This window comes from Acinetobacter sp. CFCC 11171, assembly GCF_003268405.1.
In the GTDB taxonomy this organism is placed as follows: Bacteria; Pseudomonadota; Gammaproteobacteria; order Pseudomonadales; family Moraxellaceae; genus Acinetobacter; species Acinetobacter amyesii.
In genome coordinates, this window is sequence record NZ_LQXP01000006.1 from 1 (window position 1) to 57,671 (window position 57,671).

Below are 57,671 nucleotides of genomic sequence, written 5' to 3' on the forward strand. Positions count from 1 at the left end.
AAGTATCCATAACAGTTGTGCTGGCGACAATAGCAAGAGTGAACCACCTGATCCCTTCCCGAACTCAGAAGTGAAACCTCTTAGCGCTGATGGTAGTGTGGGGTTACCCATGTGAGAGTAAGTCATCGCCAGCTCATTATTCGAAACACCCCCTGATATCTCAGGGGGTGTTTTTTTATGTGCGGGGAAAAAGTGAAAGTTATCAAAATAGAAAAATAATAAGAGAAGCAAATTCAAAAAATAGGAAAACGAGAGATATTTAAAGAAAATAAAACTAAAATGCTCAATCCATTTATATCATTTTAAAATCTTTTGCTAATGAAAATGTGTAATAAATCAATATAATAAAATCGTTTGTCTCATTAATAATATATAGGGTATTTAAGATGTTTTTAAAAAAATTATTAGCTACAGTTTTATTTGCATTTGTTTCTTTCAATACTACAGCTGGTGTGTATCAGGATAAACTAAGTGAATGTTTGGTAAATAAAATTTCAGCAGAAGAGAGTCAGAACTTAACGACTTGGATTTATTTGGCATTTTCAGCACATCCAGAAATTTCTAAATATAGTAAAGTGACGTCCGCTGAGATGCAAAAAATTGATAAAAATATGGCAAATTTATTTCAAGATTTATTTACTAAACGTTGTAATGCTGAAATCAAAGCTGTTACAGAAAATGAAGGAACAAATGCTTTGGGTAAAGCATTTGAACTATTGGGGAATCGTGCAGCTGAGAACCTGATGAAAAATCCAGTTGTTGAAAAACGTATTGCATCATTTGCACAATATTTTGATGAAGATAAAATGCGTGAATCGATGAAATAATTTGAATCGGACTAGGCGAATGTATTTGACAGTTGATATTCGCTTAGTTCATTACTCACTCTTTTTAAAGAATATAATAATTGCCCTAATAATACATTTTTTGATGTCAAGACAACTAATATCATGGGGTGCTGAGGGTGAGAGATCGCTGTGAGTAATGCTTTACCATTTTCAGCATCTAATGTAATGGTTTGACAACCAATTAAATTAATCTCGTTAGTAAAAGCTTGAACCATTGCTAAGATCGAACTGCTTACAGCTGCAAGTTTTCCAGAATTTTCAATATTTTTCTTTTCTATAGATTTTAATTCAAAACCATCTGTTGAACATAACATCATAAATTCAACACCAGACACATCAGAGACTAACTCTTTCATGAGTTTATGCGCATGTTCAATAAGCTGTAGAGGTGCTGAACGTGATGTACGAATTGCTGTATTCATAATATCTTCATTAAATTGAAAGTTGAACTTCGGCTTTTGCAATGAGTGCTTCTAGAATAAAAAGAATGTCATTTTTATTTCTAGCATCGATGTAAAAAATCGGGTGATGTATCTGTTGTGAATCCTGCCAATGTTTATAAGGTTTAGTGGATTTATACTGCGTGCTATCTAAATGCGTAATCGCGATGATGATGTTTTCATTATTTTCAGAGAAATAATTTAAATAATCATTTAGCTGCTGAATTGGATGATCATGTGTATGATCAATCAAAATAATTGTACCAATTGCGCCGTTGCAAATGGTATTCCATATAAAGTTAAATCTTTCTTGGCCCGGCGTACCATATAAACCAAGTTTAGTACCATCGGCTAGAGTAAGTTCACCATAATCAATCCCAACTGTAGTTAACATTTTTTGATGTGCATTTTGATCAGTATTAAGCGCTTCTGTACTCAGTACAGGAATATCAGAAATACTTTGAATAGCAGTGGTTTTTCCGGCACCCATCGTTCCGGCAAATACGATCTTGTATTGCTGTAAAATCATAATGAAATTTTAGATTCCTAATTTTTTTCGAAGACTACGGAAAAAACTCTGTAGTGGATTTGAAGATTCTTGAGCTGTTTTTTGGCTATGATATACACTCGCCATGGCTGGTATCTCTTCTATGATTACAGCAATGTGGCATGCAAATAAATAGCGATTGATAATGTTTTGGCTCAAATGTATTTGTTCAGCAATATATTGAGTAGAACTACCTTCCATAAAAAAAGCGGATATTTTCAATAGTGATTGTCGCTCAGCACAATGTATAGGCTGTGGCCAATGCAAAAGTTTATAGTGGCTTGTGTAATTGGGGGGAGTATCATCTACGTAATCCCAAACAAATTGCCATAATCCATGCTGTAAATTTATTGATTCCAACCCATATTTAAAAGTGACAACTGTATTTGTATCTGCTGAAATGAGTGTGATTTCAGAATTTTGTGTGATTTGTATATTTTGTTCTATCCAAAACTCATTGCTTAAGTTATCAATGAGTGCGATTGGTTTTTGATCTAAAAGCAATAGTTGACGTTGATGTTTATTTAAATCTTTAAAAGCCTGTGAGATCTGGAGTGCATTTAATTTAGGTTTTGTGTCTTGAACAACAATAGGATTGGATACATTTACAGGATTAATGTCTCGGAACCTTAACGCAACTGAATGCTCTAACCAATGCTCAAATTGATTGGTATTTGTTAGGGGTAAAAACAGGGTATCGTGTTCGATTTGATTTGCTTTCAATTCATTTTTTTTAAGTTTAAGTATGATTAAAGCTTCGTGCCTTATTTTATTTATATTCGGCAGGTCGATAAAGTCATCATTGATTAATAGGACTTGGAGTTTCGAATCTGCAATGTTTGTCCAATGAATAGTAAAAGTTTCAGATAGCTTATTTGAAATAATAGATTTAATGTCATTGATAACATTTAGATTTAAGCCAAAGATAGAAATATATAATGTGCTATTCACGAAATGGTCCAGAAAACAGGGTTATTTCTGGTGAAATAACCCAACTTTAAATTAAGAAAAATCTAATTCTTTTTCGAAATGTTTAAGTTCATGGCGAGCCATAGCAAGGTTTGATTTACTACGGTCTAAGACGAGGTAAAGAAATAATGCTTCATTTGAGTCGAGTGGGCGGATTAAGTGATATTGTTTACCCAGAGTAATTAGAATGTCTTCAATAGAGTCATTTAAATTCAACGCTTTGGCAACTTTACGCTTTGAGCGTACAACTTCAGTATTACCAGCAGCAGCTAATTCTAAATCGATGTCGTTATTGCCTTGTGTCGCCATAGCAAGGCCACTTTCGCTGTCAACCAAAGCTGCAGCAATAAAACCGTCAATGTCTGTTAAAGCGTTTAAAGATAATTTGGCCATTATTAACCCCAATAAATTATATGTTAATCAGTAATATAGTTTTACTGACCTATATGATATTAGCTAAAAATGATGAATAAACAATGCTAAAAAAATCAGCTGGTTGATTATTGTTAATAATAAATAAAGTAAAAATGGTCTTTAAACGATTCTTGGCTGCTAATAGTTGTAGGATTGTGTAGAATATTTAAACCTTTTATAGAATTGTTGTATATGAAATTCAATTAAGGTTGTTGTTTTATAAGAGTTTTTTTATTAATAGATTTAATGTATTATTTCATTAATTTAATATACAAAAACGATTGTATAAGATTAAATAAGTATTAAATATCTGTGCTGTTTGTTTATTTTTTGATCATTAAAATATATTATATAATATTATTTCTAGATTAATATTTGTGATTTAAGTCTATTAAGTTTAATTATTTGTGATATATGTTAAAAGTTCAATCCTGGGGTAATAGGATTGAACTTTACTTCTTATAATGCACTTTTTAAATTATTTCGATGTTGTTTCACTTGTTTTGCATAACGTTTGCCTTGTTTTTTCATTTTTCGATTGGTGTTATAAGCGGTAGGTCCGACATTATAGTAGGCTAAAGCTTTTGGCATGCTGCCAGCGGCATTTTTATATTTAGTTAAAATAAATGACCCACAATTAATATTGGTTAATTCGTCATATAAATCCCCAGGGCATGTTGCTTGCCAATAACGTGGCATCACCTGAGTTAAACCGACTGCACCTGCAGGTGAACTGACATAAGGGCGGAAAGTTGATTCTTGGCGAATAACAGCAGCCAGTAGTAAAGGATCTAAGTTGTATTGATCAGCAGTTTGCACAATGTAGGGTGACACTCGATTTGCAGTTTCAGGATTGACTGAATAGGCCTTTTGGATCCCTGATGAAAGTTTAACAGCACGTTTTTCTACAGAGCCACCACCGAGTGATGAACATCCAGAAATCAGGGTTACAGATATAATAACAGTTGAAAACTTTAAGCTGTGAGCGCTTAGGAGCGACGAAAGACGAGTTGAAAGGCGAGTTTTATTCAGTACATTCTGCATTTATATTCACTTTAAAATAATCATGGCTAAGTGTAATTTCTAAAGTGATAGTATGAACTGGAGACTCAGAGGTCAATATTTTCTTAAGTTGCTCTATACAGTGTAATTGTAAAAATTGATGGAAATGTACTCAAATTACATGATTGTCTAAGTGAAGAGAGAAAAGCAGATCGTGTTAATTGAGTTAGTATTTCTCTCTTTACATTCTTACTTACTTAAGATTGTGGGTTATTCAAAAGCGGAGATCTTTAATTATAAAAAACTTGAATATCCACTCATTAAATATCTCTATTTGAAAAAGCTCTAAAACCTTTTCAGCGAAATTAATTAAATCTAAGTTTATTAAAGCGTTTTAAGCATCCAAATTTCACATGCTTGACTATGACCTGTATTGCCCTTAGGAGCTTGTAAGTGTTGAAATCCTACTTTTTCATAGAGTTTCACCGCTTGCCCAAGTGTATGTGTAGTTTCTAAATAACACGCTTTAAAATTATGATCTTTGGCGAATTGAAAACAAAGTTCTAAAATATTTTTGGCTAAGCCATGACCACGTAATTCAGGCATAAAATACATTTTTTGGATTTCTAAAATGCTTGAATCTCCAGCTAAAGGAGAAAGGCCGCCACCACCTAAAATTGTACCGTGTGGATTTTCAATAACCCAATATTGTGCATTTGCTTGCGCATAAACTTGATATAAATCATCTAAAATTGGATCTGCAACGGCAAATCCTGATTCAGGTGCTAATCCAAATTCTTTGGAAACTGTGCGAATGACATTGGCAATACTTGCATTGTCTTCAAGTTGAAGTGGTCGGATTTGAAACATAATCATCGAAAAACAAAAAGATGGATTGTTTATAGACTGATCCTATAAAAAAATCCATCTCTAAGTTTAAAATTACTCAAGCAAAAAATTACTTTAATTCGCTTGAACTTTTACCCAGTTCACGTCGTGCAACGATTAATTGTTGAATTTGCTGTGTGCCTTCAAATATATCGAGGATTTTTGAATCACGTGCCCATTTTTCCAATAATTCATCTTCGTTATAACCAACTGCAGCTGCGAGCTCTACACACTTTAAGGTGATTTCATTAACTACACGGCCTGCTTTTGCTTTAGCGATGGATGCTTCACGTGAGTTAGGTTTTTTGTTGTCAGCCATCCATGCGGCTTTGAGCATGAGTAGACGTGCTGCTTCCCAGTCTGCTTCCATTCGGTAGATTTGTGCAGCAATATTCGAGCTTTGTAAGATCGGTGTTGAATACTGCTCATCTAATTTATCTTTAAAGATTTCTTTAATTCGCTCTAAAGATGCCTTTGCACAGCCTATAGCCATCGCAGCAACGAGTGGGCGAGTATTATCAAAAGTTTCCATAACCCCAGCAAAACCCTTTGCTACATCAATTTCAGCATTGCCTAATAAGTTTGCAGCAGGGACACGACAATCTACAAAGCTAATGGCAGCCGTATCAGAGGCTTTAATACCCAATTTATGTTCTAGGCGTTCTACAGTCATGCCCGGCGTACCTTTTTCAACAACAAAGGATTTAATCGCTGCACGACCTAAATTTTTATCTAGTGTTGCCCAAACAACTACTGAATCAGCACGTTCGCCCGAGGTGACAAAGATTTTTTCACCATTGAGGATGTATTCATCGCCATCTTTCGTCGCTGTTGTCCGAATTGCTGCTGAATCAGAGCCGCAATTCGGTTCCGTAATAGCCATAGCGGCCCAAGTTCCTTTTAAGCGCTCTAGTTGTTCATCATTGGCTACTGCTGCAATAGCCGAGTTTCCAAGCCCTTGGCGAGGCATGCTGAGCAACAGGCCTGTATCTCCATAGCACATCTCGATGATACTGAGGGCTGTCGACATATTGACACCGTTTTTATTTCCAGTATCTGTGTCGCCACGTTTATTGACGGCAGCACCTGCATTCATGCCATCACCGCCATCATTCATACCGTCGACGAGGGAAGACAACATGTCTAATTCTTTAGGATAGGCATGTTCGGCTTTGTCATATTTACGTGAAATAGGACGTAGAACATTTAAAGCGACTTTATGGGCTTGGTCGATCAGCAATTTAAATTTTTTCGGATTTTGTAAGTTCATGGACATTTCCTTGTTTTTATTTTGCTGAATTAAGCATGTAAGCCAGATTGAAGAATCGCTGTGGCACGTAAGTCTCTATACCAACGTTCTACGGGATGTTCTTTGGTAAAGCCGTGACCACCTAATATTTGCACGCCATCGGTCCCAATTTTCATAGACTTTTCAGCACATAATACGCGGGCTAAATAGGCTTCACGATGAAAGGGCTTGCCAGCTTCGGCTAGACTTGCTGCATTGAGGATGAGCATATGCATGGCATCAATTTCGATTGCCATATCTGCAATCATAAATGCCACACTTTGACGGTGCGAAATTGGCTCCCCAAAAGCTGTACGTTCGTTTGCATATTGAATGCAATATTTCTTGACTGCAGTTGCGGTACCAACAGCCATGGCACACCACATTAAATTGCCAAGATCGATAAATGATGTGTAGTTGAAATCTTGATCGCCTAAGCGTTGGGCAGGGGTCTGATCAAATTTTAACGTTACCGTTTCAGTGGCTTTCAAACCCATAGCAGGTGTTTTTTTTGCGCTAATGCTCTGGTCACGTTGCACAATAAAAACTTCAGGCTGCTCATTGAGCATGGCACTCACCAAGAGCACATCTGCCTGTTCACCTAAAAGAACTAAGGTTTTCTCCCCACTGATTTTATACTGCTGGCCATCAGCAATCGCGTGAGTTTTAAGTTGATAGGGATTAAATGCCGCTGTTGCCTCTTGAACCGCAAAGCTTGCACGTAGGGCTGAATCATCTGCAAATGCCGCTAAGTAGGTTGCTTGAACAGATTCGGAACCCCATTGGGTAATGGCGTTGATACAGCTAAATGTCGACAGTAAACCTGCTGTTAAACTAAAGTCACCTTCAGCCAATTGTTCAGCAATTAAGATATTGCTAATGATATTTTTTTCTGCCGCGACACCACCCAAATCTTCAGGTAAGGCATAATAATTTAGACCTAGATCTTGGATATGTTGCCATAACACTTCTGGAAATGTTTCCTCTTGATCGGCTTGATGAGCAAGTGGATACAAGACTTCTGTGGCAAACTGCTGCATCGCATCAGCAGTCATTTGTTGTTCTTCAGTCAGGTTTAAATCAAATAATGATTTTTGTTGATTAGGCAAACGTTGCTTATGCACATCTTTGTTGGTCTGAAATACTTTTTGCGTTTGGCTCAAGTTTTAAAACCAGCTTTTGAGCTCTGATACAAAGATTTTTCGACAAATTTGCGCAGTTTAAACTGATCGAGTACATCACTTCCGGCAATTTTTGTTAAAAGTGAGAGTCCAAATCCTTGTGCCTTGTTTACCATATTGGTCATTGTTGTTTTCCATTTGCGTTGTTCTTATTTAATGCTGACATGCCAAAGATAGAAAAACCATGTCATAAATGACATGCATGATTGTCAAAGATAAACGGCGAGATTAGGTGGGATTCGATAGCTAAATGATTAATTAAGAATAGAAAAGTAAAAAGGCTTAAAAGTATTGTTATTTTAAAATTGACTTGGCTGACATTTGGGTCAGCCAAGTCTTAAGGTGTGCATAGCATCATTATTGATATTTTTGAATCATACGACGAACATTGGTTTTTGCTTCAATGACGGTCATAAAGGTATATGCACCGATAAATTTACGGCTAATAAACATAAACTCTTTAGGTGGAACAGAGAAGTAACGAGATGCCATCGATTTTGACGCTTGTTGCATCACACGGCTATGTAATTGGCTTTTTTTCCAGTCATAGCGTTGTTGTTCGTCCATAACGCCAGCAGGGATGTCTGGGTTATTTTCAGTGTTACTAAATGCCTCTGTCGCTAACAGAAAGACTTTAGCCATATCAGGTTTAATACTTTGTGGAATACCATCAAAGAACTCATAACCTGTCATCGCTTTGACCATTTGCTCAGAGCTATGGTGATAACCCGCGGTAATCAAATTACGTGCAACGCCTAATAGATGCTCATCGAACTGACGGATCGCACCAAAGTCGAGGAGTACGATTTTATCTGGTACATCCGCACCATTGCCCAAACGAACCAAATAGTTTCCGAAGTTAGGGTCGGTTTGCATTTCACCCCATTCAAAAATTTCACGTACGGCAATCTCAAGTGATGCTTCACCTAAGGCATTGCGACGCTCTTGAGGAAGTGACAGCATTACTGGGCTGTTAATCGGTACACCACGTTCAAAGGTCATACACAGTACTTGAGGTGTTGAATAACCTTCAATGATTTGCGGCACGATATAGCGTGGGTCTTCTTTTAAGCGTGCAGCAAAACGGCGAGTGGTATCTGCTTCGATTTTATAATTTACTTCACGATGCATCATTTCACGAACTTCATCAAACCACTGATCAAATTCACGGGTTTGAGGAACCATTCGTGTCAGTTTGAGCATGTTTTTGAATAGATTCATATCCGAATCGATAGCATCTGCCACACCCGGATACTGGATTTTTAAAACCAGTTCTAAGCCATCAGATTTGCGTTTTGCACGGTGAACTTGTGCCAAAGAAGCTGTACCAAGTGGCTCATGATCAATCACGAGATCATCAAGCTTTGAACCAAGTTGATTTTGTAATTGGACTTTGATGGCTGGCCATGCCAAAGCAACTGTTTGATTGTTCAAGGTGTTGAGGGCTTGGGTGATTTCTTCAGGCAGAAAATGTTCACCATACAATGCCATCATTTGCCCAATTTTTACAATTGAACCTTTTAATTTACCAATTTCTGCGACGAGATATTCAGCCTGATCTTTCATGGCTTTTTTACGCTTTTTCTCTTTTTCTTCTTCACTCGAAAAAATAGAAGTGGCGTTTGATGCTGCCCAACGAGTTCCCGCAAGTAGCGATGCCTTTGCGATAGATAAGCGTCGATCCATAGAAGACGTTTTCAAGTGTTTGAGCTTATCGTTCTGATCTGACATGTAAATTAAATCCTTTAATCAGCAATTCGCAGAAAAATACATTGTAGCTAATTTTAACGTTTCTTAACGTATTAAAATAGTTCAACTTACTGAATATGCAGTAAGCATTTGCAAACTTAAGCAAGATGCCACGTAGACAAGCACATTGGAAAAGAAAACTATAAACGATATTTGATTTTTACCGTATCGTTTTGCATCAATGCCGCTTTATGTTCTTCAATATGTTGATGAATAAGGTGTTGGACAGATTCGTCTTTAAATCCGGCAGCATAACCTTTGACAATAATAATGCTCGGTAAGCTAAAAAATAGGGTACGAGCGTTTTCTAAACTCGGATCAGGGAAAACTTGATGTTCGATCAGCAGTTGCTGAAAAAATGCCTTTTCATTTTGCACGTTTAAAGACTGAGTGTCTTCCCAATAGCTTTGACGCATAGCCATGAGGTTATTGTGCTTATAGCTCATTGGAGCCCCGCATTTAAAATTTAACTGTTTGTATGGGGATGATTTTAAGAAATTAAAGCTTAGGATCAAGTACAAATTGCTAAACAATTGAGCTTGAATTGGTTTTTATTCGTAATTTTTATCTATTAGGTTTTATAGTATGCTGAAGAAAAGCCTAAATTACACATTTCATTTCAGCGAATGTATCAGACCTCATATATACGGTTATGAAATGCTTTCAAGCGGTGAATAATGCCGTATTTTTATTATAAATAGCATTAAAACAAGGTATCATAGGGCGTTTAAAAAATTATGAATTGGAGACGCCTTAAGTGGATCGACCGACTATTAGCCCTGAACATTTACAGGAAGCAGCTGAAAACCTATCTACAATTCGTGATTATATCCGCTTTGGGGTAACAGCTTTACGTCAATATGATGCCCACTTAGGACAAGGTACAGAAGACTATTTTGCTGAAAGCTCAGCATTGGTTTTACAAACGTTATCTCTAGATTGGAATGCAGATGCGGAAATCTTAGATGCGAAATTATTGCCAAGTGAAGTTGCAGAATTTTTAGCATTGTTAGAACGTCGTATTAATGAAAAAGTTCCGACGTCTTATTTACTAAACTTGTCATATTTCTTTGGTAAGCCATTTTATGTCGATGAACGTGTACTGATTCCACGTTCTCCAATCGCGGAATTGATTGAAAACCGTTTTGCGCCATATTGCTTAGGTGAAAATGGCGAAATGGGTGCTGCGGTTAATAATCTACCTGAAAATGCCAATCCAAAAACTCCTCAGCGCATTTTAGATATGTGTACGGGTTCGGGTTGTATCGCGATTGCTTTAGCATATGCATTCCCAGACGCTGAAGTTGATGCAACAGATTTATCTAAAGATGCGCTTGAAGTGGCACAAATTAACTGTGAACACCACAATAAACAATATCAAGTGGCTTTACTTGAGTCTGATTTATTCGCCAAAATTCCAGCAGAAAATCAATATGATTTAATCGTGTCGAATCCACCGTATGTGGATGCTGAAGACATGGCAGATTTACCAGAAGAATTCCACCATGAACCTGAAATGGCGCTTGCTGCGGGTCAAGATGGTTTGGATCTTGTCCGTAAAATGTTGGCACAAGCTGCAGATTACCTGACTGAAGATGGCTTAATTGTGATCGAAGTGGGTAACTCAGAATGGGCAATGCGTCAAAACTTCAATACCGTTGATTTTTACTGGTTACAGTTCCAAAAAGGCGGTACAGGTATCTTTGCATTGACTGCTGCTCAATGCCGCGAATACCGAGATTTATTTATTCAATCTGTTCAAGCATAAGGAGTCGTTTGACATGGCAGGTAATAGTATAGGGCAGCTCTTCCGTGTAACGACTTGTGGTGAATCTCATGGCGTTGGTTTGATGGCCATTGTGGATGGGGTTCCACCGGGTATTGAACTGACTGAAGCCGATTTGCAAAAGGATCTGGATCGTCGTAAGCCGGGCACATCTAAGTTTGCGACTCAGCGTAAAGAACCCGATGAAGTTGAAATTATTTCAGGCGTATTTGAAGGCAAAACAACCGGTACATCGATTGGTCTTTTGATCCGTAACACAGATCAAAAATCAAAAGATTATGGCAACATCGCGCAAACCTTCCGTCCGGGTCATGCAGACTATACGTATACACATAAGTATGGTTTCCGTGATTATCGTGGTGGTGGTCGCTCGAGTGCTCGTGAAACTGCGATGCGTGTTGCTGCGGGTGCGATTGCTAAAAAATTCTTGTTTGAGAAATTCGGCATAGAAATTCGTGGTCATGTAACCCAAATTGGTACCGAAAAAGCAGAGAAATTGGACTGGAATGAAGTTCCAAATAACCCATTTTTCTGTGGTGATGCAGATGCTGTCCCACGTTTTGAGGCTCTCGTAACTTCACTTCGTGAACAAGGAACGAGCTGTGGCGCCAAACTGGAAATTATTGCGACGCAAGTGCCAGTCGGTTGGGGCGAGCCTGTATTTGATCGTTTAGATGCAGATATTGCACATGCCATGATGTCTATCAATGCCGTAAAAGGTGTTGAAATTGGTGATGGCTTTGGTGTTGCTGAGCAGTTTGGTCATGAAACCCGTGATGAGTTAACTACGGATGGTTTCTTGGCAAACCATGCGGGCGGCATTTTGGGCGGTATTTCGAGTGGTCAAGACATTCGTGTTGCGATCGCCTTGAAACCAACAGCTTCCATTACTACGCCGGGTAAAACCATTACGATTAATCGTGAAGATACAGATGTGTTGACCAAAGGTCGCCATGATCCTTGTGTCGGTGTTCGCGCGACACCAATTGCAGAGGCGATGTTAGCAATTGTGCTCATGGATCACTTCATGCGTAACCGTGCACAAAATGCAGACGTTATTGCACCATTTGCTCCAATTGAACCCAAGTGAGGAAACAAAGCGCCGCTTTGTTCCGATGCGGTTGGTGAATAGCGCTAGCGAGCTACACTGATGAGCAAATTGCATAAAAAACCAGACAATTGTCTGGTTTTTTTATTTCAGTAAAATAGCCCTATGAAAATAAATAGATAAAAAATATGAATATAAGACATGCTTTACTTGAAGATATTCAGCAGCTCGAAAGCTTAATAAATATAGCCTATCGGGAAAATCATCCCAAGAGTTGGACCACGGAACATCATATTGTTCGAGGAAATCGAATAAATGTGTCTCAACTCAGTCAACTCTTACAAAAAAGGGATTTTCATTTATATGTGATTGAGTCGGTACATGCGCAGATCAAGGGGGGTATTGGTATTCAAATGCAGGGGATGAGCTGTGAAATTGGTCATTTTCCAATTCATCCAAATGAGCAAGCTCAGGGCTTAGGAAAAAAATTATTGCAATTTGCAGAACAACAAGCGATGTTGATTGAACCCAATGTTGAAGAATTTGTCATGTATGTGATTGATCGGCGTTTAGAATTAATAAAATATTATCAACGACGTGGCTATAACATAACAGATGAAAATCAAGCCTATCCTCTTCATCTAGAAGTAGGTCAACCGATATGTGAACTGACAATTAAACAATTAATTAAACGAATAAAATAAAGATCATGTGATGCATTTGATTAATTTATAAGATGAGATGAATAAAAAATCCCAAAAGAAAACATACACTAACTTCTGGGATTTTTATTTTAGACTATTTGGTCTTAAGAATAAGCACGTAAAAATAGACGATAGGCATCTGAAGATTTTTGGTTTTTTAACATATAGTGTGCGGTTTCACCTTGGTTGGTATTCATAATCACAGCAATATTTTTTGCGTCCCGAAATTTTTTAAGCACAGCATCTGGGATCATCACGGTATTAGAAGAATCAATCACATTTGAATTATCTAAGCGACGATAATTTGTTTGACCAATTGCAGGATAAGACAAAACTTTGCCGTCAATCACAAAAGATATTTCACTCATATCAAGCTGCTGTTGATCATAAGAATGCAGTGAAAGTGCATACTCACCTTTGTTTTTTTGCCAATCAATTGCAAGTTCAGGACATTTTTGCCCAGCTTCACATAGTAACTGACCCCGAGTAATGGTTCGTTGGATCACTTTGCTGTTTTCAACAGTATTCACACCATTTAGCTTCAAGGTTCTTGTTTCAGGTTTATTTTTAGGTACGGTAATACAACCCGTGAGTAGTAGGAGTGTAAATCCTAGAACTAAAAAATTTTTCATGCGTATTTCCATGTTAGCGTTATTTTTATGAGCAATATTTATTTTGGTACATATTCACACAGAAAAACAAAAAAGTAAAATACATCACACTTTTCTAGTTTTGTTCGAGCACTGCTTTGATATAAGTGGTTGATATTCAAATAAATAATATTTTTCAGTGATGTTAAGCGAACTTCATAGAAATTTAGATATCTTAAGCAAAATCTGTGATTTCGCGCTATCAATCTGCTCGGGATTGGTTTGTCGAGATAATTGTTCACGTGGTTTTTCACCTAAAAAATATTTGATCCGTTCGGCATTTGCACCTGATGGATGGGGAAGTCCAGCTAAAATCTGTTGATCATTTAAATAGCCTAAGCTGCTTACATAATTTAAAACCTCATCTACACCTTTGCCTAGCGGGATATAAATTGCGTTAGGAAGCTGTTGGACCATAGGAATAAAATAATCATCAATATGTTGTTTTAATAATTCATTTTTTAGCATTGCAGGTGTTGAGCCAGCATAATTTTTTCCATTGACCAAAATGCATTGCTGTAAAACCGAGCACATTTGCACCTTATCTTGATGAATGCTAAATAGCTCAGCAGTGGTCTGTATGCCTAATTGATTGTGTAATCCAATATGATCTAGCAGTTGAGTTAAATTTTTGCGAATAGGGCCACTAAAAGCACCACTATTCTTGGCAAGTTTAAGAATGTTTTCCTCAGATACTTGCTGTTCTAAGCCGACCTTTGCTGCGATTAATGAATTACGCCATTGTTGTTGGCCTGGGCAGATGCCGACGATGACCACTTTTGCATCATGATTTATGGCCTCGAATGGTGCATAAAAACTTTGAACAGGCCCCAGAGTCTTAAGAAGGAGTAAATCACTTTGGGTTAATTCTTCAATAGAATGTGTTTTGATCACAGATGCAAAGCGAGAGAAAAGCGTAGAATCCGACATAAAACTTCAATCTTTCTAGTTATAAATTTCATTTAATATTTTAAACCTTTATTTTAAAGATGAAGTATTTAGGTTTAGAAAAAATGATTTTAAATTTATAACCTAACAACTTAAATCGATATAAAAATAATATTTAACAATATTGACCCAAATAGGACTTGAGATTTGGTACAAATATTGCTCATATCTAACTAAGGCAATACCAAGATGAATGCCGAATAAAAATGAATGGATGATTGCAGGAGAGAAGCACAGATCGTGCTCGCCGAAGGAGCAAGTTCCCCCAGGAAACTCTCAGGCAAAAGGACTGTAATCATATAAAAAATCTGGAGAGAAGTAGGCCGGATCTACTCACCGAAGGGGAAGGTTCACATTGCTTCGCAAGGAACCAAAGCTCTCAGGTACCAATGACAGATGGGGCGAACATAGGAAATATAATTTCCAAGGAGCCTATATGTGTCATATTGTTGTGATTGGTGCAGGTATTACTGGGGTAACGACAGCTTACGAACTCGGATTACTCGGCTATCGTGTCACTGTGGTTGATAAACATCTTTATCCTGCGATGGAAACGTCGTTTGCCAATGGTGGTCAATTATCAGCGTGTAATGCTGAGGTCTGGAACCAAAAAGCAACGGTGGTGAAAGGCATCAAATGGATGTCACAAAAAACCGCGCCATTATTATTAAATCCAAGTTTTAATCTACACAAATATTCATGGCTCTTTGAGTTTATGGGACATATTAAAGATTATCGTGAAAATACTCACGAGACTGTACGTCTCGCATTGATGGCACGTCAGCGTTTATTTGAAATAGCTGAGCATGAAAACTTACAGTTTGATTTAGAAAAACGCGGCATTTTACATTTCTTTCATAATCAACATGATTATGAGGTAGCGACTCAAGTTAATAATATGCTCTGTGAGGGTGGTTTAGAGCGTCATCCTGTGACATTAGCTGAAATCCGTGACATTGAGCCTAGTCTGACAGGTGAATACTATGGAGGCTTTTATTGTCCGGGTGATGCCACTGGAGATATCCATAAATTTACAACGCAGCTTGCCAAAGCAACGGAACGCTTTGAAGTGAAATATATGTGGGGTTTTGAGGTGACTGACTTTGAACATCATGCAAAAGGTGTCAATGTTCAGTTAAAAGCCAGTGATGAAAATATGGAACATCCTGATGCTGATACCATACTTGAAGCAGATGCTGTGGTGGTCTGTGGTGGCGTAGGTAGTTATGAACTTGCGCATAAACTCGGTGACCGCGTAAATGTCTATCCAGTCAAAGGATATTCAATCACCATAAATTTAAATGATGAACAAAGTCAGGCCAATGCGCCTTGGGTAAGTCTGTTGGATGAAAGTGCCAAAATTGTGACTTCACGCTTAGGTGCAAATCGACTACGTGTTGCAGGCACGGCAGAGTTTAATGGCTATAACCGAGATATTCGTGCAGATCGCATTCAGCCCTTAATTGATTGGTCGAATCGTAATTTTAACTTATCAACAGAACATGTGGTACCGTGGGCGGGTTTACGACCAATGATGCCCAATATGATGCCTGTGGTACATGCTGGTAAGCGAGATCATATTTTCTATAATACTGGGCATGGTCACCTTGGATGGACCTTATCTGCGGCAACAGCTGCAATGATCAGCCAGCAAGTGCAGCAAAGACATCCGATTTAACTGACATATTGTAGACATCAAAAAAGCTCAATGTTGAGGCTTTTTTGTATTTTTCTAAGTCATTCGAATTTGGTCTTAATCATATAAACGATAAATCCCTGCAAAACGTTCACAGCCTTTTTGTTCAGTTTTTACTGAGAGTAAGGCTTTACTGTAATTGAACTGATATTTGCAGTCGTGTTCATTATCGGTGATTTGATTTTTTTGTTCGGGTGTTGTGTAAGCTAAAAATGGAATGGTTTGTGTTTCAACTCGATTGTTCGGATTACGATAGGCAATGCCTTCTATTTTGATGCTGTCTTTGCCCAGTTGATGTACCTTTAAATGTACAGGTGATGTCGCAAAATGGCCATTTTCAAATTTAAGATAATGCTGCGTTAAGCTTTGGTTCATTGAGGTATAAATATTCAAATCTTCATGGCGAAGCTCAAATTGTTGTTTAAAACACTCCAAGTTTTTGCATTGCTGAACTCGGCTATACCATAATTTTTGCGTATCTATCAGTAAGCGTATTGGGGCATCGGTAATCAACTGCGCTGTTAAAAAAAGCCCATCTAGCTTTTCACGCTGTTCTTTAAAACGGTCAGAACAATAATTTTTTTTTTGCCTGAGTATTGGCATGATCGCAGTTAATTTTTTCTGCATGCGTAAACGTCGCTAGGCCAGAACCTATGAGCAGAACCAGTCCGAATTTTTTGATGATATTTATTTCAGTTTTCAACAGCATGATCGCTTATACTTTCACTATGTTGCGCTTGCCCACACTATAGCGAAATAGAAAGCGTGAATACAAGATTTCAATCATTATTTTCTCAAGGAACTCAAGCATGATAGCTCAAATTCGTATCGGTCAGGGCATGGATGTACATGCATTTGAAGAAGGTGACTTTGTAACGCTTGCTGGTGTTCAAATTCCACATACACATGGACTCAAAGCACATTCAGATGGTGATGTGGTACTGCATGCGCTTTGTGATGCATTATTAGGTGCTTTGGCACTTGGAGATATTGGTCAGCATTTTCCAGATACAGATCCAAAATTTAAAGGTGCCGATAGTCGAGTACTTTTAAAACACGTCTACCAAATGATTTTAGATCGTGGATATGTACTTAATAATGCTGATATTACCGTGGCTTGTGAGCGCCCTAAACTAGCAAAACATAATTTAGAAATGCGTCAAAGTATCGCAGATGTTATGGATGTTGAAGTTACACAAATTAGCATCAAAGCGACCACCACCGAAAAATTAGGGTTTACTGGTCGCCAAGAAGGTATTCTTTCTACTGCAACAGTACTGATTTCTCACGCAAAATGATCTGGATGGATCAGTGCATGTTGTAAATCTTGAGTTGCTTTACGGCCTTGAAGTTGTAAGGCAACCGCATGGATTAAACCTGTCCATGTTTCATTGGGTTCCCAAATTTGATGCATCAAATCTTGAGCCTTTGGCATATCAACATCCATATAGTATTGACGATATAAATACATCAAACTGCTGACACGGAAGTTTTTCGCACAGTGTAGCCAAACCGTTTGACCTTGAACCAAATGGTCAATCATATCGAGTACTAAAAGGCATTGATCATCTGAAGGGGTATCCCAAGAGATCGGAACTTGGATATAGTTCAGGCCTAGATCTAGGCAAATGCGGTCTTCATGCTCGATATGATTGGATGCATCGGTCAGTGCTAAATTGATAACCGTTGAAACACCATATTCTTTGATCGTTTGAAGCTCAGAAGGAGATGGTTGACCGGACGTTAATAAGTGTTCATGTATATATTGGAAGTTTTCAATGTGACTTAACGCATTTTCGATTTCATTCATCTGACAAATAATCCTTCAAAGTAAAACGCCATCTCGAAGATGGCGTTTTTCATTCACTTAGCGTGTCGGTAACACGTCTTTAAGTGCTTCATGCATCTCTAACAAGACTTTTTCAGTCGTATCCCAATCGATACAGCCATCAGTCACTGATTTACCATATTCGAGGTCACAGAGGTTGGCAGGAATATCCTGACGACCACCTTTTAAGTGACTTTCAACCATAATACCCACGATTGACTTGTTTCCGTCAAGGATTTGTTCAGTAATATTTTTGAGAACAAGGGGTTGTAGGTACGGGTCTTTGTTTGAGTTTGCATGACTGGTATCAATCATGATTTTGCCACTAACTTTTGCTTTGGCTAATGCCGCTTCGGCATCTGCAACAGAACCTGCGTCGTAGTTTGGTTTACCGTTACCGCCACGAAGTACAACGTGTGCATATGGGTTACCACTGGTACGAATAACTGAAACTTGACCTTGGTCGCTTAAGCCCAAGAAGCTATGACCATGTTTAACAGATTGCATGGCATTGGTCGCAACGGTTAAACCGCCATCTGTACCATTTTTAAAGCCAACTGGTGAAGAAAGGCCAGAAGACATTTCACGATGTGTTTGGCTTTCAGTGGTACGCGCACCAATCGCTGACCAAGAGATAAGATCTTGGTAGTACTGTGGTGAGTTTGGATCGAGCGCTTCAGTTGCACAAGGCAAACCTTTTTCATTCAATTCAAGTAAAAGTTTACGACCAATACGTAAGCCTTTTTCGATGTTGAAAGAATCGTTCATGTCTGGGTCATTAATCAGACCTTTCCAACCCACAGTGGTACGTGGTTTTTCAAAATACACACGCATCACGACATAAATCGTATCTTGGATTTTGGCACTTAAAACTTTTAAACGGTCAGCATAATCATGTGCAGCGACTGTGTCGTGAATTGAACATGGACCAATGACAACAAAAAGACGTTTGTCATTTCCATCTAAAATATTACGTACAGTTTCACGGCCCTTAAGGACTGTTTGATAGGCAGTTTCAGTCAGAGGTAGCTCTTTTTTTAGTTCTGCAGGAGTAACAAGTGGCTGAATGCTTTTTACATTCACGTCATCAATGTCGTTTTGGGTAATAGAATTTGACTGTAAAGTATTCATTGCCGTCACTGGTTTGATTATACAAAAGGTTGTTTCGTGAGCTGAATATAACATGAATATAGCATTCAAATGTTATAAAAAAGATCAATAAGTCTCTGAAAAAAAAGTGATGAATCGGGCAGTTAATTTAAACCTGCTGACTATTCACCGTCGGTGCGATCAACATTGCAGTTGTTGGTTTTTCGACAGGTTTTGATTTTACTGGATTAATGATGAAATTCATGCCTAAAACAAACAAGGTAATGCCTAAGACTTTACGAATAACTTTTTCAGGTAAACGTGAGCTGATCAAAGTTCCGACAACAATCGCTGGAATAGAACCCACCAATAACCAACCCAATAAATGAAAATCGACATTACCTGAGCTCATATGACCCAAGCCTGCAACCAGTGTAAGAAGCACGGCATGTACGACGTCAGAGCCGATAATACGAATCATCGGTAAGTTCGGGAACATAAGAACCAAAGCCATAATACCGAAGGCACCTGCACCAACAGACGATAGGGTAACGAATACGCCTAAAATAATCCCCATGATGATGATATATACACGCTTATTTTTAGCTTGGAAATTGATACGCTCCAGATCAGCACTCATATCATCCAACTGATCAGTTTTTCGAAATTTATTAAAGAATTTTTCGATATGACCACGGAAAATAATTGAGATCCCTGTAATCGTCAGCATAAAACCCAAAAACATGGTTAATACCGTTTTGTAATGTGTCGATTGGCTCAGATAGTTTTCCAGTACCCAATGGGTCGCAAAAGACGCAGGGATACTGCCGACTGCAAGCCAAATGACAATGGTCCAAACGATATTCATTTTACGGGCATGGACTAAAGAACCACAAAATTTTGAAATTGCGGCATAAAGCAAGTCCGTACCAATTGCAATGTGAGGCTCAATTTTATATAGGCTAATTAATATTGGGGTCATGAGAGAGCCACCACCAACACCGGTAATACCTACGCAGAAACCTACAATTACACCTGCCAGAATGAACTCTAAAGGACCGACCATCGCTGAATGCCAAATATCAAAAAACGTGCATATCTTATGACTAATTGATATAAGTCGTTGTCTCGATTAGTGATTTGCTTGTGAAAAAAATAGATAAAGAATGTTTTTAATTTTGAAATAAATGAATTTTATCTAAACTAAGTTATTGATTATGGTTTTCTCAAGTAGTTAATAGTTCAAATGGAGATTATGCTGCAGTGAAATCATAAATTTTGAATATAAGGCTTTGAATATCTGAAGTGGATATCCAATACCTAAATGCACTGTAGGTTTTCAATTCTAAGCTTTTGATTTGTTATTTATCGATATATGCAACAGTGTATATAGATTCCACTGCTGCTAAGTCTCATACTCCTTAAAAAGATAAGGTTTCGCCATTATTCGAATATGAGTAGAAGGACAAAAACTAGACATTTTAAACATGCGTCAGAACTACCTATTGTCACTTGGTCAAAAAATTAAAGACTGCGATGTGGGGCTGAATTGCTCGAATTGACAGATTATTCGATTGATAAAATTGCGGAAAGCACGGGTTTTAAAACCGAAGTGCTATTTCGTAAATTGTTTAAGAGTAAATACGGTAGAAATCAGAACCATTGGTATAAAAAATTTTAGTTAGTAGCTAAGCACAGTGAGGAATATTTCTAAAATGGTGAATTAAAGCTGTGCAGCTTTTTTCAGGAAATCTATTAACTTTGTGAAGGACTCGTATAGAATCTATAGCTAAAGAACATTGAGTTAAAAGGATAGACTTTTGCAAAATCGGAAACTGAAAATTGGCATCGTGGTTGGGGAAGTATCCGGGGATACATTAGGCGCCAAGCTTATCCGTAGTTTTCGAGAGCAAGGGATCGATGCGGAATTTGAAGGCATCGGTGGTCCGCAAATGATTGCAGAAGGCTTTAACAGCTATTATCCGATGGATATTTTATCAGTGATGGGGATCGTTGAAGTCTTAAAAGATATTAAAAAACTCTTTGCTGTACGTGATGGTCTGGTTGAAAAATGGACTGAAAACCCTGTCGATGTTTTTGTAGGGATAGATGCACCGGATTTTAATTTGCGTTTATCTAAGAGCATGAAGCAAAAACAGCTACCAATTAAAACAGTGCAATATGTCAGCCCTTCAGTGTGGGCATGGCGACAAGGCCGTGTGCATGGCATCAAGGCGAGTATCGATTTAGTCCTTTGTTTATTTCCTTTCGAAAAAGCGTTTTTCCAAAAATGGCAAGTTCCGGCTGCATTTGTCGGACACCCATTGGCAAGTCAGTTGCCTTTAGATAATCCACTTGTTGCGGCTAAACACGAGTTAGGCTTAGATGAGCATCAAAAACATATTGCATTACTTCCGGGCAGCCGTCGCGGTGAAATTGAGCGTTTGGGGCCTTTGGTACTGTCTGCCGCACAGATTTTGACGGAGCAGCATCCAGACTATGTGTTCCTGATTCCTGCAATTAATGATGCACGTAAACAGCAAATTGAATTGTTGCTCAAGCAGTACCCTGAAGCATTACAAGCCAAAGTTCGCTTGATGGAAAACACCGATACCGAATCTAAAATTGGCCGTCAGGTGATGAACGCATCGAATATTGTCGCTTTGGCTTCGGGTACAGCGACTTTAGAAGCGATGCTTTTACACCGCCCAATGGTGACCTTTTATAAGTTAAATTGGCTGACCTATCATGTGGTGAAATTGCTGATCAAAATTCCGTATTATTCATTGCCAAATATTATTGCGGGCAAAAAGGTGATTCAGGAACTCATCCAACATGATGCAACGCCTGAAAATTTAGCAGCAGAAATTGAAAGCTTGATGGATGTTGAAAAATCGCAAATTCAAGTGATGCAGCACATCACCATGCATAAACAGCTGCTTTCAGGTAACAGTGAAAACCCTGTGGAAGCGATTTTAAAGCTTTTAGATTAAACCTTTAAGGTGACTCAGTTTTTGCGAGTTGATGCTGCTGTCGATACTGGCTCGGTGTTAGATCATAAAACTTTTTAAAAGTTTGGCTAAATGCTGTTTCAGATGAGTAACCGATACGATGGGCAATTTGCTGAATAGTCAGTTGCCCCGTTTGTAAGTGCTGTGTTGCCAGTCGCAAACGATGTTGCTGCAAATAGGCGAGTGGTGATTCACCGAGCATTTGAGTAAATAAACTGGCAAATTTAGAACGTGACATGCAACATTGTTCTGCCAAGCTTTCGACGGTCCAAGCATGCTGTGGTCGTTCATGAATCGCGGCCAAAGCGTTGGATAATTCAGGATGACTCAAGGCATGCAACCAACTGCTTGAATCTGACAAGGCTGCAATATAATCACGCACACATTCGATAAATAAAATACTCACCAAATGATCCAAAATTTTGTCGCGGCCTGGACGGATTTGATGCGCTTCAACTGCCAGAAAATGTAAGCCAATTTGCAACCATTCCGGTGCGGTACTGCTCATGATATGTGGTGTATGTAACAGCGTGGGGAGTGCATTCACTAAGGGCTTTGCCATAATGCTGTCGACATGCCCACGGATCGCCAGTACAAACAATTCTTCTGCTTCATGAGACTCAGCATAATTTAATTCAATGGTTTTATTTCGTTGCTCTTGAAACAATGACGTGATGTTTATTGACTCGACCAAGACATCAGACTGTATAGATTTGCAGTAATGATTTTGCCCTGAGGGAATAAGGCAAAGATCGCCAGCTTCGAGTAAGACCTGCTCTTGATCTATATGTACAACACACTGACCTTGAATCACTACATACGCAACCATGGCATTGTGATCTTGAAAATGAAAAGCCCAAGGATGCTTTGATCTCAAATAAATATATTCAGATCGGTGGAGATGAATATCATCAAAAATTTTACTTAAAGCATCCATATTTCAAATATTTACTCATATTAATTTTCTATTTATAGATGGTCACTATGTGTTTAAAGGTCAACATTTATCCTTAAATGCCAAAGACGATCACATAGTTTTTTTGGACGCTTAAAACTGTTCTGGCTGCCCTTATTTTACGAATATAAACACAGAAGAAGTAATTAAGGAAGTCTAGCGCATGAATGCACCAGTAAAATTAAATGAACAGCAGCTCGCTCAGTTAGAAAGCAAAATCGGTAGTGTTTTAGATAAAAAACGTTATGGTTGGCTATTGAGTCCAGGTTTACCAGTCATTGGTATGGGGATCTTGGCGGGTTATCATTTTGGTCCAAAACCGACAAAAAAACTATTTGCCATGGGCGGGCCGCTTCTACTGCATGTCATTATTCCTGCACTGGATGCACTGATTGGTGATGATGCCAATAACCCGACAGATGATGACATTAAAGTTTTAGTGAATGATCCCTATTATGATCGTATAGTCAAACTATTTATTCCACTGCAAATGGCAGCGAATGCTTTTGCAGGCTATGTGGTTACCCGTAAAGATGTTTCATTATTAGATCAACTTCTACTTGGGATTTCGATGGGTGCCATCAATGGCGTCGGTGTAAATACAGCACATGAACTTTGCCATCGACCACATAAAAAAGACCATTATTGGGCACATGCGACTCTCGCACCATTAGGTTATAGCCATTTCCGCATTGAACATCCTTATGGACACCATAAACGTGCGGCAACGCCTGAAGATCCTGCATCTTCAAAAATGGGCGAAACCTTTTATGAGTTTTGGCCACGCACTGTATTTGGTGGAATTAAATCGGCGGTGCAGATTGAGAAACAACGTTTAAAACGTAAAGGTTTAAGTTTCTTTTCGAAGGAAAATGAACTGTTTCATGGTTGGGCGATGAGTGCAGGTTTTCATGCATCGATGCTGAAAATGTTTGGTAAAGGCGTGACACCGTATTTAGTTACACAGGCCTTTTATGGAATCAGCCTTTTTGAAATTATTAATTATATTGAACATTATGGCCTGAAGCGTGAGCAAAAAACGGATGGAAGTTATGCGCGCACCATGCCTGAACATAGTTGGAATAATAATAATATTGTGACCAATCTATTTTTGTATCAATTACAACGACATTCAGATCATCATGCTTATCCGACTCGTCCATTTCAGGCATTAAGACATTTTGATGAAGCGCCAGAGTTGCCTAGCGGCTATGCCACTATGCTAATTCCTGCTTTAGTACCCTCTATTTGGTTTAAGATGATGGATAAACGTGTCTATGATCACTATCAAGGTGATTTAACTAAAGCCAATATTCATCCTAAACGTCGTGCAAGTATTTTTAAAAAGTTTGCAGTTTCAGACGTTTAAATCGAATACCTAATGAGAAGAATCCCAAGCTTGTTTGCTTGGGATTCTTTATTGTGCTTAATTTTAAAACTTCAAAATCTAAAAATGATTGTTTTCAATGGGACGCTGTTTAAGACCACCAATAGCGCAAAATGTGGAAAAAAATCGGTGCAGAAAAGCAGATTGAATCAATTCGGTCGAGCATGCCACCATGGCCTTGGATGAGTTGTCCCCAATCTTTTACACCACGATCACGTTTAATGGCTGACATGACCAGACCACCAAAGAAACCGAATATACAAACAATAAAGCCAATACATGCAGCCTGTAGATAACTAAAGGGTGTAAGCCATGACATAGCCACGCCTAGTGTAGTGGCTAAAGCAATGCCTCCGATTAATCCTTCAACGGTCTTAGATGGTGAAAGTATCGGTGCGACTTTGTGTTTTCCAAATAGCTTGCCACAGACATATTGCAAGACATCGGAGGCTTGTACCACCATGATCAGCCAGATCGCTAGCCAAATTTTTTCACCTTCAAATCCTGGAAGTTTGAGGTTTAATAGCGCAGGTACATGCGAAATACAGAATACGCTGATCATCAGTCCCCATTGAATTTTTGAGCTACGCTCCAAAAATCGCGTGGTATCTTCAGCTTTGAGTGTAGCGATAGGGATAAGAAGAAACACATACAGCGGAATAAAAATAGAATATAGCCCATACCAATCGATATACACCAAGTAATACTGGTAAGGAATGACAAAATAAAAAGCGATCAGCAAAGGAAGATAATCACCGCGACGGGTTGGGAGCAAGCTGATAAATTCACGTAAAGCAAAGAGTGAAATCAACGCAAACAGGATCACAAAGGCAATTTTGCCTAATGAAATTGCTACACCAAGTACCAACAACATGACCCACCATGCATTGATCCGCGCATTTAAATTGTCGATGACCGGTGCAGGTGCATAACCCGCTTTAAATTTTAGTATTGAGCCAATGGTTGAGGCAATAATCAAAATAATCGCAAAGATACCAAACAATACATAAGTCATTTGCGCATTGGTGAATTCCATTATTGATACTCCAATGCTTTTAATTTGAGTAATTCTTCCTGAGCGTAGTTTAAAAACGCGGATTTACTCTGTTCATTATGAACTTCTAAAGGCTTACCAAAAATAACGGTAGATAATAATGGCAATGGTATAACCGCGCCTTTAGGCATGACACGTTTTAAATTTGAGATCCATACCGGTACGATTTCAACATCTGGAAATTGATTTTTGAGATGAAATAAGCCGCTTTTAAACTCTAATAATTCAACGTCATCATTTAAATTTCGAGTACCTTCAGGAAAGAAAATAATCGAGTCACCTTGCGCTAATACGATTTTGATCGGTTCTAAGGGATCTTGATTTTGCTCTCGATTTCGCTGAATAGTGACACCAGTAAACGTGTCTTGAATGAGAAAACGCCGAAAGCCATCTTTTAACCAATAATCCGAAGCCGCTACAGGACGCGTCTTCCGTCTGAGATCTGTCGGCAGTGATGACCAAAGCAAAATAAAGTCGATATGGCTATTATGATTTGCATAATAAATACGCTGTTTCATAACCGGTTTGCACCCGACCCACAGACTCCGCGCGCCCGTGAGCAGCCGCGCACCACGACGAGTGAGAAAGGCAATATAGCGAGCAATTGAACGGCTTAAAAAATTACCTTTCATTGGTGAGTGAGCATTCCTTGAAGTGTCTAATGGATTTGGCATGGCTTCAAATTATTGTGAATTATTTATACAGTAAAAATATGCAGATGAATGCGATGTATTGCAAGCAAAGCACAAAGATCTGCCATTTAAATAAAGCCAGACAACCTAACTCACGTAGTTCCCATGCGCGGCCACATTTATTTGTAGGCATTAATTTTAGGTTAATTAAACTTAAGTCCAGCTCTTTGGTGGTTTGTTCTAGGCTTTGGGTTTGGCTGTATTCAGCGACAGTGGCTAAAAGTGCCGAATCAAATTTGATTCTCAGGCTTAAATAATGTTGTATTCCAAGCAAAACTAGACAAATCACTACATATAGCAAATCGAATAGCATCACATTGCCAAACTGGATGATGAGCCAGAGCGTGAGAATCGCTGCCACATACGCTGAGATGAGCAATCCAGTGGTGGATTGCAACAACTTTGACAGCACCACAAGTTGTAAATTCATGGTGCAAGTCCTTTAAGTTTTAAACGATAAGTATTTAAATGTTTTATTTGCGGTGCTTTAAGCACGACCCAAGGGCGGTTATGGCGAATAATCCTTAAAACATCTTCGACTGAATATTCAGGATGTTGTTTCAATAATAATGCGGCCACTACAGCACTACTTCGTGAATATCCCAAAGCACAGAAGACCAAGATGTTTTGTGCTTCATCATTGTTATTAGATTTCAAGAATAGTTCTAAAGACTCTACAGCGTTATGCAGCTGATTGGCCTGTAAAGGAATCAGGTCTAAACTCAAGTGTTGAGCATAGGAGCACTTTGGATAAGTGGGTAATTCTGCGCAACAATCGAGTAAAGCATCATATTGCTGCATGACCTGTTTGGACGGATAGCGACCTAAATAAATATAACTCTGATTGATTTTGATGAGTTTAGAATCTTCAGGATGGCGATAGGTCCAGATTCGGCTATTGATCCAAGCAAATATAAGGTAGGGTGCGAACAGCATTTTTGCAGCAATAGTCATATCACCATGACTGAGTTTTTGAAAAAAACGGGGTCTATTGAATAAATATGCAAACGAAACTAAAAGCAGACTGCTTGCAGGATAAAGCAGCCAAAGCCACCAACCTTTTGCATGTGCGATTGCGCTACAAAATAAGGCAGCAAACAGATAAAGGATACCGATTTTAATGTGTTTTAAGCTTAGCCGACTCTGTATATTTTTAGCCCATGGCGCAGGACAGGACATCGGGAATAGCCATAAACATAAGGCACCGACCAATAAACCTGTTGGGATATCTATAAAATGGTGCTGCCAAGTGGTTAGAACTGAGAGACCGATCAAAAAGGACCAACCATCTACCAGATATTTCAGTTTGCCTGCGCTATGCCGACGGAAAAAATCCCAAAGAATCACCAGTAGCACAATATGCAGAGAGGGTGCTTGATTAAACGGTTTATCAAAGCCCATCAAGACATCAAACCATAGGCCGAAAAAACCTGTGAGTTCGGGGCGTTCAAAGCTAAAACGTAGCGGGAAAATTAAAAAGCAGCTGATTGAAAGGATTTGTGCCGAAAATAGTCGCAGGACATGTTGTTTTAATTCAAACTTATTCCAACAAAGTAATAAAGACAATCCATAGAACAGATCAATCGACCAATAAGGCACAATACTCCATGGCCAAAGTGGAATATATTTTTCCCATTCAAAGACGATAACAGGTACAGACGCTAAACCCGCAGCGTATTGATTGGCAAAACCATAACTTAAGAAGAAAAAAGGTGCTAGAAATGCCAAACACAGTAGGCCGTATTTCCAAGTTCCTGTTTCCGGATCCAGTTTATGCATAAGATTGACCGTCCAAGCTTAAATTTTTTGTGCAACGGAAACGGTGAAAATACCAAACTCATCAATGACTTGATCGACTTTCTTGAAACCGGCTTGCTCAACCAAGGCATCCATCTCGGCTTGTGAGCGCAAACGCATGACCCATGCATCTCCTTGGCGATGTGAGGTCAGGGCACGGGCGATAAACTCTTGTTGCGGATGCCAAATTTGACCCGTGTAGATGAGATAACCATCTTTCTCAATGGCCTGGCTTAAGCCGGATAAGGACTGTCTAAGTAAATCATTATCACTAAATAATTCGTATAAACCTGAGACCACGGCTAGAGTGGGTTTAGGTTCAACACTGGCTAGTGATGTGGTATCAAATGCATCCGCTTCTACAAATTTGGCAATCTGGCTTAAACCTCTTTGCTCAATCATTGCTTGACCCGCTTGTACATTGATCGAGCTATAGTCTCTAAGCAGGATGGATTCAGGCTGCTCAGGCAGTTTTTGTACAGCATCTAAAATATATCGGCCATGGCCTGCAGCAATATCCATAATCCGTACCGCGTGTTGGGCATCATTTAACTTAGAAGCATATTTCGTTAATAGCGCTTCAATATTTTGTTTTCTAACGCGAATACCACGCCAACCAATCGCATTTAAATATTGTCGATCGATGATTTTACCGAGAGCATTTTGGCTTTCTGATTGATCTCGATAGACAAAATCTAAGGTACTGCCGGAGTCATATCCTGTCTCTTCACCAATTTTTAAACCCTTGGAAAAGAAACTACCAATTTTAAGATTTTGTTTGGTTAAGCTCCAAAATGCATGTTTTAAAGAATGTTTTGGAAGCGTTGAACTTAAGGTTTCTGCTACAGCACAGCTCGGGCCAATTTTATCGGCATCTAAAAGTTTAGGTGCGGAATAGGGTTGTTTAAAACATTGTTGAATAAAGCGATGGATTTTATCTGTGGCGATTTTGCGATGTTTTTCACCCAAGGTATCATGATAAAAACCATCTAAGACGTGAAATTCCTTCATTGGATGAGGGAGTTTTTGATAAAACGCCAATTGCGGTTTTTGATGCACCACGTAGTCAGATCCCGAACATAAAACCTGTGTAGGAACAAAAATATTTTGTGCATCTTTAACGATTCGATCTGAGGCTGCATATAGACCCAGCAGCATCCGGACTGATATGGCCCGAGCGATCTGTGGGTCAGTGTTATAACTCTGTGCACGTGCAGTATCGTGGGTCAGCATTTTGGCTTTGACATAACTATTAATAAAAAAGTTGCCAGCGAATTTATTTATGAGTGTTAAGCCAGGTTTTGCAAAAGGCACATAGAGTTTGATGTCAAATGCAGGCGAGGCAAGGCATAAAGCACGGATTTTAGGGGCATAATCATGCACCCATGTCGCGGCTAAAACAGCGCCAACGCTTTGAGTTACAATTGCTATATTTTCTGATCGAATTTGGTAATTTTGTTCTATATGCTGAACAAAATATTGAAGGTCTTGAACGCATGCAGAAAAGCTCGGTGCATCTCCTCGTTCACCAGGAGTATTGCCATGGCCTCGCGCATCCCAAGCGAAAAAATCAAAATCAGGCAAATTCAATTCATCGACCAAATGCGCCATTCGTCCCGAATGTTCATGACCACGATGAAATAAGATCACCGCTTTTTTCTTACGGTTGTTTTTTAAACTTCTATTTTCCCAATGTTGATAAAACAAGGATGTTCCATCATGGCTCGTAAAGGTATGCTGAGTATTGTTATACATTGTGTTGTTCTCAAAATAATGAATCGACTGACGATCTAAACTGAAATTTATTGTGGGTTGATAATGCTATTTTTAATGCGGTTATAAATCGTGATAAATAATAAAAAGATGATAATAATCAAAATACTATTGCAAATAAGAGACAATGTATTTAAACCGAAGTTAAATATAGAAGAAGTCACGATTACGATACAGATGATGCTAAATACAAAAGCACGGTCACTTTTTCCCATTGGACCATCGTAGCGACGTTCTTGACCCACTAATGGCGCCATCACACCTGTATATTCAGCAAGTATGGCGAGAAAACAGGTCAAAATTAGCAGTTCGGCTTGAATAAAAGCAAAACAAATTAAACTAAAATAGAGTGATGAGTCAGAAATCACATCACATAATTCATTATAAAAAGCACCGAGTTTGGATTGTTGGTTGAACTCACGTGCCAGCATGCCATCTATGGCATTGAAGCCCATTCGAATAAGCATCCACACGGGGAAAATCAACAGTAAAATGCCAATACCGTTGTGAGAGAAATAGATATAAATAAAAAATGCCACAGCTAGCGAAATGAACATTGCTAGTAGTGTTACTTGATTTGCTGTAATACCAAGATGATGAAGTGATTTAACCAAAGGTCGAAGCAGGTTTTGAAATGCAGGTTTAAGTTGATAGATCGAAGGCATATTATTGTTATAGCGGTATGATTTGCATGAATTTTATACGCTTGATGCTTAACATAACAAGAATTTGAATGTTAAAGATTGTCACAGGCCTCACGATTCGCCTGTATAACGCATTAAATTTTCTTGTGTAGTACTTGCGACTAATTTTCCATCTTGCCACATTTGCCCATGAGTAAGCCCACGTGATTGAGAGGTTCGGGTGGTATTCATGTCATAGAAAACCCAATCATCCACCCGAAAGGTATGATGAAAATACATCGAATGATCAAGACTAGTTGCGATGAGTTCAGGAGACAGATAATTTAAACCATGTGTTTTGAGCGCCGCAGAATATAAATTATAGTCTGAATAGTATGCTGCAATGGCCTGATGTATATGAAGTTGGTCAAATTGTGCATCCAAGCCATCATGGAGTTTTAAATATTCTGCATATTGATTTTGATTTAAGACAGAAGCTTGACCGGACGGTGGCAAATCTGTCAGCACGTATTCAATTGGTTTAGATATAAGCTGAAAAGGCTGTAAAAATGTGGCCAGATATTCAGGTGAAATAGATGATTGGATTTGCGCTTTATAGAATTGTTCTTCTTTGAGCATACTTGGTGGAAACTGTTGGATCAGATCTGATTCGGGTATTTGATACTCCATGCCCGTTTCATTTTTCATATAGGACAACATCACCATATATATTGGTTTGCCATGCTGTATGGCGGTCACTTGTCGTGTAGAAAAACTATGGCTATCACGTAAATTTTCGACTTTAAATAAGACGGGCTGATTTGCATGACCCGCAGAAATAAAGTTGGCATGTAAAGAGTGAAGTGGGAGTGTGCAGGTATAGGATGCACTGACTATGCTCTGAGCAAGTAATTGCCCACCAAAAATATGGTCACCAAACAGAGGTTTGCTCTGTGCCAAAAAGTAGCCCTGATCTTTGGGCACTACAGATAATAATTGGATGAGGTCTTGAGTCAGCGTTGTCATATTTTTTTAAAATTTTAGCTTTGTTTAAATGTATTCAACTCAAACTTATTGCACAAGTCGTGTTCATGAAAAATATAAAAGTGTTCGCCGGTCTTTCTAGAATAGGCTTATAATCGAGTTTTCCTAGTTGTCCGAATGGAATGACGAAAAAGCAATGACACCTGCATGTAAACTCTTAAAATCTAATAAAATCGACTTTACAATTCATGAATATGACCATGACCCAGAAGCAAAAAGTTTTGGTTTAGAAGCTGCGGAAAAACTTGGTTTAACTGTCGAAGAAGTGTTTAAAACCTTGCTGGTTACGGACGATAAAAATTACTTTGTTGCCGTATTGCCAGTGGAATATCAGCTGAATTTGAAAAAAAGTGGCCACAGCATTTGGCTGTAAAAAACTAAAAATGGCAGACCCAAAGGATGTAGAGCGTTTAACCGGTTATTTGGTAGGTGGTATTAGTCCAGTTGGACAGAAAAAACGCTTAAAAACTGTGATCGATGCTTCTGCACAGAACTTAGCTAAAATCTATGTGAGTGGTGGTAAGCGTGGTTTGGATATTGGTTTAAAACCCGAAGATTTAGCAAAAGTTTTGGGCGCAAACTTTGCTGATGTGATAGATGTCTAAATGCGTTTTTGCCTACTTAAATTTAAGTGAATTTAGAGGGAATACCTTCCACTTCACAATCTATAAAATAACAAAAGTCGCATTGAGCGGCTTTTTGCTTGATGACGCATCAAGTGTCACGGATTTATTGGACATGGTGCAGCTTTTTATATTGGATATACAGGGTACTAAATTTAGGATTGTAGGCTAAATTTGATTATTAGTAGGTATATATATGGTGCTTCTTGAATTGATATGAGAAATACCGAGCGCGCAGAAATTGATGCCAGATTTGATGTGAAATGAGGGTTGGCAGCTTTGTATATATATTAATAATATTGTAAACCAACCATGGGCTGGTTTTTTTTGCATTACATTTGGGATTTGTAATTATTTAAGATAGATTTTCTACCGTCAGGAATAGTTTCTATTTCATAGAGCGACTCATATATTTCTTTGTCTTCTGGAGCTTTTTTTGAGTCCACAAGCTGCTTTAATTTAGATTTATATTCTGTTTTACCTGCATGGAATAAGCTCGCATAGTAAGCCCATTCTGTTTGGTCGTAATAGAGATCATTTTTGGGCATATTATCTAACTGTTTTTTATATAAATTAGCGTTGTATAAATAACAGTCTTCAATATCCTTTTTTGGTTTGTTTAAAACTTCAATGAGTAAACATTGAAAATTTTTCATATTGGTTGTTTCTTTTTTTTCTAAAATTCTATTTGTAATAGCAAAGGCTTCTTCATAATTGCCAAGACGTATATTGATGTTTAGTGAAAGGTTATTTTGTTCATTCTCTGAGTTAATTTTAGAAATTTTAGGTAGAATTTTTTTGAGCTTTTGATTGGTTTTTTGAGGGTCCAGTTCACTTTGAGATTGAATTAGTATCTGATTATATTCATTGATGATTTCTTTACTTTCTGGAGAAAGCTCAGCATCAGCTCTAGTTGTTGAGCTTTGTGCAGGGGAGGCTGTTTCACTTGAATTACCACAAGCTGAAAGTGGAAGGATTGATAGTAATAATGGAAATATTATTTGTTTCATTAGTTTACACGCTTAGCTGCTGAATTTAGTTTAAAAGTATATTTCTAATATGGAGGAATGGGAGTTACGTATCCCACACTATCTGCTGGTTTCACTGCGTATCCTAATGTTAATTCAACCTCAACGAGTTGTAAGTTTGGCTCTGGTAAAGTGATATTGCAACTTCCAAGTGATGCTTTCTTTTTATCTGTATCCCACTATTGGAAGTAGTTGTAAGCTCATCTGGAAACAGGTGGGCTTTTTTGTTGTTTTCAGAGTTAGCTTTGAGTAACGAAAATGTTTGTAGTCGCAGAAGTAGAATTTAGTAAAACTTCATGTTTAGAGGTTGATTCATTAATAGCACTTAAAGGTGTTTAATTATAAAAATACTTATAAAAAATAGGTATTTAAAATCCGACTAAAATAGTTGTATTTTAATTTAAAAGCTGTAATTTGAAAGTGTGATCAAATTAAGAGACAACAAAATGCCTTATTCAAATACTAAAGCGATTATTGAGCAAATCTATAATTTTGTATTAGAAAAACACAGTTTAGCATCTAAAAGTCGATTTATGCAGTTATCGATCTTCTTTAGAGAATTGCATGAAGGGGATGACTCAAAATTTACCGCAGATAGGTCTTTTTATTACAAAGGAATCTTTAACAACAAAGAAAAAAGTATATTTGCAAATGCTGCACCTGACTTTTTTGATAAGCACAAGTTTTTGGATTGGGTTGTTAAATCAATTGATTGATTTCAACCAAATCGTTGGAGTACATAATTCATGCTGTATAACCAGTCTGAATAGAAGATATAGATCAGAAATCAGTAGATGTTTGTTATGAAATACATCCTAATTGGCAATAAGGATGTATGGCCAGTATGGTGTTAGTAAAGTCTTCAATGATTAAAATTTAACTGCACATTTTGTTCCTTGATTTAAATAAAAGCTTGGTTAAAAGCAGAATATAAAAACCCATGTAAAAGACATGGGTTTTTAGTTTAAGTTGCACAATGTGATAATGCGGCTAAAAAATAAGCAATATGATTTATTTGTTCAATGCTAAATGAGAAAATTATCATTTAGTTCCATTTCAGAAAATTGTATAAATAAAAACAGAAAAGTTCATATTAAAAAAATTAATTTTTAAATACATAGAGATAAGACCAAATTTGCAATCCTGTAGCAAATCTTCACAAAAATGCAATTATTAATAATAATGATTATCATTAACATGTTTTCACGCTAGCCAGCGTACTAAGCATTACTTGCACAGTTAAAGAAACATAATTACATGACAAAGCTTGGAAAAGCTTAAAAATAGAGGATATGGTCAGATGAAAGAGCTTGCAAATCGCTTGGCGATGCAGCATCTTGTCAATGCATACTCACAAGAAACCGGTAAAGGTATTTTACTGGAAAAGTATCAACAGAATTCATCACAATTGACGTTTAGCCAAGGCTTGACGTTGTTATGCATCCCTTTAGATTGCATTCAATCACAGTTATTTGTACCACTATCTTATGTCAGCCTTGTTGGTAGACATCGTCTTGCAGATCTCCCACACGTCTTTAACAAGGGGCAGAAACAGTCATTTAGTATCACCGCGATCGCGAGTTTATTACTTGAACAGCTCGTACAAGAGTCAGGTCATACACTGGATGCTTCATCATTATTAGAACGTTGGATCGAAAGTCGTGAAGCGCTTATTCAATTTTTGACACTACGTGAACATGATTTTGAGGCTTTGGTCCAAGCGGAACAAGGTTTCATTGAATCGGAACAAGCTTTAATTTTAGGGCACAGCATGCATCCTGCACCGAAAAGTCGGGTCGGTTTTGTGCATGAAGATTGGGAAAGGTATTCGCCAGAAGCCAAAGGTCTAAGCCAACTGCACTATTGGTTGGTAGCTCCAGAATATATCCAAGAAGGTTCAGCTTTAGATCAAGCTGTATCAGCGCAATTGAAAAGCGAATTGCAATGGCATTTATCAGAAACTGATCAAGCACTACTGAATGCCTATTCACATTATAAGTTATTGCCTTTGCATCCTTGGCAAGCACGTTATTTACAGTCAAAAGTATGGTTTAAAAACTTAAAAACCAAATTAAAAATTATCGATTTTGGCGAGAAAGGTTGGGCATTTTCACCAACAACTTCGGTACGGACTATGGCAAGTTTTGCAGCGCCGTGGATGTTAAAACCATCACTTTCCGTAATGATCACCAATTCAATCCGAGTCAACCTTGCCAAAGAATGCCACCGTGGTGAAATGACCCATAGACTGTGGCATTCAAGTCTCGGTGAACGTATTTTACAACAATGCCCAACGCTCAAAGCGGTGAATGATCCTGCGTGGATGGCATTGAGCATAGATGATGAAATCGTCGAAGAAACTATTTGCATCTTCCGTGATCAGCCTTTTAGTGAAAAGCAGCAGGTGAGTTGTATTGCATCATTATGCCAAGATCATCCTGCACAGCCGAAAAGCCGTTTTAATGCACTATTCGAACAAATCGAAAAACAACAACCTGAACTTGATCAAAGCGCCATTGCAATCAATTGGTTTAAACAATTCTTAGCTATCAGTCTAAAACCATTAATGTATTTGTACCATCAATACGGAATGGCCTTTGAATCACATCAGCAAAATGTCTTACTTGAGCTTGAAAATGCAATGCCTAAATATCTATGGCTACGTGACAATCAAGGCTTTTACTATATTGAAGAACTTGCAGGTGAAGTCTTAACCGCGTTTCCAGAGTTGCAAGAAAAAGCGCATGCCGTGGGTTCCAAAGCCTTTGTCGATGAGCGCTTTAGCTATTATTTCTTTGGTAATACTTTATTCGGCATCATCAATGCAATTGGTGCAACGGGATATGTCACAGAACAAGTGTTGATATCGATATTGCAAAATGAACTGTTGGACTTACATCGGGCATATCCAGAAAGTTCATTGATTCATTCATTACTTTATCAGCCGACCTTGCCGTATAAGGGCAATCTGTTGACACGCTTGTATGAGCTGGATGAATTGATTGCCCCAGTCGATCAGCAATCGGTTTATGTACAGTTGCTAAATCCTTTATGTGTGGAACAGAAGGATGTGCAATATGCTTGATTTTATTGGGATAGGCTTAGGGCCATTTAACCTTAGTTTGGCGAGTTTGCTACATAAGCAAAATCATTTGCAGTATCAATTTTTTGAAAAGAAACCACAGTTCGACTGGCATGCGGGTATGCAATTGCCCAATACAGTACTGCAAGTGCCGTTTATGGCCGATCTGGTTTCCATGGTCGATCCAACCAGTCCTTTTAGTTTTTTAAATTACTTAAAGGCGCAGCAGCGTTTATACAAATTCTATTTTTTAGAACAAGCTCAGATTCCTAGACGTGAATATAACCATTATTGTCAATGGGTTGCAGACCAACTAGAGCATATTCAATATCAATCAACCGTAAAAGCCATTTATGCCCAAGAGCAAGGCTTTGAAGTCATGGTTGAGCAAGATGGACGTTTTAGACGTTATCAATGCCGAAATTTGGTCATTGGTTCGGGTAATGTTCCGCATTTACCACAGTGTCTAAAAGACATACAACAGCAATATCCGGAGCGCTGCTTACATTCTGCAAATTATTGCAATGCAGCGTTAAATCACTTGAAAGGGAATGTGGTTGTACTGGGATCAGGCCAGTCTTCGGCCGAAGTTTTTATGGATCTGTTTGATCGTCAATATTTGCAGGATCAGACGACAACAGCGCAGTTTAAATTGCATTGGCTGACCCGTTCTAATGGGTTTTTCCCGATGGAATATGCGCCGCTTGGTTTAGAGCATTTTAGTCCGGATTATACTACGCATTTTTATCAACTGAGCCCTGAAAATAAAGCCGAACTATTGAAGCAACAAAGTTTGTTATATAAGGGCATCAGTGCAAAAACCATCCGTGATATTTACCAAAAACTATATCACCGGAGTATTGGTCAAAATATTCAACAGACGCATTTACATGCTCAGGTGGGTTTGGTCGATGCCGAGCCTCATGGTGCGGGCATCCGTTTGCAGTTTCAGCATAAAGTCACGGCAGAACAATTCTATCTAGATGCGGACTTTGTCGTGGCTTCAACGGGATATCACAGTCCAGAGTGGCAATATCTCAAATATCTAAAACCACTGATTCAATGTGATGAATTCGGTCGCTGGAAAATTAGTCAGGACTACCGCGTACAGCATGACGCTGTCGGTGAAATTTTTGTTCAAAATCAGGAAATGCACAGCCATGGCGTAGGAACACCAGATTTAGGGCTGGGTGCTCACCGTGCAGCGGTCATTGCTAATCAATTATTGGGTTTTGACTTATACGATTTAGGCGATCAAGCACAAAGTTTCCAACATTTTTCACCCAGTGAAAATGCTGAAATGCACAGTATGGGCATTGTGAAGAAATCAGCGCCAACCAATATCCAAAGATCTTTATCCGTAAAAAAAACCATTGCCAACTATGCAATGAACCGCAATACGACTATGCCGAATAAGCAAGAACAGAATGCGGTTAAACTCGAGAAATTATAATGACATTTGCAAAATTACAGATAAATCAAACGCAGTGGCGCCGTGCAGGGCAAAGACTGATTGAAATGGCGATTGCTGAATTTTTATATGAAGAAATTATTCAGATTCAGCCAGTGGAAAATAACACTTGGCAACTCAATCTGGATGACAAAACGTATCAATTTGAAGCGACTCAGTTTCTGCTTGGGCACTGGCGTATTGTTGAAGGGAGCGTTCGAGATTTAAGTGAATCGACAACAGAGCCTGCATGGAATCTGCATGAATTTATTCGTGCTTTTTCAAATCAAGCTGAGGTGAAACCATTTACCAAAGCCTATTTGATTAAAGAAATGAACAATACATGGTTAGCAGAAGCACATGTTTTTGATGAACAGCGATTGCTGAGTCAGGCTGTGCTGTCAGCGCCACACTATCAAATTGAAGGCATGTTACGTGGACACCCCTGGCTCATTATGAGTAAAGGCCGTATGGGCTTTGGCTATGATGATTATTTAAGCTCAGCACCAGAGATTTCTCCAACGGTTAAAGTTCTGTGGTTAGCTGTTCATCGTGATTTAGCTGAGTTTCGTTCGACCGAGGCTTGGGATGCGCAAAGCTTATATCGCCATGAATTGAATTCTGCGCAATTACACGATTTTCAACAGCAATTGGCGGACAAAGCCGTAGATGCTGCTGAGTATTATTTTATTCCTGTACATGCGTGGCAGTGGCATCAGTGGTTAATCCCGACCTATGCCAATGAAATCGTCGATCAGCGCATTGTAGAGCTGGACATTGGACAAGATGATTATGTGCCAATGCAATCAATTCGTACCTTATGCAATACTAGTCATCCTGAACGGCATTATGTGAAGTTACCCGTCAGTATCTTTAATACGGCGGTCTATCGAGGTTTGCCTTCAAAACGAAATTTGGCTGCACCTGCGGTGACCGCTTGGCTGAAGGACATTCAATATCATGATGTAGACCTGCAAAAAACACAGGTAGCATTTTTGGGCGAAGTTGCAAGTCTCACATTACAACAGCCGTGTTTTGATCAGATAGACGGTGCGCCTTACCAATTTAAAGAATTGTTTGGGTGCTTATGGCGTGAAAGTGTAGAGCCATGTATTGGTGAACATGAGATGGCACTTTCCCAAGCCGCATTGTTACATCGAGATCTAAATGGTCAGTCTATTTTATATGTGTTGATTCAGGCTTCAGGTTTGACGCCTTTGCAATGGCTGAAGCGTTTTGCTGAAGTCTGCGTAACACCGCTACTGATTTGCTTATACAAATATGGTTTAGCTTTTTCTCCGCACGGTGAAAACACCATGTTGATCCATGAAAATGGCTTACCGAAAAAAATGGTGCTGAAGGACTTTATTGATGATGTCAATTTAGTTGATGAAGATTTTCCTGAACTCGAAAATTTACCACCTGAAGGGCAAATTTTACTGCGCCATCCTGCTGAAGAACTTAGTCACTTTATCTTTACAGGTTTATTCATGGTGCATTACCGCTATATCTGTAATGTCTTCCTTGAAGATTATCCAGAGCATACAGAACTTGAATTTTGGCAGACCATCTCCAGCGTGATCGACGAATTTCATCAGGCACATCCTGATTTGGCAGATCGTATTGAAAAATTCAGTATGTTCCGTCCACGTTTCGAGAAAATTTGTCTGAACCGAGTACGACTGTTTACCACCAGTTATAACGACGAAGCAGAACGACCAGTACCTGTATTTTTAGATCCAATTACAAACCCTGTAAGTCCAAACACTTTAAATCAGTGGGCGAAACAACTGCATATTGCTAAGCAGAAAATGACAACCAACCGTATTGCGTCATAAGCAGATTTTTGAGCTAAGAACAGAAAATATTAAACAAACTTAAAGGACGAGATCATGACAACGTTATCACGACAACTACCTGATTTTTATGAATACTATGAGAATGAGACGCAATACTACTTACGACAAATGCAATATCCAGAAGATATGGCTTTGGTTCATAAATGGATGCATGAACCGCATGTGATTCCACAGTGGCAACTCAATAAGTCAGAAACTGAACTAAAAGTGTATTACGAAAAAATGCTGGCAGATGATCATCACCGAATTTTGATCGTAGGGGTAAACGGTAAAGATGTGGGCTACACAGAGATTTACGAGGGAAAACGGGATCGTTTAGGTTTGTATTACGACGGTGACGAGCTAGATCTGGGTTGGCATTTGTTATTTGGTGAAAAGTCCGTTTTTGGTAAAGGCTATTTACGTCCCGTCATGCGTTTATTGAGTTTTTATATCTTTGAAAATGCCGCATCAGCCAAGATTGTGGGAGAGCCTGATCATAGTGTGAAGCCTTATGCCGTCGTAGTTGAAGACATGTGCTATGAAGCGCAGCGCCTAATCCCAATGCCTGAAAAGACTGCCATGTTGTATTACTGCTTTAGAGAAACTTTTTATGCAAAATTCGGTCATTACTTAAACGACTCCAAGGCATTTCAGCATCAGCAACTAGCTAAGGCGGTGTCATGAGTTATCGCTGTACCCACATGCACATACTGGACATGCGCTTTTCAGCGCATGTTTCAGTGGAAGAGTTTGAACAATGGTTGACTCAAGTTGAGCGCTTTTTTCTGAAAAGTCAGCCCTTTGTTTTGGTTATGCAAACGGCTGAGGGAACAACTTTTCCTGAAGAATATCGGCAAATACAGGCCGTTTGGTACAAGAAGTTTAAACATCTCTTTTTTCAATATTGTTTGGGTCTGGTGCGTATTGCGCAAGATCCAGACGACTTCAAACGTTTAAATACACCCGCGCTGCATGCAGCATGGCGTGTGCCTTATTACGTTTCATTAGAACAGTCTGATGCGCTGCAATGGGCAGTGCAGAGGTGGATATGCAACAACACTCAAGAAAATTAAATCATGCAATTTCACCATCTCAAATTTCAGTCCTGAGTTTGAGCGTCGTGATCATTTTGTACTTAGCACATGCATTACCTTTGTATTTTTACAATGTAGCTTTGCCTGCCATTTTACGACATCAAGGGGTAGATTTACGTTGGATTGGCATGTTATCGCTGCTTTACATTCCATGGGCATTCAAGTTTTTTTGGGCGCCTTGGATCGATCAGCTCTATGTGAAAAAACTCGGTAAACGTAAAACATGGCTGTTGTTTACGCAAATCGCATTGGTACTGGGGGTACTGGTTTTAGCCTTTACGCAGTTTTCTTATGGGCTGACTTTATTTGTCATTGTTGGTTTATGGATTTCAACGTTTGCGGCAACGCAAGATATTGCGATTGATGGTTATACCGTAGAGAAATTTACCGAAGGCAATTACCGTCTGGGCAGTATGGCACAAAGTATTGGGGTGGCCGTCGGTAGTATGCTCGGTGGCGCTGCGACTTTATGGATTTACCAATATTGGGGTTGGCAGTCAGCGCTTACAACTTTAGCGCTGCTGACATTTTTAACCATGTTTGCTGTGTTTTTTATTCAAGAAGAACCACAAACTCAACTTACCAAAGCCAAACCAAGCCTACGACAAGCGTTTAAACGACCTGAGATTCGTTGGGCCTTGCTGCTCATTGTTTGTTATCGCGTGGTGGAAGCACCCGCTATGGCAATGCTGAATCCCATGTTGATCGATCAAAAATGGTCACTGTCTCAGATCGGGGTGTTGATGTCTGTGGTCGGTGCCGGTGTCGGCCTGATTGCAGCTGTTAGTGCAGCTGTATTGCTGAAAAAAATCAAAGCGACGCAATTGTTGGTCTGGGCAGGATGGTTACGTACATTGCTATATGCCGTCATTGGGGCAGCCGTTGTATTGGGGTGGTTGAATCAATGGCATCTGCTTTTAGGTCTATTTGTCGTGCTGATGCTAGCCATTCGTTATATCGCCATGACATCACTTTATGCCTATTTCATGCAGACCAGTTCTAAAGAACAGGCGGGTACCGATTTCACTATATTAGTGTGCTTTGAATTGCTCGTTTACTTCATTGGCGGCGCATTTTCAGGCTTTCTCGCAAAATCATTAGGCTATGGACATTTTTACTTGGTATTGGCAATCGGCTCAGTAATCAGTGTCTTAGTTAGTCAGCGCATTGTTTTAAAAACACAAAATTTAAAAACTCAAACTCTTCCGACTCAATCGGAACTCTAAGAAATGGAAAAGAATATGAAACGTTTAGCTCTACCGATGCAACTGACTTGTCTCAGCTTAGCAATTTGCACTCAGCTTTATGCGCAAGATGTCACGACAGACACTGCACAAAATACAGCAGTTGAAACACAAACTACAGAAGCTACTAAAATGGCACCGATTGTTGTGACGGCAACTCGTTCTGCGAAAAGCATTGCCGATATTGCGGGTACGGTGTACAGCATTCCTAAAGAAGAAATTGAAAAACAAGCCAATGCAGGTAAAAGCACAGCCGATATTGTCGGTTTATTGGTGCCATCACTGACTCCATCGAGTGGTACAACGTCTAACTATGGGATGACCATGCGTGGACGTGTGGTGCAATACATGATAGATGGTGTGCCGCAAACGGGATATCGTGATGGATCTCGACAACTGGCGAGTATTAGCCCGTCGATGATTGAACGAATTGAAGTGGTCTCAGGTGCAAGTAGTATTTATGGTTCAGGTGCGACAGGCGGTATTATCAATATCATCACCAAACGAGGTGGATCAGAGCCGCTGAGTTTTGAAACAAAAGTCGGTGTCACTTCTGGTAATAACTTTAAGTCTGATGCGCTGGCTTATGAAGCTGCACAAACCATGAATTTTAATCAAGGCAATTTACGCGGAACTTTAGGTGCTAGCTATACCAAACGTGGTGAAATACAAGATAGTCATGGCAATCGTATTGGGCCTGAAATTGCGCAAACAGACCGTCAAGATACCGACACTTTAGATCTAAATGGTCGTGTCAGTTGGAAAATTGCCGATAGTCAAACGCTGAGTTTCGGTGCGCAATATTATAATGATGAGCAAGATAGTGACTATGGCCCTGACTATGGTCCAAATTTAAATGCGCTGCGCTCACAGCCCGTGGGTGGCAAGCTGCCGTTGTCATTAAATGCGGTAAAAGGTTTACAACTTGCTGAACAACCACAAACTGAACGTTATAGCATCAATGCACAATATGAAAATCAGGATATTTTAGGGCATCGTCTAAACGCTGAAACGTATTATCGAAATGAAAAGGCACGTTGGTTCCCATCTGCACGTCAAATGGCCCCTGAACTCTTCTTGGTGTATCAGTCAGAAACCGATATTGATGTGTTAGGCGCACGTGTTGCTCTACAAAAAGATCTTCACTTAAATGGTCGTGAACTGGGGCTAACCTATGGTGTGGACTATGAAAATGAAAAAGATCAACAAAATATCCAAATGTATGACAGCGCAACGTTTATTCAAAGTAATGGTCTGAGTTATCAGCCGTTTAATTACTATGCCTTTGGCCCAGATGTTGAAACAGAAAAACTTGGCGTATTTGCCCAAGCGCAATATGAATTAACCGACCGACTTGGCTTACAAGCCGGCATTCGCCATGAACGTGTAGAAAGCGATGTCGATTCATCTGTGCCTTATATGGAAGCCATAACTGCAGATTTAACCCCAGGTTATGTGGCGAAAACACTGAATGGCGGCAAAGTAAAACATGATGCAACGCTGTTTAATGTTGGCGCGGTGTATCACTTAACAGATGCACAGCAAGTGTTTGCGAATTTCTCACAAGGTTCAAACTTGCCCGATGTGCAACGTATGCTGCGCGATGTGCCAGCAAATTCTGTGATTAATAGCCAAACCATTGACCCGATTAAAGTCAATAACTATGAACTCGGTTGGCGTGTACAAAATGCCGGTGGTTTAAATGCAGGAGTGACAGCTTTTTATAATGACTCAGATAAAAGCCTGAAATTTGGTGCGCCGAATTACACCATTGATGTTATTGATACCGATGAACGTATCTATGGTGTCGAAGCCAATGCCAGTTATGAAGTTCAACCAAATTGGACAGTTGGAGGCACAGTTGCATATACCACGGGCCAATTTAAAAATACCCAAGGTGATTGGCAAGAATTGGATGCCATTCGTGTAGCACCTTTAAAAGGTACAGCATTTTCAGAGTGGCAATTTGATAATGACATGAGCCTACGTGTTCAAGCTTTAGCGATTGGCGGTACTGACAAAGCCCAAAAAGACGCTGTGAAATATGGATCTGCTCCAGCAGCGGCAATTAAAGGCTTTGCAACGATGGACGTGATTGCCAATGCAAAAGTAGGACCGGGTAATGTGGGCTTTGGTGTCTACAACGTATGGAATACGGATTATAAGTCGGTATACAGCCAGTCGGTTGAAACTGTCTATGGCCCAATTTCTAGCCTAGCGGCTCAAGGTCGCACCTACGGTTTAAGTTATACGGTGAAATACTGATTTAAAGCCTGAATCAGGTTTAAAGCACGGTATCGTGACTTACAAAATAGAGGTGGCTTAAGTCACCTCTATTGTTTATAACGTAGCCATTAAAAATGGATAACAAAAATAATGGATCGAAATAACAAACTGTTTATTGCTGCCAGTCTTGCCAATGGTGCAAGTTTCTCGATGATATTGCCGCTGTTGGCGCCATTGGTTCGTGAGTTAAAACTTTCTGAACTACAAGGCGGTGCGATGGTTTCCGTCGGTGCGCTGCTGATGGCTATCGGTGCGATTTACATTTCAAAAAATCAATCTAAGTTTTCGATATATCAACTCTTGAGTATCGGTTTTGTGGGCATGGCTGTGACATGGGGGCTATTTACTGCAGTGTTGATGTATGGCCTTACTGTTCATATAGGGATGTTGCTGCTATTTAGTTTATTAATGTTGTCACGCGCAGCGACTGGGGTATTTATGGCGATGCCACAGATTGCCTTGCAAACTTATGTGATGACCCGATTTAGCAATGAGCAGCAGCGTTCACAAGCGATGTCAAAATTTGGTGCATTAAACAGTGCAGGCGTAATCATAGGGCCATTTCTAACAACCTTACTGTTGGGCTTTGGTGGAATTATGACGCCACTGTGGGCTGCAATCATTATTTTAGCGTTGATTTCTGTGGTCTTGGTGTTCAGCTTTGACCGACATACCGAACAGCATAGTGTTGAAAAGCCAGTGACAGCTAAGGATGAGATACAATCTACGGATTTGAGCATTCAGCAATGCTATCCATGGTTAATGTTGGGATTCAGTCTCTATCTTGCCATCGTGACCGTAAATTTAACGGCCGGGTTTTATATACAAGACCGCTTTAATATGACTGCTGCAGAAGGCGCAGTGCATTTTGCAGAGTGTTCTCTCGTCGTGGGTATCGCTTTGGTAGTGATGCAAACGCTGATTTCTAAATATTTAAATTGGAGTGTATATCGCTTACTTTGGGTTGGGCTGTTTAGCATGGCAGCAGCCTTGCTGATTTCGGTTTTCACCATTGAATTACGGATATTTCAAGCCACGTACCTGTTATATGGTATATCGGTTGCATGTTTAATCCTTGCATTTACAACGGGTGCAGCGCAAACGGCGCCCAGTGCGTTACAGACTAAGGTGGCAAGTTGGTGTACAGCCACTCAGGCTTTGAGCTTTGTTGTTGGGCCACTGATTAGTACGGGTTTATATCAATGGCACAAAGAATTTCCGTATTATTTTTTATTTTTAGTGATGCTTGGTTTAATCGTATTCTTTTTATTTCAAACCAAAATTCAAACCGTGAAGCGAGTAACTGAGTGAAATATGCAGAGACTTGTATACTTACTTCAATAGGTCGGTGTGAAGATAGGACTATCCTGACAATAGTGGGTTTTGATTACATGATGTTACTTGATCGGTGATTGATCTTACAAAAAAGATGTTTAGAGCAAGCACTTTGATTAAAAAATAATCACAATTGTTTCATTAATTCTCAAAGTACTGAATCAATAGTTTTCTCCATTATTCTTTTCACATAAAAAATAATGGAGGTTAAATGCTTAAATTTAATAATGATTTGGTTTTGGGCGCCATTTTTGATATGGATGGAACAATGTTTGATACTGAACGTTTACGGTTTCAAACATTGAAACAGGCATCTCTTGAATTGACCGGTGTTGAGTTTTCCGAATCATATCTGATGAATTGTTTGGGGCTAAGTGCACAAAGCGCGCATCGATTGGCCCAAGCCGAATATGATGAAAACATTCCATACGCAGATATTCGCAAACGCGCAGATGAATTAGAACTGGAGCATGTTCGTCAGTTTGGTGTACCGATCAAAAAAGGCTTGGTTCAAGTATTAGAACGCTTACGCAAGTCAGGACTGAGGATGGCCGTGGCAACATCGAGTCGCCGTGCAATCGCAGAAGAATATCTCATCAATGCCAATGTGTATAAGTTCTTTGATGTCTTAGTCTGTGGCGATGAAGTTGAAAATGGTAAGCCACATCCTGAAATATTCATGCGTGCTGCCGCAAAGCTGAATTTAAATCCTGCTGATTGTTTGATGTTTGAAGACTCGGAAAATGGTGTGACTTCGGCCTTTGAGGCTGGCGGTATTACCGTACTGTTTAAAGATATTAAATCGCCCAATCAAAACATGCTGTCCAAAGCCAAATATTATTATGAATGTATGTATGACTGTTTGACGGAACTTGACCCGTTCACTGCGCATTTAGAGATGCCGCATGTGCAAGAGGCTTTTCCACAAACCCTTAATCAGCTCACTGTCGGTATTCATGGTTTTGGGGCGATTGGTGGTGGCTATTTAGCACAAATTTTGTCGCATTGGGATGGTTATACACGCCCGAAAAAAATTTATGCATCGACTCGAAACCCTCTATATCGCTCTGCGGTCAATGCATTTGGTACCTATTGTATTCGTTATGGTCAATTGTCTTATGACGAACGCATTGAAAACATGGCAGTCATTGATGCTGAAAATATTCAGCAGATGCAAGAGATGTACACAGAGTCAAGTTTGGTTGCCATCTGTTTGCCTGAAAAAGCGATTGCAGAAGAGGCCAAAACCATTGCACAAGGCCTGTATGCACGACATATTGCACATGATGAGAAAGCCATAGAACCCCTAACGATGCTGATCATTTTGAACAAAGTCGGGGCAAAACATTTATTAATGACACATTTAAAACAGGCTTTAACTGAGCTTGCAGGGGCGGTCGTTGCTGAGAAAATCATACAACAACACTATTTTTGCGACACCGTGGTCAACCGCATGGTATCAAAGTTAAGTGACCAAAACTTATATCGTCAGCTCCGTATAAAATATAATATCTTCAAACAATTTCAATTAGATGAAGTTGAAGTGGATGCTCAATTAGACTTAGAAGATGCGACGAAATTAAATCCTGATCAGGAACGTCAGGCTACTTTATATGTTGAGGATATGCGCCGCAATTTCCACCCAAGTCATATATTGCAAAGCATGGATTTAATTTTATTTAACGCAGAATCTGACATGCCGATCTATGTAGAAAATAACAGTCCTTTGTTAGAAAAAATGCGTCAAATGATTTTGGTCGATCATATTGAAGATATTCAATTAATTAAAAATCGCTTGTGGAATGGCGTGCATGCCATGTTGGCTTGGCAATCTGCACTGTTAAATCATCAAACCATAGGTGTGGCACTTGCAGATCATCGTGTTGATCAATTTATGCATGAACTCATTGACGAGGTGAAGGCTGGTTTAGCACGATGCTTACCAAATCGTGCTTTTGATTTAACACGACTGGCAGAAAGCTTTATAAACTCTTGTGAACATGCGTATAAAGATCCGTGTGCGCGTGTGGCACGAGATCCTTTACGTAAACTTGCAATTAATGAACGAGTGTTGGGCTCGTTGGCGACCAATGTGAAATATGGACTGGAGACAACACATCTACAACAAGGGATTGTCTATGGTTTGATGTATGCCGTGAGTGTAAATCAATGTTCGATGGATCAGGTTATCAACTTTATCCAGTTGCAATTTTCAGAACTGAAAAAGACAAACGAGCTTGAACAACTGGAACGTATTGAACAGATTGAGGCCAATGTAATGATACAGTTGCAGCATTTTTCTGATCAGTCCACAGAGCAGTTTACATCTTGGAAAAACCATGCTGTAACGCAAGATCAGAAAGATACTGCGAAATTTGCCTAAAATATAATGCTTATCTGTGCGCAATATATATTGAATCAAAATGCTGAGTATGACTCGGCATTTTTTTCTTACAAAGAAGCTTTAGATGAATGAATTTCAGCTTTAAATGAATATTACTAAATCAAAATTGGGCAAAGTCTGTTTTGATTCATGCTTTAATAAAGCAGATTGAATTTAAAGTGATTTATCTGTGTTTTTAAAACCCTCAATGCAAGTCGTACCGACGCTCAATCAGGATTATCCCGATTGGCATCAAGGTCGTCAGCACTATGCTTTGTGGTATATAGAAATACAGGATCCTGAATTATTGGCGTATCTCACAGCACTTCGAGCGCAGTTTTCAGATCTTTTATACACACCGAATACGCGCCAATTTCATATCACTGTGTTTATTTGTGGCTTTTTTGAAGAGTTAAATAAAACCCAATTAATCGATCATGTTGAACAACGATGGAATGATAATTTCTCAGCAGATGAATTGGCACTGCACCAACAACAACTTCGACGGTTATCGCTATCTAATATTCGGTTACGTACAGGTCAGATCAATAGCTTTCAAAGCGCGCTATTTATTGAAATTGTGGATGTAGATCGTAAGTTAGACCATCTACGTCAAGCTTTGAATTTAACTTCGAATGAAATTGCACCAATCGAATATTGTCCGCATATCACATTGGGCTTGTATAAACAGGTATGGAATAGCGATGATATTTTTGAAAGAATCCAACAAATTGAACAGCACAGCTTTGATTTTGAAAGCGAGCAACTAACTTTTGGTCATTATCAGGCTCAAGTACTACAAGGGGCATTAAGTCCTTATTATCAACATCAGTTCAGACAAAATATAGAGATGGCACAGTCATGATTCATTTCATTTTGGGTGGGGCACGTTCAGGTAAAAGCCGACTTGCAGAACAAAAAGCCAAAGAAAGTGCTCAAGCCGTCATCTATGTGGCTACAGCACAAGCCTATGATGAGGAAATGCAGGAGCGAATTCAGCATCATCAAGCGGACCGACCTGAACATTGGGGCCTTATTGAAGAGCCTCTGTATTTAGCTGATCGCTTAGTTGAAATAGACCAAGCTCATCAAACCATTCTTATCGATTGTTTAACGCTGTGGATGAGTAATTTATTGCTGCATGAACAAGCAGACTTTCAACAGCATCAATGCCAAAAATTACTTACGGTGCTGCCAACATTAAAGTCAGACATTATTTTAGTCAGTAACGAAACTGGACTGGGCGTTGTTCCCATGGGGCAAATCAGTCGAAAATTCGTCGATGAATCTGGGCGCTTACATCAACAAATTGGTCAAATTGCTGACCATGTGGTGTTTTGTGTTGCAGGTTTTCCAATGATCTTAAAAGGAGATAAAGCATGAACTGGTGGCAAGAACCCTGTCAAAATCCGAGTATCGAAGCTAAGCAACAGGCGGTAAATCACCAGTTACAGCTAACTAAACCTACGGGCTCGCTTTCAGAACTTGAAAATGTAGCGGTGCAACTTGCATCATTACAAAACACGGATCAGCCTAATATCGATTTCCCATGGATCACCATCTTTGCAGGTGATCATGGCGTGATGGAAGAAAATATTTCGGCCTACCCACAAGCTGTCACACGCCAAATGCTACAAAACTTCACGACCGGTGGTGCATGTATTAGTGTCATTGCACGTGAGTATCAAGCCAAACTACAAGTGATTGACTGTGGTTCGGTAGGCGAAGCTTATGAATATGCAGGGGTAGAGCGCTACTGTATTGCAGCGGGTACAGCAAATTTTGCTAAAACTGTTGCGATGAGCGAATCACAATGTATTGAAGCGATGAATCTCGGCCGTAAAAGTGTTGAAGATGCTATCGCTGCACGTGCGTCTATTTATGTCGCAGGGGAAATGGGCATTGGCAATACCTGTTCTGCTTCTGCTGTTGCATGTTTTTTATTTAATGAGCCGGCCGAAAAACTGACAGGTGTTGGTACAGGTATTCGTGCTGAACAATTGGCACATAAGAAACAAGTGATTGATCAAGCTTTAGCCTTACATCAGGACTATGTTGGCCAAGATGTCTTTAAAGCCCTATGTGCCGTAGGTGGTTTGGAAATTGCCGCGATGGTTGGAGCATACATTCGCTGTGCGCAATTGGGTCTGGCAATGGTCGTTGATGGATTTATTAGTACGGTTTCTGCCTTGGTCGCTGTTCGTTTAAATCCTGCTGTACGTGAATGGATGCTTTTTGGTCATCAATCGGCTGAATATGGGCACCAGCGTTTACTTCAAGCCCTTGAAGCTGAACCACTCTTAAAGTTGAATTTACGTTTAGGTGAAGGCAGCGGTGCCGGTGCGGCCTTGGGTTTAATTCGTTTGGCATGTCGTTTACATAACAACATGGCGACTTTTGCACAAGCTGCTGTGATTGGTGAAAAAGTTTAAATGGAACATTTCCGTTTAGATATATTGCGTCATGGTGAGACCGAACTGAGCCATACCTTACGTGGCTCTACAGATGATGCTTTGACGCAAAAAGGTTGGCAGCAGATGCAGCAGACTATAGATGATGTATTGAACGTGATACATACACACGGTTTAGCGAGCTGGGATGTCATCATCACTTCTGACTTACAGCGCTGCCGTTTATTTGCTTTGGAACTGTCTCAACAACTTGAACGTCCAATGTTTGAAAATGCGAAGTTTCAAGAAATGCATTTTGGCGACTGGGAAGCAATATCAACCAAGTATATCTATGAAAACACCCCAGAATTACTCGCACAGTTTTGGCAAAGTCCAAGCACATTTACGCCGCCGAATGCAGAAAGTCTTCAGCAATTTCAACAACGGATATTAAGCGGTCTAGATGAGCTAGTCTTGCAGGCTCAACAGCATCATTGGCACCGCGTTTTATTGGTTTCCCATGGTGGCGTGATTAAATTATTAAAATGTATGGCACAGAAGAGTCACTTAGATGATTTATTAAAAATGACTGCCGAATTGGGACAATTAAACTCATTCATTGTTCAAAATCGCGCAAATATCCGTCTTTTGGAGCAAAGTGAATGACACCTTTTTGGATTGCTCTACAGTTTCTCACGACGTTTCCGATTCACCTTAAAGCGATGCCATCGAAACAGCAAAATGGACAATCTTTACTGTTTTATCCAGCGGTGGGATTGTTGATCGGTGGCATTCTTGCCTTGCTTGCTTTTACATTGCATAGTCTGCCGATTATCTTACTCAGCAGTATTTTGCTGGTAGTTTGGATTTGGCTCACAGGTGGATTACATCTAGATGGTTTAGCTGATACGGCAGATGCGTGGGTCGGTGGCTTTGGTGATGCCGAGCGTACACTAAAAATCATGAAAGACCCTGCATGTGGGCCGATTGGTGTTTTGAGCCTCGTCGTGATTTGCTTACTCAAATGGTCGGCACTTTATGTTTTGCTACAACAGCAAATGTATTTGGCATTAATTGTATTTCCAGTCTTGGGACGTTTAGCCCCTTTATTTTTGTTTTTAACAACTCAGTATGTTCGCGAAAAAGGCTTAGGCTCATCGATAGCAGAAACTATTCCACGAAAGTCGGCATACCTAGTCTTTATACTCTGCCTAAGTGCATGTTTGTCTTTTAGCTGGACTGGAGTGGTCAGTATTCTTACATTTATTTGTACTTTATTGTATTTACGATGGAAATTTATTCAGCGTATAGGTGGTGTGACAGGAGATACAATTGGTGCCGCGATTGAAATCACAGAAGTGTCGAGTCTTTTAGCGTTTGTCATAGCAATACATTATTTAGCTGTATAGTTTTACAGATGAAACATTTTAAATCATCATTTAAAAAGCCCAGAGACTGCACTGGGCTTTTTATTTATCCCAATAGATAAATGACTAAATGAATAAGCGATGGCCCAAGCAATACCATAAATACTCCAGCAAGTACCATGCTCAAGCAGGCTGCAACACCTTCTTCTTTATGACGTGATAATGCTTTACTTGTACCAAATCCGTGTGCAGCATTGCCAAGAGCCGCACCTTGTGCAAAGCGTGAATGCAATTTAAGCCCAGCCAAAACTAGGTCAGCCATAGCCACGCCGGCAATCCCAGTAATCATGGTAAATAGAATCACCAATTCGACTGAACCTCCAATATTCGAGGTAAGTTCCATGGCAAAGGGCGTAGAAATGGAACGTGCCATTAAGCTATAAGACGTTTCTTGGTCAAATTGAAACAACTGTGCCAAGTAAAAAGCACTAATAATCCCTGCTAACATACCAATCACGATGCCCAAACTAATGCTCAGCGCATGCTGACGGATAATTTGTCGATATTCATAGATGGGAATAGCAAAGGCCACAGTGGCAGGGCCGAGCATCCATACAATCCATTGGCTTTCTTGCATATAGGTGTCATATGAAATATGAAAGCAAAGCATGAGTATAATCAGCACAAATGGGACCAATAGTGCAGGGGAAAGAACCATATACGGTAACTTACGATGTAGCTTTTTCGCCAAAATATAACCGATTAGGGTCAGGACGAAAAACAATACAGAGATGCTGTTCAACCCAAAATCGTTCATAAGGTTTTTCCTGCTGTGTTGACATCATGATCTGTCGCAGTTTGGTGTTTCGCTTTAAGTTTTGCCTCGAGTTTAAAGCCCCAATAAACCGTAAATGCTGTAAACACCATGACACAGACGGTACCCAGTACCACGGCTAAAATTAACTGCCAGCCAGAGCTGAGTAATAAATCTTGATATTTAATTAATCCAACTACACAGGGGATAAAGAATAGAACCAGTTCAGCCAAAATAAAATCTGAGCCTTGTTTGACCCACTGCATTTTAAATAAACCACTCAACAATGCAGCTAATAGCAGCAATAAACCAATCACGCCAGCAGAGATCGGCAAGTTAAACCATGATTGAATGCAAGAGCCGATCCACCAGATCAATATCAATAAACTTAGCTGCGCTAAAGTTTTAAGAAACTGGGTAAATTTGGAAGTAGATTGTGGAAACGTATCCATGAGACAACAGCAGAATAGGAGATGACGCTATTTTAAAAGTGCATAACCTGTATAATTATGAATAATTAATTATTAATTATGCTTGAATGGAATAATAATGGACATTAAAAGCTTAAAAGTCTTTGTGACCATCGTGCAAAAACAGAGTTTCAGTCATGCAGCTGAAGCGCTTTTTGTCACTCAGCCGACCATTAGCAAATTAATTCGTCAGTTAGAAGACGAGATCGGCGTGCCTTTATTTCATAAAGGAGAAGCAGGTCGAAAAAGGGAAGCACATCTCACCTATATGGGAGAGCAGATTTATCAGCATGCTTTAGTGATTTTGAATGAACAACAACGGATGCTTGATACAGTCACCCAAGTTCGTGCCTTAAAACAAGGTAAATTGACTCTAGGTTTACCGCCATTGGCATCGGTGATGTTTAGTCAGTTAATCGCGCTGTTTCATAAAAAATACCCGAATATTGAACTGAGCTTTTTTGAGGTAGGTGCGACGGGTATTGAAAGTGCTATTTTAAAAAAACAGGTCGATGTCGGGATTATTTTGGGTCACTTGAAACCGGTGTTGAGCGGTATTCCAGTGATGGAGTCACCTTTATGTTTATTATCTAAAAAAAACTCACAGTGGCGTAAGCGAAAAAACGTTTCGTTGATTGAATTAAAAGAAGAATCCTTTTTATTGTATGACGATACCTTCACACTCAATGACATCATTATACAGGCGGCAAATTACGTCGGATTTGAGCCCAATGTAGTGTGTAAAAGTAGCCAGTGGGACTTCATCGCCAAAATGGTAGATTCAAATGTCGGGATTGCACTCCTGCCTAAAATTTATTGTGAACAACTTGATGCGGCAAAATACCATATGGCTGAATTAGAAAATCCAAACCTAGACTGGAAACTCAGTATGGCCTGGAATACCACTGTTGCCATGAGTCCCGCAACGCGTGCATGGCTAGAAATAATTGAGGACAATAAAGACAAAATACATTTTTAGTTCATTTACAGATCAAGCAGATAAAATGAATACGTTGAAACAATGGTGGATTTATGATTTGTACATCAAACATTATTGAAAAGGATTTTGCAAAATCAACAGGCATGAATTAAATTGGGTGTTGGTCGTTATTTTTGATGGTTCATAAAATGAAATGGGATGATATTGGTCAACAACCGTGTTCAATCGCTCGTGCACTTTCAGTGCTAGGGGATCGTTGGACCATGTTGATTATCCGTAATGCATTTATGGGCATTCGACGTTTTGATGACTTTCAACAAAATCTCGGTGTGACGCGTCATGTGTTATCTGACCGATTAAAGCGTTTGGTTGAAGAAGGTATTTTAACCAAAGTTGCTTATGTCGAGCGTCAGGAACGTTTTGAATATCGACTGACGCAAAAAGGCTTAGACTTGTATCCAATCCTTTTAGCTATGACCCATTGGGCCGATCAATATATGGATCAGGGCTTGGGATCTCCAGTTGAATATGTGCATCAGGCATGTGGGCAAAAATTTAAACCGGTTTTAGTGTGCTCATGTTGTGCTGAACCGATCCAAGCCAAACAGGTCAAACCGATATTTACCCAAGCCTATTACATCGCTCTCAACCAATTAAAACCTGCCTAAGCTGTTTTATGGCTTTCTTCAAGATGCTGATTTGCATCTATTTAGCCAAAATAGCCTAAGCAGTATTTAGATTGCTTTAAAATTACAAACAATTTGCAGGCTTAGGGATGCCCGCTAAACGACTTAAATGCCGAGCGACCAAACCCGTGTTAAATTTGTCTTGTAACACCGCATTATTAATATCAGCGCTCACCGTTTTCATTAAAAATTTAATGAGTGGGCGAGTTGCCGGTGAGTGACCAAACTGTTGATAAAACTGTCGTACAGCTTGTAAAACTTCAAAATGCCAAGGGCTTAACTCAAGTTCTAAACTTTTAGCCAGTTCTTGGGCAACAGCTTCATTCCAAATAGTGTAATCCACCAAATGGCCATCTTGGTCTAATTCAAGATTCATATTCATTCCAAAAGAGAAGATTGTAAAAATAGGTCGCTTTTACTCAAATTATTTGAGTGAAATACATCTTTTAAATCTCAGGCATAGATCAGCAAAAGCGGCATAGTCGATCACTTTCATATGACTATAATTCATAGTTTTACCTAAAATTTCAGCATCATTTTCAAGTACATAACATGTGCCAAATTGCTGAATTTGTTCATCTGCAATATGTAAGACTGCTTCACCCATTAGGATGATTGCATCTTCAGGGTTGATTAAACTGGCTAACTGCTGGATGTGCTGTAGGGTATTGGCATAGCTGGCTTGGACTAAATACAGCGTAGAATTTGACATCATCATTCCTCTTTTACCAATACAACACATGATCAAATTGTTGAATTAATTCAGTATTGAATTGAACAAACTCAAGCTCTTGCTCACTGTTGATCACAAATGGATGCTGCGAATTTTTTTGTTCAATATAAATCGGGGTGAGATCATAAAACTCAAAGCTATCAACCATGTTGGATGCGAGTTTAAATGCATGCTTGAGTTGACTAAACTCTTGTTCGGCTTGAAGTAGGCTCAGCGCAGCATCTTTGAGCAACACTTTTACGTTACAACCGAAGGTTGCAAGCACCATGGTCGCAGAAAGACTTTCATGTACTTGTAAGCTTGCAAGATTTGCATGGGTTAAAACAACCAGTACAGATTTCACGTAATTTTCCTTTTCAATGCTACAAATGCGCGGCAATAAAATTTTTAGAATTGCAATAAACGGTCAGCAGTTTGTACGGCATCGGCAAGTTCGCCTAGGCCCACAAGTTCAAATTGCTCAGCTAGATTATGTTGCTGAATATTATGACGCTGAGCATTTTCCTGATCTGTGATCCCACGTGCGAGCGCTGCACTTACGCAAACAGGTAAACGAATGCCGAGTTTTTGCCATTCACTGCTGAGTTTGCGTTGATCATCTGGCACCCATTGCAGAGCATTTGCCACATTTACACCATCTTGATAGAAAAAAACCCGAAAGTTTTCGCCTTTTTGCTTCAACGCTTGTGCAAGACCTAAAGCATGCCAAGCCAATATCGAAGTAGGTGAGGAGGTAATTAGTAATAAAATACTCATCGAAATTCACTAAATGAATAAACGGTCTAGATCGACAGTTTGTTCTGAGTTCAGAAGAAAAAGCTAGTATACAATGATTTACTCAATGATCTGAACATTTGCAAAGTTTTGCTTATTTAGGCAGCGAAGTCATTGCCAATTTTTCTTCAAATATAACTTTTGGTTTATTTGGGATTCAGCCTCAAGCCAACACTTTTCATAAATAAACTGTGCAGTTACATACTGAATAATCTTTATATGAATAAAACGCAATTTTTGATTTTACAGAGTGCTATGATCTTTTCATTTTTTAAACCAACTCATGAATATAGAGAAATTTAATTTAAGTTTATTTAATTCAATCAATGCTTCGGATAATGCTTTGGATTTCACCATTTCTTTCGCCATATTTATAGCCAATGATCTATTTTATATCGTGATTCTTTTGATGTTTTTGGCTTGGTTTAAAGGCAATTTTGACACCAAAAAACAAATCGTTAAAGCTACTGTGTTTACTATCGTCGCTTTTCTTATCAGCCAAGTGATTTCAAGTTTCTTTTATTATCCTAGACCCTTTGTCTTGGACGTTGGACGCACGATTATAGAACATTCACCGAATGGATCATTCCCGAGTGATCACATGCTGTTTTTTAGTACGATTGCATTTTCTTATATTTTTTCAAAGCAAAAAGCTGTCGGCTATGTATTTCTAGCTTTCGCTTTTCTTGTGGCGTGGTCGAGAGTCTATTTGGGTGTGCATTATCCAATGGATATGGCAGGCGCGTTGATCATTGCTGTTTTGCTGAATTTTGTTGGACTGTCTTTATGGCGAAAATATGGGTCTTATTTGGTGAGCATGATCTTAAAAGTTTACGAGTTCCTATTCTCAGCCATGATTAAAAAAGGCTATATCCGCTAAATTAAGTTTGCTAGATATTTGCGATTACAAACTTTTGCTGCTGCTATAGTTACATTGCCAACATCCTGCCAGATGAATATTTCTGATGATTCATCTGGCGTTCACATCCTGCTTCTCCATCTCAAAAATAGTCAGACTGCTCAATTCCATTTGCTCATTAGAGTAGATTACTTCTAATACTTTTTTTGCTGCGAAATATGCTTTGTTGTACGACTATTATTAAATATCTTCTTCAAAAAGCCTTCAACTCAAATGCCACGAAAACTTGTAATGTCTTCAAAATTGATCGTTAGCTAGGTCATTTGTCGTAAATCAAATACAGTTAATATCCATAACTGCAACACAGTCAAAATTCTAAAGCAGTAAGATAAAACTAGAATGCTCTTGCAGATTGTTCGGCTCATGAAAAATGCTGAGGCGAAGTTTCAAAATTTAGATCTGTAGAAAAGTTGGTGGCGACACCAAGATGATGCCAAAGAGTTGTAAAAGCTTGATAACTATAAGGAGTATCTAAACAATGATTTTAGTGACTGGTGGTTTAGGCTTTATAGGCTCACATATAGCCTTGAGTTTAATGGCTCAAGGTCAAGAAGTCATTATTGTGGATAATTTATCCAATGCAAATTTACAAACACTTGAACGACTAGAATTTATTTCAGGCATGTATGTCCCTTTTGTCAAACTCGATATTCGCAATACTCCCGCACTCAATAAAGTATTTGAACAATATACCGTCGATGCTGTCATTCATACGGCAGGCTTTAAGTCATTGGAAGAATCCGTCCTTAAACCACTTGAATATTATAATGATAATGTCAGTTGTATCATGAGTTTGCTGCG

Annotated in this window: 55 protein-coding genes, 1 rRNA gene, 4 pseudogenes and 1 riboswitch (1 of these 61 running past the window's edge); of the genes and pseudogenes, 29 read left to right on the plus strand and 31 right to left on the minus strand. The window is 39.2% G+C overall.

The window, feature by feature from the left end:
• Positions 1-19 precede the first annotated feature (19 nt).
• Both rrf and AVJ20_RS04475 read left to right on the plus strand, forming a co-directional pair.
• Positions 20-134, plus strand: a 5S ribosomal RNA gene (gene rrf / locus AVJ20_RS04470).
• Positions 135-386: 252 nt separating this feature from the next.
• Positions 387-827: a hypothetical protein gene (locus AVJ20_RS04475; RefSeq protein ID WP_111884295.1), complete on the plus strand. Its 441-nt coding sequence runs from the start codon at positions 387-389 to the stop codon at positions 825-827.
• A gap of 11 nt (positions 828-838) precedes the next feature.
• On the opposite strand, the gene AVJ20_RS04480 is transcribed toward AVJ20_RS04475, so the two are convergent.
• From AVJ20_RS04480 to AVJ20_RS04525, 10 genes and pseudogenes are all read right to left on the minus strand, one after another.
• A complete protein-coding gene (locus tag AVJ20_RS04480; protein WP_111884296.1) occupies positions 839-1,270 on the minus strand; it encodes a roadblock/LC7 domain-containing protein in 432 nt (143 codons plus the stop codon).
• Between the two features lie 10 nt (positions 1,271-1,280).
• Complete coding sequence (locus AVJ20_RS04485) at positions 1,281-1,817, minus strand: GTP-binding protein (RefSeq protein ID WP_111884297.1); 537 nt, start codon at positions 1,815-1,817, stop codon at positions 1,281-1,283.
• 9 nt (positions 1,818-1,826) lie between these two features.
• Positions 1,827-2,786 carry a hypothetical protein gene (locus AVJ20_RS04490; RefSeq protein WP_111884298.1) on the minus strand — a complete coding sequence of 320 codons (960 nt, stop codon included), beginning with the start codon at positions 2,784-2,786 and terminating at the stop codon, positions 1,827-1,829.
• 51 nt (positions 2,787-2,837) lie between these two features.
• On the minus strand, positions 2,838-3,197 hold the full coding sequence (locus AVJ20_RS04495) for a hypothetical protein (RefSeq protein WP_078193877.1): 360 nt from the start codon (positions 3,195-3,197) through the stop codon (positions 2,838-2,840).
• A gap of 480 nt (positions 3,198-3,677) precedes the next feature.
• Entirely contained in the window at positions 3,678-4,262 is a 585-nt protein-coding gene (locus AVJ20_RS04500; RefSeq protein WP_111884299.1) for a lytic transglycosylase domain-containing protein, read from the minus strand.
• A 342-nt stretch (positions 4,263-4,604) separates the two neighbouring features.
• Positions 4,605-5,090, minus strand: coding sequence for a GNAT family N-acetyltransferase (locus AVJ20_RS04505; RefSeq protein ID WP_111884384.1), 486 nt, complete (start codon positions 5,088-5,090; stop codon positions 4,605-4,607).
• An 88-nt stretch (positions 5,091-5,178) separates the two neighbouring features.
• Complete coding sequence (locus AVJ20_RS04510; protein WP_111884300.1) at positions 5,179-6,378, minus strand: acyl-CoA dehydrogenase family protein; 1,200 nt, start codon at positions 6,376-6,378, stop codon at positions 5,179-5,181.
• Between the two features lie 29 nt (positions 6,379-6,407).
• Positions 6,408-7,693 (minus strand): annotated as a pseudogene (locus AVJ20_RS04515) (acyl-CoA dehydrogenase family protein).
• Positions 7,694-7,934: 241 nt separating this feature from the next.
• Positions 7,935-9,308 carry an ABC1 kinase family protein gene (locus AVJ20_RS04520; RefSeq protein WP_111884301.1) on the minus strand — a complete coding sequence of 458 codons (1,374 nt, stop codon included), beginning with the start codon at positions 9,306-9,308 and terminating at the stop codon, positions 7,935-7,937.
• Between the two features lie 158 nt (positions 9,309-9,466).
• Positions 9,467-9,772, minus strand: coding sequence for a hypothetical protein (locus tag AVJ20_RS04525; protein ID WP_078193872.1), 306 nt, complete (start codon positions 9,770-9,772; stop codon positions 9,467-9,469).
• Between the two features lie 311 nt (positions 9,773-10,083).
• On the opposite strand from AVJ20_RS04525, the gene prmB reads away from it, so the two are divergent.
• The 3 genes from prmB (at position 10,084) to AVJ20_RS04540 (ending at position 12,864) form a co-directional block, all read left to right on the plus strand.
• Positions 10,084-11,094, plus strand: coding sequence for a 50S ribosomal protein L3 N(5)-glutamine methyltransferase (gene prmB, locus AVJ20_RS04530; RefSeq protein ID WP_078193871.1), 1,011 nt, complete (start codon positions 10,084-10,086; stop codon positions 11,092-11,094).
• A 13-nt stretch (positions 11,095-11,107) separates the two neighbouring features.
• Positions 11,108-12,202: a chorismate synthase gene (aroC, locus tag AVJ20_RS04535; RefSeq protein ID WP_111884302.1), complete on the plus strand. Its 1,095-nt coding sequence runs from the start codon at positions 11,108-11,110 to the stop codon at positions 12,200-12,202.
• 146 nt (positions 12,203-12,348) lie between these two features.
• On the plus strand, positions 12,349-12,864 hold the full coding sequence (locus AVJ20_RS04540; protein ID WP_111884303.1) for a GNAT family N-acetyltransferase: 516 nt from the start codon (positions 12,349-12,351) through the stop codon (positions 12,862-12,864).
• Positions 12,865-12,968: 104 nt separating this feature from the next.
• On the opposite strand, the gene AVJ20_RS04545 is transcribed toward AVJ20_RS04540, so the two are convergent.
• Positions 12,969-13,496, minus strand: a complete 528-nt coding sequence (locus AVJ20_RS04545; RefSeq protein ID WP_111884304.1) for a hypothetical protein — start codon at positions 13,494-13,496, stop codon at positions 12,969-12,971.
• A gap of 174 nt (positions 13,497-13,670) precedes the next feature.
• Complete coding sequence (locus AVJ20_RS18615) at positions 13,671-14,444, minus strand: hypothetical protein (protein ID WP_111884305.1); 774 nt, start codon at positions 14,442-14,444, stop codon at positions 13,671-13,673.
• 229 nt (positions 14,445-14,673) lie between these two features.
• Positions 14,674-14,764: riboswitch (glycine riboswitch) on the plus strand.
• 134 nt (positions 14,765-14,898) lie between these two features.
• Here AVJ20_RS18615 and AVJ20_RS04555 point away from each other — a divergent pair.
• On the plus strand, positions 14,899-16,140 hold the full coding sequence (locus AVJ20_RS04555; RefSeq protein WP_111884306.1) for a D-amino acid dehydrogenase: 1,242 nt from the start codon (positions 14,899-14,901) through the stop codon (positions 16,138-16,140).
• A 75-nt stretch (positions 16,141-16,215) separates the two neighbouring features.
• Here AVJ20_RS04555 and AVJ20_RS04560 read toward each other — a convergent pair.
• A pseudogene (locus AVJ20_RS04560) lies at positions 16,216-16,867 on the minus strand (hypothetical protein).
• 100 nt (positions 16,868-16,967) lie between these two features.
• Between AVJ20_RS04560 and ispF the strand changes: the two are divergent.
• Entirely contained in the window at positions 16,968-17,456 is a 489-nt protein-coding gene (gene ispF, locus AVJ20_RS04565) for a 2-C-methyl-D-erythritol 2,4-cyclodiphosphate synthase (protein WP_111884307.1), read from the plus strand.
• Here the strand turns inward: ispF and AVJ20_RS04570 are convergent.
• From AVJ20_RS04570 to AVJ20_RS04580, 3 genes are all read right to left on the minus strand, one after another.
• Entirely contained in the window at positions 17,444-17,968 is a 525-nt protein-coding gene (locus tag AVJ20_RS04570) for a protein tyrosine phosphatase family protein (RefSeq protein ID WP_078191020.1), read from the minus strand. The two genes, ispF and AVJ20_RS04570, sit on opposite strands and share 13 nt — an antisense overlap.
• A gap of 57 nt (positions 17,969-18,025) precedes the next feature.
• Positions 18,026-19,117, minus strand: coding sequence for a 3-deoxy-7-phosphoheptulonate synthase (locus AVJ20_RS04575; RefSeq protein ID WP_111884385.1), 1,092 nt, complete (start codon positions 19,115-19,117; stop codon positions 18,026-18,028).
• Between the two features lie 127 nt (positions 19,118-19,244).
• Positions 19,245-20,141, minus strand: a complete 897-nt coding sequence (locus AVJ20_RS04580; RefSeq protein ID WP_111884308.1) for a sulfite exporter TauE/SafE family protein — start codon at positions 20,139-20,141, stop codon at positions 19,245-19,247.
• Between the two features lie 754 nt (positions 20,142-20,895).
• Here AVJ20_RS04580 and lpxB point away from each other — a divergent pair.
• Complete coding sequence (gene lpxB / locus AVJ20_RS04585) at positions 20,896-22,068, plus strand: lipid-A-disaccharide synthase (RefSeq protein WP_111884309.1); 1,173 nt, start codon at positions 20,896-20,898, stop codon at positions 22,066-22,068.
• A gap of 4 nt (positions 22,069-22,072) precedes the next feature.
• Here the strand turns inward: lpxB and AVJ20_RS04590 are convergent, their stop codons facing one another.
• The gene (locus AVJ20_RS04590; RefSeq protein ID WP_111884310.1) at positions 22,073-23,023 is read right to left on the minus strand and encodes an AraC family transcriptional regulator; all 951 of its coding nucleotides are present in this window, start codon (positions 23,021-23,023) and stop codon (positions 22,073-22,075) included.
• A 181-nt stretch (positions 23,024-23,204) separates the two neighbouring features.
• Here AVJ20_RS04590 and AVJ20_RS04595 point away from each other — a divergent pair, with 181 nt between their 5' ends.
• On the plus strand, positions 23,205-24,410 hold the full coding sequence (locus tag AVJ20_RS04595) for an alkane 1-monooxygenase (RefSeq protein ID WP_111884311.1): 1,206 nt from the start codon (positions 23,205-23,207) through the stop codon (positions 24,408-24,410).
• Positions 24,411-24,519: 109 nt separating this feature from the next.
• On the opposite strand, the gene AVJ20_RS04600 is transcribed toward AVJ20_RS04595, so the two are convergent.
• The 7 genes from AVJ20_RS04600 to AVJ20_RS04630 form a co-directional block, all read right to left on the minus strand.
• Positions 24,520-25,464 (minus strand): phosphatidate cytidylyltransferase, encoded by a 945-nt coding sequence (locus AVJ20_RS04600; RefSeq protein WP_111884312.1) that lies wholly within the window; start codon positions 25,462-25,464, stop codon positions 24,520-24,522.
• Positions 25,464-26,114, minus strand: a complete 651-nt coding sequence (locus tag AVJ20_RS04605; RefSeq protein ID WP_111884313.1) for a lysophospholipid acyltransferase family protein — start codon at positions 26,112-26,114, stop codon at positions 25,464-25,466. The genes AVJ20_RS04600 and AVJ20_RS04605 overlap by 1 nt, the downstream gene beginning before the upstream one ends.
• A 61-nt stretch (positions 26,115-26,175) precedes the next feature.
• The gene (locus AVJ20_RS04610; RefSeq protein WP_111884314.1) at positions 26,176-26,604 is read right to left on the minus strand and encodes a hypothetical protein; all 429 of its coding nucleotides are present in this window, start codon (positions 26,602-26,604) and stop codon (positions 26,176-26,178) included.
• The gene (locus AVJ20_RS04615) at positions 26,601-27,953 is read right to left on the minus strand and encodes a phosphatase PAP2/dual specificity phosphatase family protein (RefSeq protein WP_111884315.1); all 1,353 of its coding nucleotides are present in this window, start codon (positions 27,951-27,953) and stop codon (positions 26,601-26,603) included. Before AVJ20_RS04615 ends, AVJ20_RS04610 begins: the two co-directional genes overlap by 4 nt.
• Before the next feature lie 18 nt (positions 27,954-27,971).
• Positions 27,972-29,726, minus strand: a complete 1,755-nt coding sequence (locus AVJ20_RS04620) for a bifunctional alpha/beta hydrolase/class I SAM-dependent methyltransferase (RefSeq protein WP_111884316.1) — start codon at positions 29,724-29,726, stop codon at positions 27,972-27,974.
• 47 nt (positions 29,727-29,773) lie between these two features.
• Complete coding sequence (locus AVJ20_RS04625) at positions 29,774-30,409, minus strand: CDP-alcohol phosphatidyltransferase family protein (RefSeq protein WP_111884317.1); 636 nt, start codon at positions 30,407-30,409, stop codon at positions 29,774-29,776.
• A 90-nt stretch (positions 30,410-30,499) separates the two neighbouring features.
• A complete protein-coding gene (locus AVJ20_RS04630; protein ID WP_111884318.1) occupies positions 30,500-31,393 on the minus strand; it encodes an acyl-CoA thioesterase in 894 nt (297 codons plus the stop codon).
• Between the two features lie 154 nt (positions 31,394-31,547).
• Here AVJ20_RS04630 and ybaK point away from each other — a divergent pair.
• Positions 31,548-32,016 (plus strand): annotated as a pseudogene (gene ybaK / locus AVJ20_RS04635) (Cys-tRNA(Pro) deacylase).
• A gap of 350 nt (positions 32,017-32,366) precedes the next feature.
• On the opposite strand, the gene AVJ20_RS04645 reads toward ybaK, so the two are convergent.
• Positions 32,367-33,044 carry a hypothetical protein gene (locus AVJ20_RS04645; protein WP_111884320.1) on the minus strand — a complete coding sequence of 226 codons (678 nt, stop codon included), beginning with the start codon at positions 33,042-33,044 and terminating at the stop codon, positions 32,367-32,369.
• Between the two features lie 464 nt (positions 33,045-33,508).
• Here AVJ20_RS04645 and AVJ20_RS04650 point away from each other — a divergent pair, with 464 nt between their 5' ends.
• The 15 genes and pseudogenes from AVJ20_RS04650 to AVJ20_RS04720 all read left to right on the plus strand — a co-directional run bounded on the left by AVJ20_RS04650 (position 33,509) and on the right by AVJ20_RS04720 (position 51,576).
• Positions 33,509-33,778, plus strand: a complete 270-nt coding sequence (locus AVJ20_RS04650) for a hypothetical protein (RefSeq protein ID WP_111884321.1) — start codon at positions 33,509-33,511, stop codon at positions 33,776-33,778.
• Between the two features lie 584 nt (positions 33,779-34,362).
• Entirely contained in the window at positions 34,363-36,147 is a 1,785-nt protein-coding gene (locus AVJ20_RS04655; protein WP_111884322.1) for an IucA/IucC family protein, read from the plus strand.
• Positions 36,140-37,597, plus strand: coding sequence for a lysine N(6)-hydroxylase/L-ornithine N(5)-oxygenase family protein (locus AVJ20_RS04660; RefSeq protein ID WP_111884386.1), 1,458 nt, complete (start codon positions 36,140-36,142; stop codon positions 37,595-37,597). The genes AVJ20_RS04655 and AVJ20_RS04660 overlap by 8 nt, the downstream gene beginning before the upstream one ends.
• Positions 37,598-37,773: 176 nt before the next feature.
• Positions 37,774-39,432, plus strand: a pseudogene (locus tag AVJ20_RS04665) (IucA/IucC family protein); the annotation flags it as partial.
• A gap of 54 nt (positions 39,433-39,486) precedes the next feature.
• On the plus strand, positions 39,487-40,119 hold the full coding sequence (locus AVJ20_RS04670; RefSeq protein WP_111884324.1) for a GNAT family N-acetyltransferase: 633 nt from the start codon (positions 39,487-39,489) through the stop codon (positions 40,117-40,119).
• Positions 40,116-40,508: a hypothetical protein gene (locus tag AVJ20_RS04675; RefSeq protein WP_078190999.1), complete on the plus strand. Its 393-nt coding sequence runs from the start codon at positions 40,116-40,118 to the stop codon at positions 40,506-40,508. Before AVJ20_RS04670 ends, AVJ20_RS04675 begins: the two co-directional genes overlap by 4 nt.
• Positions 40,484-41,755, plus strand: coding sequence for an MFS transporter (locus tag AVJ20_RS04680; RefSeq protein WP_228157159.1), 1,272 nt, complete (start codon positions 40,484-40,486; stop codon positions 41,753-41,755). Before AVJ20_RS04675 ends, AVJ20_RS04680 begins: the two co-directional genes overlap by 25 nt.
• Positions 41,756-41,770: 15 nt before the next feature.
• Positions 41,771-44,038 carry a TonB-dependent receptor gene (locus AVJ20_RS04685; protein ID WP_111884326.1) on the plus strand — a complete coding sequence of 756 codons (2,268 nt, stop codon included), beginning with the start codon at positions 41,771-41,773 and terminating at the stop codon, positions 44,036-44,038.
• Between the two features lie 111 nt (positions 44,039-44,149).
• A complete protein-coding gene (locus AVJ20_RS04690; RefSeq protein ID WP_111884327.1) occupies positions 44,150-45,370 on the plus strand; it encodes an MFS transporter in 1,221 nt (406 codons plus the stop codon).
• Positions 45,371-45,605: 235 nt separating this feature from the next.
• On the plus strand, positions 45,606-47,777 hold the full coding sequence (gene mtlD, locus AVJ20_RS04695; protein WP_111884328.1) for a bifunctional mannitol-1-phosphate dehydrogenase/phosphatase: 2,172 nt from the start codon (positions 45,606-45,608) through the stop codon (positions 47,775-47,777).
• 190 nt (positions 47,778-47,967) lie between these two features.
• Positions 47,968-48,642 carry a 2'-5' RNA ligase family protein gene (locus AVJ20_RS04700; protein ID WP_228157155.1) on the plus strand — a complete coding sequence of 225 codons (675 nt, stop codon included), beginning with the start codon at positions 47,968-47,970 and terminating at the stop codon, positions 48,640-48,642.
• Positions 48,639-49,160, plus strand: coding sequence for a bifunctional adenosylcobinamide kinase/adenosylcobinamide-phosphate guanylyltransferase (gene cobU / locus AVJ20_RS04705; protein WP_111884329.1), 522 nt, complete (start codon positions 48,639-48,641; stop codon positions 49,158-49,160). Before AVJ20_RS04700 ends, cobU begins: the two co-directional genes overlap by 4 nt.
• Positions 49,157-50,209: a nicotinate-nucleotide--dimethylbenzimidazole phosphoribosyltransferase gene (cobT, locus tag AVJ20_RS04710; protein WP_111884330.1), complete on the plus strand. Its 1,053-nt coding sequence runs from the start codon at positions 49,157-49,159 to the stop codon at positions 50,207-50,209. Before cobU ends, cobT begins: the two co-directional genes overlap by 4 nt.
• Positions 50,210-50,833 carry a histidine phosphatase family protein gene (locus AVJ20_RS04715; protein WP_111884331.1) on the plus strand — a complete coding sequence of 208 codons (624 nt, stop codon included), beginning with the start codon at positions 50,210-50,212 and terminating at the stop codon, positions 50,831-50,833.
• On the plus strand, positions 50,830-51,576 hold the full coding sequence (locus AVJ20_RS04720; protein ID WP_111884332.1) for an adenosylcobinamide-GDP ribazoletransferase: 747 nt from the start codon (positions 50,830-50,832) through the stop codon (positions 51,574-51,576). Before AVJ20_RS04715 ends, AVJ20_RS04720 begins: the two co-directional genes overlap by 4 nt.
• 64 nt (positions 51,577-51,640) lie before the next feature.
• On the opposite strand, the gene AVJ20_RS04725 is transcribed toward AVJ20_RS04720, so the two are convergent.
• Both AVJ20_RS04725 and AVJ20_RS04730 read right to left on the minus strand, forming a co-directional pair.
• Positions 51,641-52,336, minus strand: a complete 696-nt coding sequence (locus tag AVJ20_RS04725) for an LrgB family protein (RefSeq protein WP_111884388.1) — start codon at positions 52,334-52,336, stop codon at positions 51,641-51,643.
• Positions 52,337-52,347: 11 nt separating this feature from the next.
• Positions 52,348-52,800 (minus strand): CidA/LrgA family protein, encoded by a 453-nt coding sequence (locus tag AVJ20_RS04730; RefSeq protein ID WP_111884333.1) that lies wholly within the window; start codon positions 52,798-52,800, stop codon positions 52,348-52,350.
• A gap of 97 nt (positions 52,801-52,897) precedes the next feature.
• Between AVJ20_RS04730 and AVJ20_RS04735 the strand changes: the two genes are divergently transcribed.
• Entirely contained in the window at positions 52,898-53,797 is a 900-nt protein-coding gene (locus tag AVJ20_RS04735; protein WP_111884334.1) for a LysR family transcriptional regulator, read from the plus strand.
• Between the two features lie 149 nt (positions 53,798-53,946).
• On the plus strand, positions 53,947-54,426 hold the full coding sequence (locus tag AVJ20_RS04740; protein WP_078191046.1) for a winged helix-turn-helix transcriptional regulator: 480 nt from the start codon (positions 53,947-53,949) through the stop codon (positions 54,424-54,426).
• A gap of 82 nt (positions 54,427-54,508) precedes the next feature.
• On the opposite strand, the gene AVJ20_RS04745 is transcribed toward AVJ20_RS04740, so the two are convergent.
• Genes AVJ20_RS04745 through tusD form a run of 4 tightly spaced genes read right to left on the minus strand, consistent with a single transcriptional unit; the run spans position 54,509 to position 55,933 of the window.
• Entirely contained in the window at positions 54,509-54,820 is a 312-nt protein-coding gene (locus tag AVJ20_RS04745) for a TusE/DsrC/DsvC family sulfur relay protein (protein ID WP_111884335.1), read from the minus strand.
• Positions 54,821-54,868: 48 nt separating this feature from the next.
• Positions 54,869-55,156, minus strand: coding sequence for a DsrH/TusB family sulfur metabolism protein (locus AVJ20_RS04750; RefSeq protein ID WP_111884336.1), 288 nt, complete (start codon positions 55,154-55,156; stop codon positions 54,869-54,871).
• A 13-nt stretch (positions 55,157-55,169) separates the two neighbouring features.
• A complete protein-coding gene (locus AVJ20_RS04755; RefSeq protein WP_111884337.1) occupies positions 55,170-55,520 on the minus strand; it encodes a hypothetical protein in 351 nt (116 codons plus the stop codon).
• Between the two features lie 44 nt (positions 55,521-55,564).
• The gene (gene tusD, locus AVJ20_RS04760; protein ID WP_111884338.1) at positions 55,565-55,933 is read right to left on the minus strand and encodes a sulfurtransferase complex subunit TusD; all 369 of its coding nucleotides are present in this window, start codon (positions 55,931-55,933) and stop codon (positions 55,565-55,567) included.
• 301 nt (positions 55,934-56,234) lie between these two features.
• On the opposite strand from tusD, the gene AVJ20_RS04765 reads away from it, so the two are divergent.
• Both AVJ20_RS04765 and AVJ20_RS04770 read left to right on the plus strand, forming a co-directional pair.
• Entirely contained in the window at positions 56,235-56,831 is a 597-nt protein-coding gene (locus AVJ20_RS04765) for a phosphatase PAP2 family protein (RefSeq protein WP_111884339.1), read from the plus strand.
• Positions 56,832-57,348: 517 nt separating this feature from the next.
• On the plus strand, positions 57,349-57,671 hold the 5' end (the start) of the coding sequence (locus AVJ20_RS04770) for an SDR family NAD(P)-dependent oxidoreductase (protein ID WP_111884340.1). 685 nt of this gene lie beyond the right edge of the window; only the first 323 of its 1,008 coding nucleotides appear in the window; its start codon is at positions 57,349-57,351; its stop codon lies off the right edge, out of view.

Coding starts and splice junctions, on each gene's coding strand:
- AVJ20_RS04475 (WP_111884295.1), top strand. CDS start 387: ATGTTTTTAAAAAAATTATTAGCTACAGTTTTATTTGCATTTGTTTCT.
- AVJ20_RS04480 (WP_111884296.1), bottom strand. CDS start 1,270: ATGAATACAGCAATTCGTACATCACGTTCAGCACCTCTACAGCTTATT.
- AVJ20_RS04485 (WP_111884297.1), bottom strand. CDS start 1,817: ATGATTTTACAGCAATACAAGATCGTATTTGCCGGAACGATGGGTGCC.
- AVJ20_RS04495 (WP_078193877.1), bottom strand. CDS start 3,197: ATGGCCAAATTATCTTTAAACGCTTTAACAGACATTGACGGTTTTATT.
- AVJ20_RS04500 (WP_111884299.1), bottom strand. CDS start 4,262: ATGCAGAATGTACTGAATAAAACTCGCCTTTCAACTCGTCTTTCGTCG.
- AVJ20_RS04505 (WP_111884384.1), bottom strand. CDS start 5,090: ATGTTTCAAATCCGACCACTTCAACTTGAAGACAATGCAAGTATTGCC.
- AVJ20_RS04510 (WP_111884300.1), bottom strand. CDS start 6,378: ATGAACTTACAAAATCCGAAAAAATTTAAATTGCTGATCGACCAAGCC.
- AVJ20_RS04520 (WP_111884301.1), bottom strand. CDS start 9,308: ATGTCAGATCAGAACGATAAGCTCAAACACTTGAAAACGTCTTCTATG.
- AVJ20_RS04525 (WP_078193872.1), bottom strand. CDS start 9,772: ATGAGCTATAAGCACAATAACCTCATGGCTATGCGTCAAAGCTATTGG.
- aroC (WP_111884302.1), top strand. CDS start 11,108: ATGGCAGGTAATAGTATAGGGCAGCTCTTCCGTGTAACGACTTGTGGT.
- AVJ20_RS04540 (WP_111884303.1), top strand. CDS start 12,349: ATGAATATAAGACATGCTTTACTTGAAGATATTCAGCAGCTCGAAAGC.
- AVJ20_RS04545 (WP_111884304.1), bottom strand. CDS start 13,496: ATGAAAAATTTTTTAGTTCTAGGATTTACACTCCTACTACTCACGGGT.
- AVJ20_RS18615 (WP_111884305.1), bottom strand. CDS start 14,444: ATGTCGGATTCTACGCTTTTCTCTCGCTTTGCATCTGTGATCAAAACA.
- AVJ20_RS04555 (WP_111884306.1), top strand. CDS start 14,899: ATGTGTCATATTGTTGTGATTGGTGCAGGTATTACTGGGGTAACGACA.
- ispF (WP_111884307.1), top strand. CDS start 16,968: ATGATAGCTCAAATTCGTATCGGTCAGGGCATGGATGTACATGCATTT.
- AVJ20_RS04570 (WP_078191020.1), bottom strand. CDS start 17,968: ATGAATGAAATCGAAAATGCGTTAAGTCACATTGAAAACTTCCAATAT.
- AVJ20_RS04575 (WP_111884385.1), bottom strand. CDS start 19,117: ATGAATACTTTACAGTCAAATTCTATTACCCAAAACGACATTGATGAC.
- AVJ20_RS04580 (WP_111884308.1), bottom strand. CDS start 20,141: ATGGTCGGTCCTTTAGAGTTCATTCTGGCAGGTGTAATTGTAGGTTTC.
- AVJ20_RS04590 (WP_111884310.1), bottom strand. CDS start 23,023: ATGGATGCTTTAAGTAAAATTTTTGATGATATTCATCTCCACCGATCT.
- AVJ20_RS04595 (WP_111884311.1), top strand. CDS start 23,205: ATGAATGCACCAGTAAAATTAAATGAACAGCAGCTCGCTCAGTTAGAA.
- AVJ20_RS04600 (WP_111884312.1), bottom strand. CDS start 25,464: ATGGAATTCACCAATGCGCAAATGACTTATGTATTGTTTGGTATCTTT.
- AVJ20_RS04605 (WP_111884313.1), bottom strand. CDS start 26,114: ATGAAAGGTAATTTTTTAAGCCGTTCAATTGCTCGCTATATTGCCTTT.
- AVJ20_RS04610 (WP_111884314.1), bottom strand. CDS start 26,604: ATGAATTTACAACTTGTGGTGCTGTCAAAGTTGTTGCAATCCACCACT.
- AVJ20_RS04615 (WP_111884315.1), bottom strand. CDS start 27,953: ATGCATAAACTGGATCCGGAAACAGGAACTTGGAAATACGGCCTACTG.
- AVJ20_RS04620 (WP_111884316.1), bottom strand. CDS start 29,726: ATGTATAACAATACTCAGCATACCTTTACGAGCCATGATGGAACATCC.
- AVJ20_RS04625 (WP_111884317.1), bottom strand. CDS start 30,409: ATGCCTTCGATCTATCAACTTAAACCTGCATTTCAAAACCTGCTTCGA.
- AVJ20_RS04630 (WP_111884318.1), bottom strand. CDS start 31,393: ATGACAACGCTGACTCAAGACCTCATCCAATTATTATCTGTAGTGCCC.
- AVJ20_RS04645 (WP_111884320.1), bottom strand. CDS start 33,044: ATGAAACAAATAATATTTCCATTATTACTATCAATCCTTCCACTTTCA.
- AVJ20_RS04650 (WP_111884321.1), top strand. CDS start 33,509: ATGCCTTATTCAAATACTAAAGCGATTATTGAGCAAATCTATAATTTT.
- AVJ20_RS04655 (WP_111884322.1), top strand. CDS start 34,363: ATGAAAGAGCTTGCAAATCGCTTGGCGATGCAGCATCTTGTCAATGCA.
- AVJ20_RS04660 (WP_111884386.1), top strand. CDS start 36,140: ATGCTTGATTTTATTGGGATAGGCTTAGGGCCATTTAACCTTAGTTTG.
- AVJ20_RS04670 (WP_111884324.1), top strand. CDS start 39,487: ATGACAACGTTATCACGACAACTACCTGATTTTTATGAATACTATGAG.
- AVJ20_RS04675 (WP_078190999.1), top strand. CDS start 40,116: ATGAGTTATCGCTGTACCCACATGCACATACTGGACATGCGCTTTTCA.
- AVJ20_RS04680 (WP_228157159.1), top strand. CDS start 40,484: ATGCAACAACACTCAAGAAAATTAAATCATGCAATTTCACCATCTCAA.
- AVJ20_RS04685 (WP_111884326.1), top strand. CDS start 41,771: ATGAAACGTTTAGCTCTACCGATGCAACTGACTTGTCTCAGCTTAGCA.
- AVJ20_RS04690 (WP_111884327.1), top strand. CDS start 44,150: ATGGATCGAAATAACAAACTGTTTATTGCTGCCAGTCTTGCCAATGGT.
- mtlD (WP_111884328.1), top strand. CDS start 45,606: ATGCTTAAATTTAATAATGATTTGGTTTTGGGCGCCATTTTTGATATG.
- cobU (WP_111884329.1), top strand. CDS start 48,639: ATGATTCATTTCATTTTGGGTGGGGCACGTTCAGGTAAAAGCCGACTT.
- cobT (WP_111884330.1), top strand. CDS start 49,157: ATGAACTGGTGGCAAGAACCCTGTCAAAATCCGAGTATCGAAGCTAAG.
- AVJ20_RS04715 (WP_111884331.1), top strand. CDS start 50,210: ATGGAACATTTCCGTTTAGATATATTGCGTCATGGTGAGACCGAACTG.
- AVJ20_RS04720 (WP_111884332.1), top strand. CDS start 50,830: ATGACACCTTTTTGGATTGCTCTACAGTTTCTCACGACGTTTCCGATT.
- AVJ20_RS04730 (WP_111884333.1), bottom strand. CDS start 52,800: ATGGATACGTTTCCACAATCTACTTCCAAATTTACCCAGTTTCTTAAA.
- AVJ20_RS04735 (WP_111884334.1), top strand. CDS start 52,898: ATGGACATTAAAAGCTTAAAAGTCTTTGTGACCATCGTGCAAAAACAG.
- AVJ20_RS04740 (WP_078191046.1), top strand. CDS start 53,947: ATGAAATGGGATGATATTGGTCAACAACCGTGTTCAATCGCTCGTGCA.
- AVJ20_RS04745 (WP_111884335.1), bottom strand. CDS start 54,820: ATGAATCTTGAATTAGACCAAGATGGCCATTTGGTGGATTACACTATT.
- AVJ20_RS04750 (WP_111884336.1), bottom strand. CDS start 55,156: ATGTCAAATTCTACGCTGTATTTAGTCCAAGCCAGCTATGCCAATACC.
- tusD (WP_111884338.1), bottom strand. CDS start 55,933: ATGAGTATTTTATTACTAATTACCTCCTCACCTACTTCGATATTGGCT.
- AVJ20_RS04765 (WP_111884339.1), top strand. CDS start 56,235: ATGAATATAGAGAAATTTAATTTAAGTTTATTTAATTCAATCAATGCT.